This window comes from Sphingomonas sp. dw_22 (assembly GCF_018449795.1).
Lineage (GTDB): Bacteria > Pseudomonadota > Alphaproteobacteria > Sphingomonadales > Sphingomonadaceae > Sphingomonas.
Window position 1 is genome coordinate 1 of the sequence record NZ_JAAVVE010000024.1, and the last position, 57671, is coordinate 57671.

Sequence of the window (57671 nt, forward strand, 5' to 3'; positions counted from 1 at the left end):
CCAGGTGCGCGTGCGGGCGCTGCTTTCGGAGATGGTCCGGTTCGAGCATGCCGCCGGGCCGGTGAAGTTCGAAGTCACCGGGCGCAGTGCGGGGCCGGGCTATCGCGTCGAGAATCTCTGGTACGAGAGCCTGCCCGGCTATCGCGTGACCGCGAACCTCTATCTGCCGGCTTCGGACAAGGGCCCCTTCCCCGCCATCATCACCCAGCCGGGGCACGGGATCGACGGCAGGCTGGGCGGGTTCGGCTTCGCGGTCAACTTCGCCCGCGCGGGCTTCGCCGTCCTCGCGATCGACATCGTCGGCGAGGGCGAGCGCATCCAATATTACGATCCGGAAATCGGCGCCTCCAAAGTCGGCCGCCCCACCGGCGAACATTCGATGGCGTTCGGGCAGGCGCTGCCCACCGGCGGGCATGTCTCGCGCTTCTTCATCCAGGACGCGATGCGCGGCGTCGACCTGCTGATGCAGCGCGACGAGGTGGACGACCAGCGGATCGGCGCCTTCGGCTGCTCGGGCGGCGGCACGCTGACCGCCTATCTCGCCGCACTCGATCCGCGCATCAAGGCAACGGCGACGGCCTGTTACGTGAACGATTTCGATCACCTTCTGGCCCCCGGAGGCCCCGGGCCGCAGGATGCCGAACAGTCGATCCCCTATTTCCTGGAGCGCGGGCTGGATCTGCCCGATTGGGTCGAAGCGGTGGCGCCGCGCCCCTACGCGATCGTCTCCACCACCGAGGACATGTTCCCGATCGCGGGCGCCCGCGCCGCCTATGCCGAGGCGAGCCGCTTCTACAAGGCGATGGGCGCGGAAGACCGGATCACGATGATCGAAGGCCCTGGGCCCCATGGCAATCTGGGGCCGATCTCTTCGAAGATCATCGGCTTCTTCAATCGCTGGCTGAAGGGCGCGCCCGGCGAGCCCGCGCTGGAGACTGTGCCGATCGGCGATCCCTCGCGGCTATGGGCGACGCGCACCGGGCAATTGGTCACGTCGGGAGAGGGCGAGAGCCTGCGCGCCATGATCGCCCGCGAGGCGCCGCTTCCCTCCGCCGCTCCGGCGAACGAGACGGCGCCGGCGCGTCTCGAACGGCTGCGCACCGCGATCCGCGACATCGCGCGGACCCGCGTGAACGGCGGCGCGACGGCCCCCGCCGTGACCGAAGGCGCGGCGGAAAGCCGTTCGGGCTACACTCTTGCCGCTATCAGCTTCGACGCCGCGCCGGGGCTGCGCGTCGATGGCCTCTATGCCCGGTCTGGCTCAGCCGGGCGACATCCGACGATGCTTTTCCTGTCGAGCCAATCGCCACGGACGCTTGCCGCTCCCGGCGGGCTGTTCGAGCGCTGGACACAGGCCGGATGGAACGTGCTGGCTCTGGAGCCGAGAGGCGCAGGCGGAACGGAGGAGGTGAAGTCGGCGCTCACCGGCGACTGGACGCTGCTGTCGCTGCGCGCGCTGCTGGTCGGCCGCACGCCGCTGGGGATGCGGACCGACGATGCCCTGGCGGCGCTGAACTGGCTCGCGGGGCAGCCCGAAGTCGATGCGCGCCGATTGAGCGTCTATGGCGTGGGTGCGCTCGCTCCGGTGGCGCTCCATGTCGGGATGCTGGACCCGCGTGTCGCGGATGTCACCAGCGATGGCGGCATCCTGCGCTATCGCGATTTCGTGTTGCGCCCGATCAGCCGCGACATGGCCGAGGTGAACCTGCCCGGCGTGCTCGCCCGCTATGACCTTCCCGATCTGATCGCCGCGCTCGGCGACAAGGTGACGCTCGTCAATCCGGTCGACACGGTGGGCCAGCCACTCAGAGCAAGCGACGTGACAGCGGCCCTCCCGTCCTCGCCGCGCCTGATCCTTCGCGGCGCGCGCGATCCGATCCGGCCCCCTTCCAGCCGGTGAGGCGCGCCATGCGATCCGATCGACGCTCGTTCCTCGCCGCCATGGCCGCCGGATCGGTCGCCACCGCGCTCGCCGCCCCGGTCGCCGCGCAGACCGCCGCCCTGCCCAAGCCGGCGGCGGCGCCCGCGCTGCCGGACAACGGCGTCCAGCTCGATCCGCGCGCGTTCGGCGCGAAGGGCGACGGCCGGACCAAGGACACCACCGCGCTACAACAGGCGCTCGATCGCTGTGCGGTGCTGGGCGGGGGCGAAGTGCTGGTGCCCGCCGGCACCTGGCTCACCGGCGCGCTCCGGATCGGCTCCAACACCGTGCTGCGCGTGGCCGAGGGCGCGACGCTGCAAGGCTCGCCCGACCTCGCCGACTATCCGATCGTGCAGGTGCGATGGGAGGGCCGCTGGGTGCCGGGCCATGTCGGGCTGATCTGGGCGCAGGACGCTCGCAATGTCGTGCTGACGGGCAAGGGACGGATCGTCGCCTCGAAGGACATCCACCGCCGCGTCAGCGAATCCGGCCTTCGCCACCCCGCCCTCCTCGAATTCGTGGACGTGCGGAGCCTGAGCGTCACCGATCTCCATGCCGAGCAGAACGACATGTGGGCGATCCACCCGGTCTATTGCGACGACGCGGTGTTCCGAGGCCTCAGCGTGACGGGCAATGCCGACGGGATCGACGTGGACTCCTGCCGCCGTGTCGTGATCGACCATTGCGACTTCGACACGGTGGACGACTGCATCTCGCTCAAGTCCGGGCGCGGCATGGAGGGCAATGTCATCGGCCGCCCGACCGAGGACGTGACGATCACCGATTGCACGTTCCGCGATAAGCGCTGGGCCTGCATCGGCATCGGCAGCGAGACTTCGGGGGGCATAAGGCGCGTGCTGGTCGAGCGCTGCCAGTGCCTTCAGGCGCATACCTTCGCCATCTATCTGAAGAGCAGGCCGGGGCGCGGCGCGTTCATCGAGGATATCACGATGCGAGATCTCGACGTGTCCGGCGCGGGCTATGGCTTCCTGCGCCTGAACTTCCTCGACAGCGGCAAGCAGGATCAGTTCCCGGTGGCCGGCAGGGACGGCATCCCCATCGTCCGCAACTTCACCTTTGAGCGCATCCGCGTGAAGGATGTGCCGATCCTGGTGGAGGCAGTGAACATCCACCCGGACAAGCCGCTGGACGGCTTCATCCTGCGCGGGCTCACCGGCACCTGCGGCCACGGCATCACGCTGGCCAACATGCGCAATGTCCTGTTCGAGGATATCGACGTCAACGTCTTCGCCGGGCCCCGGATCGCAATGGTCAACGTCACCGGCAAGGGCCTGGACGACGCCGCCGCGCTGGTGCCGACAGTCCGTCCGCCGGACGTGCAGGCCGCCACCCTACCCTATCGGCTGGGAATGTCGTCGGGCACGCCCAATTGACGCGGTGGGCGATCAGGTATCGGGCTTGATGAAGGGTGCGACGACGAAGAGCTTGCGCTCCTCGCTGCGCGGATCATCGATCACCCGCACTTCCCGGTCGAAGAGCATCGTGGCGCCATGGGAGCATGTAGTGCGGCCAGCGCGGGATCACGGCATGTTCCGGCGATCCGGTGCGCGCTAGGGCAATGAAGCTTTCGCGCCGGCTCGCCGCGTACGCTCCACTTCTCGTGGGGCTGTCCATATCGCGCGACTGACGCCCGGTAGGTCTCCGGCGACGTCGGCAGTCGAGCTGCGATCGCTTGAAGCCGCGTCGTTCAATCCGCGAATGTCGCGCCACATCGCAACCGGCGCGAGGGCCACACCACCATTCCGCTTTCGGGGAGCAGGCGCTGGAAGCTGATATTCATTCATCAGGGGCTCGAAGGTCCGCTTTTGACCCGCAGCAGACGATTTTTGCTGCCGCCGCCGCGGTGCATGACCTCGAATGACCGGTCTACAGCAGGGAAAGTTCGGGACGCTTGCGCCTCCTGCGCGAGCTGGTTAAATACTGAACTATATGGCTCAGTATGTAAATCCTCCCCTCGATCTCTCGTTTGCGGCGCTGTCCGATGCGACCCGCCGCGGGATCATCGATCAGCTTGGGCGAGGGGACGCGTCGATCACCAGTCTCGCGGACAAGTTTCAGATGACGCTGACCGGCATGAAGAAGCACATCCAGGTTCTGGAGCGGGCGGGGCTCGTCGTCACGCAGAAGGTCGGACGGGTGAGAACCTGCAAGCTTGGGAAACACGGCCTCAAGGCGGAGGCCGAGTGGATCGAGGCGCATCGCAAGATCTTCGAGGCCCGCTTCGAAGCATTGGACGAAATCATCAGCGAAATGAAACAGGAGGGAAGCGATGAATCAGCAAGTTAATAGTGCAGGTGGCGCGCAGAACCGCACCTCAGTCAAGAGCAGAGGGGATCGCGAACTCGTCGTAACGCGGACATTTGATGCGCCGCCGAGCATTGTTTACAGGGCGTGGAGCCAGCCCGATTTGTTCCGGCGCTGGTGGATGCCAAAAACGGTATCCGGCGTTTCGCTCGTATCGTGCGATATGGACGTCCGCACTGGCGGCAAATATCGGCTGGAATTCAGCGTCGGCGGTTCGGACACCATGGCCTTCTACGGCAAGTATCTCGAGGTGGTGCCGAACGAGCGCATCGTCTGGACCAACGACGAGGGCGAAGAGGGCGCGGTCACGACCGTAACCTTCGAGGACCAGGGCGGGAAGACGCTGCTGACTTTCCACGAAGTCTATCCGTCCAAGGAAGCGCTTGAGGAAGCACTACAGGGCTCGGCGGCCGCATTGCCGGAGCAGCTGGAGCAGCTCGACGAATTGCTTTCCAGCATAGGCGAGTAGCGCGGGTCGGGAAACTCGCCTCGGGGGAACGTCTGCTCTTGGGAAGTGACTCCACCGGCCTTCCCGGTTGGAACGGGGCACGAAGCTGCCGGCAGCGACGCGATCAGCTAGAGGTTCCAAACGGCGACTGCAGCAGCCGTTAACAGGCTCAGCTAAGACGATGCGCGCTGGGCTTGGATGTGCGCTAGAGCAAATTCATCATGGGCGGAATCGTGAGGGATTCCCTTTGAGCTGATCGTGTGATGCCCGAGCAGGACTTGGCGCTAGCGGCGTATATCCGCTCGCGTCCCGGCATCATGCTGGCGCAGGCACAAGTCTGGCTGCAGACCGAGTACGCGGTCGAGCTCAGCACCGGCGCAATGTGGAACGCGGCCAAGCGTCTGGGGCTGTCGTTCAAAAAAAGCCATGCGCGCGGCCGAACAGGACCGGCCCAACGTCGCCGCACGCCGCAAGCTGTGGAAGGTAGCTCAGCCGTTCATCGATCCTGAAGGCCTGGTCTTCCTCGACGAGACCGGAGTGAACACCAAGATGGCGCGGCTCTATGGCTGGGCGCCGGTCGGCGAGCGCTGCCGCGACAGCGCGCCCTTCGGTCACTGGAAGACAATGACCTTCATCGCCGGGCTGCGCCTGACCGGCATGACCGCGCCCTGGGTACTCGATGGACCAATGGATGGCGACGCCTTCCGCACCTACGTCCAGCACGTTCTCGCGCCGACGCTCAGGCGCGGCGACGTCGTCGTGCTGGACAACCTTCCTGCGCACAAGGTTGCTGGCGTCCGCGACGCGATCACGGAGCGCCATGCTCAGGTCTTCTACCTGCCGCCATACAGCCCCGACATGAACCCGATCGAGATGGCCTTCTCCAAACTCAAGGCGCTGCCGCGCCAGGAGCCCGCGCGAACCATCGATGGCCTGGTCGAACGTATCGGCAAGCTCCTTGATCCCTTCCTACCATCCGAATGCGCTAACTTCTTTGAAGCCGCCGGTTATCAACGCCCATCGTGAAAATGCTCTAGAAGGTGCCCGATCGGCCGACACCAAGCCGAAACGGTGGCCGCTATCTCCGCGAACTCGCCCTGTCCGCGCGTGGAACTGATCGCGGAGGGTGCGGTCGACGCACCTCCGGTTACTTCTTCGGCGTCACCCAGACCGAGACGGGCACCACGACCTTGCCAGGCGCAGGCTTGCCGACATCGACACGATCCGCCGTCACAAGTTCACCGCTCTCGAGCGTGAACGAAGCCCAGGGCTTGGGCATGCGGCCGAAGCTCATCTTCTGGATGGGCTGGCCCGTGGTCGAATTCATGATGGTCACGATGATCGGCATGGCCTCCCGCTACTAAGCGCCCATGGCGCCTGTCCAGTGGCTCCGGCACCAAAGCCGTGGACGGCGGCAGGGCTTCCCTCCCCAGCCGCGCATTTCGTCGCAAGCGCCGCGCTCCAGCTCTTCAACTCGGCCGGGTGCTTCCTAACTCTCGCCCGAGAGGGAGAAGCCATGAAACCGCAGCAGACAACGATCGTACCCGAGATGATCGACTGCATCGCCGAAGACAGATCGCCGAGTGCCGGGGAGCTGTTCCGCGTCGCCGACCACATCTGGACGGACCTGCGCGGTCCCCGGTCCGCTTTCAGTTGGGGCGAACTCACTCAGGACAGCTCCGAACGGTTGCTGACGCTCCGGGCGGCACAGGCCGCGCTCGCCGGGACGGCGTTTTCCAGCCCGAACAGGTAAAAGGCCGCCCCTCTCGGGACGGCCTTTCCATACACGGCTGAAACACGGGTTTTCGATTCCCGTAGGGGCGCCAAGCTAAGTTTATGATTTTACGATACATTATTGTATCATGTAGAATCGCGCGGATGACACATCCAGTCAGCTAATTGATCCTGTTACGGTATTCGTGGGCGATAGCCGACGGGTAGCAGTTCACTTCGCGTCGAACTCCACTCAAGATCGGTCACATTTCAGAGGCACGGGTCAACTGGCCGTTGCTGGCCGGCAGCGTCTAGTCGAACTAAACGAAGCACTCGCAAAGGCTGGAATCCCGGCAGAACGGACGGATCGGCGGTGTCCAGCCCGGCTCGGAGCGCCGGCGGCGTTCGTCCTCAGGCCCGCTCCATCGCCCCGCTCCAATTCGATCGTGCGTTGCAGATGCCTGACACGGCCACCCCACATCACTCCGGTCGGTCGCAATCCAGCCCGAGAACATGGTGCCCGTGCCGCCGGCCACCGCCAGGGTCGCACCACAGGCCGCATCGCTCCAACTCGCGGCCCCTGTCCTCGGTTATCTCCCGACCACTTCAATCCATTCAGTCCTGCTCGATACGCTTGCTTGCGCCGCTCATTTGCTTTAAGTTTAAAGCAAATGAGGAGTGACTGATGCGGATTGCTTGCTTGGGTGGGGGTCCGGCAGGCCTGTATTTTGCGATATCGATGAAGCTGCGCGATCCCTCGCACGTGATCGAGCTGTTCGAACGCAATGGGCCGGATGATACCTTTGGCTGGGGTGTGGTGTTCTCCGACCAGACCGTCGAGAATCTGTTGGCTAACGATCCCGTCAGCGGCAGGCTGATCCGCGACGAGTTCGCGCATTGGGACGATATCGACGTTCATATCCATGGCGAGCGCGTGCGTTCGTCCGGTCATGGCTTTATCGGCATCGGTCGCAAGCGGCTGCTCAGCATTCTCCAGCAGCGTGCGCGCGCGCTGGGCGTAGTCCTGCATTTCGAGCACGAAGCCAGTGCCGATCTTGCCGACTGGAGCAGGTATGATCTCGTAATCGCCGCCGATGGCGCGAACAGCCGCATCCGCGACCGCTATGCCGAGCATTTCGACGTCGATATCCAGGTACGGCGCAACAAATATGTCTGGCTGGGCACGCGCAAGGCGTTCGACGCGTTCACCTTCGCCTTCGAGCAACTGGATGAAGGATGGGTCTGGGCGCACGCCTATCGCTTCGACGACGATCATTCGACCTTCATCGTCGAGATGGCGCCGGATACCTGGGAACGGCTTGGGCTCGACCGGATGGGCCAGGACGAAGCGATCGCCTGGAGCGAGCGCGTGTTCGCCAAATATCTGGACGGCCAGCCGCTGATGTCCAACGCCAAGCATCTGCGCGGCTCGGCAGCATGGCTCAATTTCCGGCGCATCGTTTGCGGGCGCTGGTCGTATCGCAATCTGGTCCTGATCGGCGACGCGGCCCACACCGCACATTTCTCAATCGGCAGCGGCACCAAGCTAGCGCTGGAGGACGCGATCAAGCTGGCCGAAGTGCTGAACCGCCCCGGCCTGGACCGCGACGAAGCGCTCGCCGAATATCAGGAGGAGCGCAATCTGGAGGTGCTCAAGCTCCAGAACAGCGCGCGCAACTCGACCGAATGGTTCGAGACGCTCGACCGCTATCTGCATTTCGAGCCGATCCAGTTCGCCTATTCGCTGCTCACCCGCTCGCAACGTGTCAGCCATGAGAATCTGCGCGTGCGCGATCGCGCGTGGCTGGAAGGGGTAGAGCGCTGGTTCCAGGGCAAGGCGCGCGGGATTCCTGCGAACGATCCGGTACCGCCGATGTTCGCGCCATATCGATTGCGCGACATGGCGCTGGAAAACCGCGTCGTCGTCTCGCCGATGGCAACCTATTCGGCGGTCGATGGCACGCCGAACGACTTTCATCTCGTCCACTATGGCGCCCGCGCCCAGGGCGGGGCCGGGCTGGTCTATACCGAGATGACCTGCGTCTCGCCGACCGGCCGGATCACGCCGGGCTGCCCGGGGATGTACGCACCCGAACATGTCTCCGCCTGGAGGCGCGTGGTCGATTTCGCCCATGCCAACAGTGCGGCGAAACTCTGCCTCCAGCTTGGCCATTCGGGGCCGAAGGGCTCCACCCGGATCGGCTGGGAGGGCTATGACGTGCCGCTGGGGAGCGGCAACTGGCCGCTGATCGCCGCCTCCGATGTGCCGTGGAGCACCGCCAACCAGACGCCGCGCGCGATGACCCGCGCCGACATGGACCTGGTGCGCGACGCGTTCGTCGCGTCGACGAAGATGGCGATCGAGGCCGGGTTCGACATGGTCGAACTACACTGTGCGCATGGCTATCTGCTCTCGAGCTTCATCACGCCGCTGCACAACCATCGCACCGATGACTATGGTGGCAGCCTGGAGAACCGTCTCCGCTTCCCCCTCGAAGTCTTCGCCGCGATGCGCGCTGTTTGGCCGGCCAAGCGCCCGATGTCGGTGCGCATCTCCGCCAATGACTGGATGGGCGATCTGGGCGTCACGCCCGACGAGGCAGTCGAGATTGCCCGCGCATTCAGCGCGGCCGGGGCCGACCTGATCGACGTTTCCGCAGGCCAGACCTGGGCCGACTGCAAGCCGGTCTATGGCCGCATGTTCCAGACGCCGTTTTCGGACCAGGTCCGCAACGTCGCGCAGGTCGCGACCATGGCGGTCGGCAACATCTACGAGACCGATCACGTCAACTCGATCCTGGCCGCCGGCCGCGCCGATCTGGTGGCGCTCGGCCGCCCGCATCTGGCCGACCCGATGTGGACCCTGCATGCTGCCGCCGGCTATGGCTATCGCGGCGTCCGCACACCTCCGCCCTATTTCGGCGGTCTGTCCCAGCTTGCTCGCAACCTCAAGCGAGACGCCGAGCAGGAAGCAGCGCTGAAGGCGTGATGCAGCTCGACGGAACTCATGCCGTGGTGACGGGCGGCGGCACCGGTATCGGCGCCGCCATCGCGCATGCGCTGGCCGCAGAGGGCGCGCGGCTGACGCTGATAGGTCGCCGACGCGAACCGCTCGAAACGGTCGCGGCGAAAGTCGGCGGTTTCGTCGCGGCAGCCGACGTCACCGATCGCGCGCAGGTCGATACCGCATTCGCTGCCGCGCGGGCCGCGCACGGGCCCATCACAATCCTGATCAACAATGCCGGAGCCGCGCAGAGCCGGAGCTTCGCCAAGCTGGACTTCTCGGCATGGCGCAGCGCGATGGCGGTCAATCTCGACTCGCTCTTCCACTGCTGCCAGGCAGCTCTCCCCGATCTTCTGGCGGCTCCGAACGGCCGGATCGTGACCATCGCCTCCACCGCGGGGCTGAAGGGATACGCCTATACCGCGCCCTATGTCGCGGCGAAGCACGGCGCGGTGGGGCTGATGCGCGCGCTCGCTGTCGAACATGCCCGCACAAGGCTCACCGCCAACGCGGTCTGCCCCGGCTTCACCGATACCGAGATCGTCGCCGAGGCGATCGCCACGATCCGCGGCAAGACCGGCCGCAGCGAGGACGAAGCGCGCGCCGAGCTGGCGAAGTTCAACCCGCAAGGTCGGCTCATCGCACCGTCCGAAGTGGCGGGCGCAGTGCTATGGCTATGTCTGGCGGAGAGCAGGTCGATCAACGGCCAGGCCATCGCGGTGGACGGAGGAGAGGTTTCGTGAACCCGCAGGAATTCGCGCCCGAGCATTTCGGCTGGCATTTCGCCGATGGCATCGCCACCGTCACGCTGAACCGGCCCGAGCGGAAGAATCCGCTGACTTTCGAAAGCTATGCCGAGCTTCGCGATACTTTCCGCGAGCTGGTCTATGCGCCACGGGTGAAGGCCGTCGTGATTGCCGGCGCGGGCGGGAATTTCTCCTCGGGCGGCGACGTGCACGAGATCATCGGGCCGCTCACCGAAATGGCGATGCCCGAGCTCCTCGCCTTCACACGCATGACCGGCGATCTGGTCAAGGCGATGCGTGCCTGCCCACAGCCGATCATCGCGGCGATCGACGGCATCTGTGTCGGCGCCGGCGCGATCCTGGCGATGGCGTCGGACCTGCGCCTGGCCACGCCCGCATCGAAGACCGCGTTCCTGTTCACCCGCGTCGGGCTGGCCGGATGCGACATGGGCGCGTGCGCGATCCTGCCGCGGATCATCGGCCAGGGCCGCGCGGCCGAGCTGCTCTACACTGGCCGGGTAATGACCGCCGAGGAAGGCGAGCGCTGGGGCTTCCACAATCGCCTGATCGCCGCCGAGACGCTGATGGACGAAGCGCTGGCGCTGGCGCGCACGCTCGCGGCCGGCCCGACCTTCGCGCATGGCATTACCAAGACCCAGCTCAACACCGAATGGGCGGTCGGCATCGAGACCGCGATCGAGATGGAGGCACAGGCCCAGGCGATCTGCATGGCGACCAAGGATTTCCGCCGTGCGTTCGAAGCCTTTGCCGACAAACGCACGCCCGAGTTCGCGGGCGACTGATGGCCGATCGCAGCTTTCTCGACTGGCCGTTCCTCGACGACGGCCATCGCCGGCTCGCCGATGCGCTGGATGCGTGGTGCGCGGCCAGTCTCGGCCACGCGCATGGCGATGACATCGATGCCGAATGCCGCGACCTGGTGCGCAAGCTGGGTGCGGCCGGTTGGCTGCGATACTGCGTGCCGGCGGCCTATGGCGGGGTGCATGACTTGCTCGACGTCCGCTCGCTGGCGCTGATCCGCGAGACGCTGGCGCGCCATTCGGGCCTCGCCGATTTCGCTTTCGCGATGCAGGGGCTGGGATCCGGCACGATCACCCTGCTCGGCACCGAGGCGCAGAAAGCCGCGTATCTGCCCGCTGTCGCTCGGGGCGAGAAGATCGCAGCATTTGCGCTCACCGAACCGGCTTCCGGGTCGGATGTCGCGTCCATGGAGACGACGGCCGAGGCGACCGCCGGCGGATATGTCGTCAACGGCGCCAAGACCTACATCTCGAACGGTGGGATCGCGGACTATTACGTCCTGTTCGCTCGTACCGGCGAAGCGCCCGGCGCACGGGGCGTTTCCGCTTTCATCGTCGATGCCTGCACGCCCGGACTGGCGGTGACCGAACGGATCGAAGTGATCGCGCCGCATCCGCTCGCCACCCTCGCCTTCACCGACATGGCGTTGCCGGGAACTGCATTGCTTGGTGAACCCGGCAAGGGATTCGGCGCGGCGATGGCGACGCTCGACATCTTCCGCACCACCGTCGGCGCCGCAGCGTTGGGCTTTGCCCGCCGCGCGCTCGACGAGGCAACCGTCCGGGTAAGGCAGCGCAAGCTCGGCGCCGGCATGCTGGCCGATAATCCCGTCACCCAGTCCAAGCTCGCCGAAATGATCCTCGACGTCGAGACCTCCGCGCTGCTGATCTACCGCGCAGCATGGCTCCGCGACGTGAAGGGCCAGCGCAATACGCGCGAAGCCGCGCTCGCCAAGCTCCATGCCACCGACAGTGCGCAGAGCGTGATCGACAAGGCAGTACAGCTGTTCGGCGGCCTGGGCGTCACCGTCGGCGTGCCGGTCGAGGCGCTGTACCGCGAAGTGCGTGCGCTGCGCATCTATGAGGGCGCATCCGAAGTGCAGAAGATCGTCATCGCCCGCCAGCATCTGGCCGACAGTGCCGCCTGATGTTCCGCGTCACCTATCCGCTGCGCTTCGCGCACTGCGATCCCGCCGGCATCGCCTATTACCCCCGCTATTTCGAGTTGTGCGACGCAGCGATCGAGGATTGGAGCGCACAGGTGCTCGGATGCGATCGCCGCACGATGCATCTCGAACTCGGCATCGGCCTGCCGACGGTCGATCTCCATGCCGTCTTCACCGCGCCCAGCCGGCTGGGCGACTCGCTCGACATCGATGTGACCGTGATACGGGTGGGCAACAGCTCGGTCGATCTCGCGCTCGATATCAGCTGCAACGATGAGCCGCGCTTCACCGTCACCTATACCCAGGTTCTGACCGATCTTGCCCAGGGCCAATCGATGCCCTGGCCACCCACGCTTCTCGAACGCCTCAACAAGGAATGCCGATGACTGCCCACAAGACGTTGCTTCCACCCGGCTGGAAGCGCCCGCGAGGCTATGCCAACGGCATTTCGGCCAGCGGCCGGATGGTGTTCACCGCCGGTGTGGTCGGCTGGGACGAGAATGAAAGGTTCGTCGCGTCCGATCTCGCCGGCCAGTTCCGCCAGGTGCTGGTCAACACGCTCGCAATCCTGGCCGAAGGTGGCGCCGGGCCCGAGCATATCGTCCGGATGACCTGGTACGTCACCAGCCGCGAGGACTATACCGCCGGCCTGCCCGAGATCGGCGCGGCCTATCGCGAGCTTGTCGGCCGGAACTACCCGGCCATGACCGTGGTCGAAGTCGCAGCCCTGGTCGAGGTCGAGGCAAAGGTCGAAATCGAGACCATCGCCGTCGTCCCGGCCTGAAGAGGAAGATACCCGTGCAGCATTTCGACTGGGCCGATCCGCTCCTGCTCGAGGATCAGCTCGATGACGATGAGCGGATGATCCGCGACACCGCGCGCGCCTATGCTCAGGATCGGCTGGCGCCGCGCATCATCGATGCCTTCGCCAGCGAAGTCACCGATCCCGAGATCTTCCGCGAGATGGGCGTGCTCGGCCTGCTCGGCCCGACGATCCCGGAAAGCTATGGCGGCGTCGGTGCGTCCTATGTCGCCTATGGCCTGATCGCGCGCGAAGTGGAACGCGTCGACTCCGGCTATCGCTCGATGATGAGCGTCCAGTCGAGCCTGGTCATGTATCCGATCCATGCGTTCGGATCGGAAGCGCAGAAGCAGCGCTATTTGCCCAGGCTGGCGAGCGGCGAATGGATCGGCTGCTTCGGCCTGACCGAGCCCGATGCGGGATCGGACCCGAGCGGCATGCGCACCCGCGCCGCGAAGATCGACGGCGGCTATCGCCTGGCCGGCACCAAGACCTGGATCTCCAATTCCCCCATCGCCGACGTGTTCGTCGTCTGGGCGAAGTCCGATGCGCATGGCGGCGCGATCCGCGGCTTCGTGCTCGACCGCGGCATGAAGGGGCTCTCGGCACCCAGGATCGAGGGCAAGCTGAGCCTTCGCGCTTCGATCACCGGCATGGTCGTGATGGACGATGTCGAGGTGCCCGAAGGCGCACTGCTGCCCGATGTGCAAGGGCTCAAAGGCCCCTTCTCCTGCCTCAATCGTGCGCGCTACGGGATCAGCTGGGGCGCGCTCGGAGCAGCCGAGTTCTGCTTCCATGCCGCGCGCCGATATGGCCTGGATCGCCACCAGTTCGGGCGCCCGCTCGCCGCCACCCAGCTCTACCAGAAGAAGCTGGCCGACATGGAAACCGACATCGCGCTCGGCCTGCAGGCGTCGCTACGCGTCGGGCGGCTGATGAACGAGGGCCGGTTCGCGCCCGAGATGGTCTCGATCGTCAAGCGCAACAATGTCGGCAAGGCGCTCGATATCGCCCGCACCGCGCGCGACATGCACGGCGGCAACGGCATCTCCGCCGCGTTCCAAGTCATACGCCACGCAATGAACCTCGAGACCGTCAATACCTATGAAGGCACGCACGACGTCCATGCCCTGATCCTCGGTCGCGCGATCACCGGCATTCCCGCTTTCTGACGTCTAGACTGCCCCGCCGCGTTTTCGCACCGGGACCAGGTCGGCAAGATTGTCGTGAAGCGCGCCAAGGCTGGCAGTGAGCGCTTCGAACTGCTGGATCGAAAAGCCCCGGATGACCTGCGCATAGACGGGAGCGGTAAGCGCGCGCGCCTCGGACAGCTTGGCACGGCCCGCCTCGGTCAACGCCACTTCGATGACGCGATTGTCGCTTTCGAGCGGCGCCGAACAGATCAGTCCGGCCGCAGCCATGCGCTGGACGATACGCGTCATCGTCGACACCGGAATCACCGCCGCCTCGGCAAGCTGGCCGACGGCACGCGGCGATTGCTGCCCCAGCACCATCAGCACCCGCCAATAGGGGATATCCAGGCCGATCGTCCTTAGCTGGGCTTCGATCACCAGATTGTAGCGGCTGACCAGCCGGTTCAGCAGGTAGAACGGATATTTGTCCACCTGGAACGCCGGCGTGCCCGGGTCGGCCAGCTCTCTCGGATCGCTCTCCATCGTCTTTTCCCTAGCGCCGCAGCGCCTTTCGCCCAAGCGCAGTTTCGCCTCTTGACCGAATTGTTTGCAAATGCAAACTTCTCCGGACATAAAATATCACTCCAGGGACGGGAGACGAACGATGGTTGCCGATGCGTTGCAAGCTTTTGCCACCGGCGTGGCCGCGGGATCGATCCGCACGGTCGATCTCACCCAGACATTGTCGCCTGACACGCCCACGCTCGTGCTGCCGCCCGAGTTCGGCCAGTGCGCCGGTTTCAGCCAGGAGGAAATCTCGCGCTACGACGAGCGCGGCGTCGCCTGGTATTGGAACAACTTCACCGTCGGCGAGCATACGGGCACGCATTTCGACGCGCCGATCCACTGGGTGACCGGCAAGGATCTGCCGCAGAATGCACTCGACACGATCGACCCGGCCGAATTCGTCGCCCCCGCAGTGGTGATCGACGTATCGGAAAAGGCCGCTGCCGATCCCGATTACCTGCTTACCGTCGCCGATATCGAGGCATGGGAAGCGGAACATGGCCGCATTCCGCCGCGCAACTGGGTATTGCTGCGCACCGACTGGTCCAAGCGCTCGGTCGAGGATTATGTGAACCGCAAGGAGGACGGCGCCCATACGCCGGGCCCTTCGGTGGAAGCGGTGCAATTCCTGGTCACGGATCGCGATGCGCATGGCTTCGGCGTGGAGACGATCGGCACCGATGCGGGCCAGGCGCATCTGCTGAATCCCCCCTACCCTGCCCATGGCCTGTTCCACGGCGCTGGCCGCTACGGGCTCCAGTGCCTGACCAATCTCGACCAGTTGCCGCCGACCGGTTCGGTGGTGATCGCCTCGCCGCTCAAGATCGCCGACGGCTCCGGCAGCCCGTTGCGCGTGCTCGCCTTCGTGGCCGGCTGACGCGATGGCGGAGCGCTCGTTCGCGGCCGAGGTCAAGCAGCTCCGGCTGGGCGATGGCGAGATCTTCCACGGCGAAGGCATATTGGCCGTTACCAAGGCGCTGCTCCAGGCGGGCGTCGCCTATGTCGGCGGTTATCAGGGATCACCGATCAGCCATCTGATGGACGTGTTCGCCGACGCCAATACGCTGATGCAGGAGCTCGGCGTGCATTTCGAGGCAAGCGCGAGCGAGGCCTCCGCCGCGGCGATGCTGGCGGCGTCGGTCAATTATCCGCTGCGCGGCGCGGTGGCCTGGAAATCGGTCGTCGGCACCAACGTCGCTTCCGACGCACTGTCCAACGTCGCATCGGGTGGCGTCACCGGTGGGGCGCTGGTGATTGTCGGCGAGGATTATGGCGAAGGCTCCTCGATCATGCAGGAGCGCAGCCACGCCTTTGCGATGAAATCGCAGATGTGGCTGCTCGACCCCCGGCCCAGCCATGCGCTGATCGTCGATCTAGTCGACAAGGCTTTCGAGCTTTCCGAAGCCTCGAACACGCCGGTAATGCTGGAGTTGCGCGTGCGCGGTTGCCACCAGACCGGCAGCTTCGTGGCGCGCGACAACAAACGTCCGCCGCTCACTGTCGGCGAGGCCGCGGAGAACCCGACCCGCGACCTGAGCCGGATCGTGCTGCCGCCCGCCAACTTCCTCCACGAGGTCGAGAAGGTCGAACGCCGCTGGCCGGCGGCGCTTCGCTATGTCCGCGAACAACGGCTCAACGAATGGTTCGGCGCGGCGGAGGGCGAAGTCGGCATCATCGTCCAGGGCGGCTTGTTCAACACGCTCAACCGCGCGCTCGAACTGCTCGATCTCTCGGACGCCTATGGCAATGCCCGGCTGCCGGTCTATGTCCTCAACGTCACCTATCCGCTGATCCCCGAGGAGGTGCGCGATTTCTGCACGGGCAAGCGCGCGGTGCTGGTGATCGAGGAAGGCCAGCCCGAATTCATCGAGCATGAGCTCAATACGCTGGTGCGCCGCGCCGATCTGCAGACCCAGGTCGTCGGCAAGGCCGTGCTGCCCCGCGCCGGCGAATATAGCGGCGCGGTGCTGAAACAGGGCGTCGTCGAGTTCCTGCGCGCCTGGGCGCCCGCGCTCGCCCCCGCCGCGGCATCTCCGCCCAGCCCCCTGCCGATCGCGCCGTCCGACGTGCCGCAGCGCCCCGCGGGCCTGTGCACCGGCTGCCCCGAGCGGCCGATCTTCTCCGCGATGAAGCTGGTGCAGAAGGAGCTGGGGCAATTCCACGTCTCCGCCGATATCGGCTGCCACCTTTTCTCGATCCTGCCGCCCTTCCACATCGGCAACACGACGATGGGCTATGGCCTGGGCACCGCCGGCGCCTCTGCGTTCAAGTCGCGCGGCAAGCGGGCGATCGCGGTGATGGGCGATGGCGGCTTCTGGCATAACGGCCTGACCTCCGGCATCGGCAACGCCGTGTTCAATAAGGACGATACCGTCACGGTGATCGTCGACAACGGCTATTCGGCGGCAACCGGCGGACAGGACATCCTCTCCTCGCGCGCGGACAATGCGGTACGGCGCACCAAGCATCCGATCGAGCAGGCAGTGCGCGGCATCGGCGCCGAATGGGTGAAGACGCTGACGCGAACCTATGACGTGGCGAAGATGCGCGACACCCTGCGCGAGGCGCTGACCAGCAAGGAAGCCGGGCCGAAGGTCATCATCGCCCAGTCCGAATGCCAGCTCAACCGCCAGCGCCGCGTGCGCCCGGCGATGCAGAAGGCGATCAAGTCCGGACAGCGGGTGGTGCGCGAACGCTTTGGCGTCGATCCCGATACCTGCACCGGCGACCATAGCTGCATCCGGCTGTCGGGCTGCCCTTCGCTCACGATCAAGCCCAATCCCGATCCGCTGCGCCAGGATCCGATCGCGCACGTCGACAATAGCTGCGTAGGCTGCGGCGTGTGCGGCGAAGTGAGCCACGCCGCGGTGCTCTGCCCCTCCTTCTACAAGGCCGAGATCGTGTTCAACCCGAACCGCTGGGATCGCTTCCGCGACCGTTCGCGGCGCTGGCTGATCGGCGCGATGCAGCGCCGCGGCGAGCGCGCCACCGCGAAGCGGGCGTTTTGAGCATGGCGGCAACCGACGACCGGCAGCGGATCACGATCGCAGTGCTCGCACTCGGCGGCGAGGGCGGCGGCGTGCTCGCCGACTGGATCCTCGATGTCGCTGCGACGCAGGGCTATCGCGGCCAGGGCACCTCGGTACCGGGCGTCGCCCAGCGCACCGGCGCCACCGTCTATTATATCGAGCTCTTTCCGGGTCAGGCCCGCGCCAACCAGGAACCGGTGCTGGCGCTGATGCCGTTGCCGGGCGATGTCGATCTGGTGATCGCTTCCGAGCTGATGGAGACCGGCCGCGCGATCCTGCGAGGCTTCGTGTCGAAGGACCGCACCACGCTGATCGGTTCCACGCACCGCGTCTATGCGATCGACGAGAAGACGGCGATGGGCGACGGGCGCGCGAGCGGGGAACGCATCCTGGCCGCGGCGAACGAACGCGCGAAGCGGTTCATCGGCTTCGATATGGACGCAGTCGCCAAGCGCTCCGGCAGCCTGATAAGTTCGGTGATGCTCGGCGCGCTGGCCGCAAGCGACGCACTGCCCTTCCCGCGCGAAACGTTCGAGGAGGCGATCCGCTCGGGCGGCAAGGCGGTGGGATCGAACCTGGCCGCCTTCTCCGCCGGCTATGCCGCAGCCATCGCCGAAACCGAGGCGGCGCGCGCCGAGACGGTCCCACCCGAACCCACCACCGAAGCGGGGCGCGCGCTGCTGCGCCGCATCCGCGCCGAACTACCCGAGCAGGCACACGGCTTCGCGATCGAGGGTGTGCGGCGCCTGTCCGACTATCAGGATCACGCCTATGCCGGGCTCTACCTCGATCGCCTCGCCGGGATCCGCGCGCGCGACGACGGACGCGACGGGTCGCGGCTGACACGCGAGACCGCACGCCACCTGGCACTGTGGATGAGCTATGAAGATACGATCCGCGTCGCCGATCTGAAGGTGCGTGCCAGCCGCTTCGCCCGCGTGCGCGACGAGGTACGCGCCGAGCCGGACCAGCCGCTCGCCATCGTCGAATATATGCACCCGCGCATCGAGGAAGTCTGCGAGACGCTGCCCGCCGGCATCGGCGGCTGGGTGCTGGCGCGGCCGAATCTCACCGCCTGGCTGCGCCGCTGGTTCAGCAAGGGCCGGCGGGTACGCACGAGCAGCCTGCGCTGGTTCGCTATGCTGAGCCTGGTCGCAGGCATGCGTCGCTGGCGGCGGGGCACTTTGCGCTATCGCATCGAACAGGAGCGAATCGAGAACTGGCTCGCGCTGGTGCGGCAGACCGCCGAGACCGACGTCACCGCCGCAGTCGAACTCGTTGCCTGTCAGCGGCTTATCAAGGGATATAGCGACACGTTCGAACGCGGGCTCGGCAATTTCGAGCGGATCGTCGCGGCATGGCCAGGGCTTGCGGGCCGGCCGGATGCCGGTGCTACGGTTCGCCGCCTGCGCGAAGCCGCGCTGGCCGACGACGAAGGCAAGGCGCTCGACGCCATGTTTGCCGATCTGGCGGCGGGCTCGGTGAACAGCTATCGGCAGGGCTGATCAGGCACGGAGGCGATGAGGATCGAGGAAGCGCTCGCGCAGGCGATGGCACTGCTCCGCGCGGGGCAGGCTGAAGCCGCGGGCGCGCTGCTTGGCCGTATCCTCGCCGTTGCACCCAACGAGCCCGACGCACTCCAGCTGCTCGGCATGATCGCGCGTGGCCAACGCGACCATGCCCGTGCCGCCGAACTGTTCCGCCAGTCGCTCCGCACGCGGCCGGGACAGCCGCATGTGCTCAACAATCTGGGCAATGCGCTGCTCGACCTTGGCCGCACCGAAGAGGCGATCGAAGCCTATCGGGAAGCGGTGCGGCTACAGCCCGGCTATGGCGAGGCGCTGACCAATCTCGGCCTTGCGCATCTCGCAGCAGGCGCTCCCGCGCCGGCACGCGACGCGCTGGAACTTGCCGTCCGCGCCGATCCGCGAAGCGCGAAGGCCTGGTCGGCGCTCGGCCGGGCACTGCGCGGGCTCGGCCGGCTGGACGAGGCGCTGACCGCTTTTCGTACCTCGCTGGCCGGCCGCCCAAACCATGTACCGACGCTGCACAATTACGCCGTCGCGCTGCGCCTCTCCGGCGATGCCGGCGAGGCGGCGCGGATCCTGGAAGCCTGCGCCGCCGCCGATCCGAACTCGGCGGAGATCCGCTACAATCTCGGCCATTGCCAGTATGATCTCGGTCGGCTCGACGCCGCCGGGGCGGCGTATCGCGAAGCGCTCGAACGGGCGCCCGGCTATCGCGACGCGCACGACTCGCTCAACCGGCTCTATTGGGAGACCGGCGACTCCCGCTATCTCGCTTCCTATGTGGATGCGATCCGCAGCGATCCAGCCGATGCCGGACTGATCGCCGACCTGGCCAATCGGCTGAGCCTGGGCGGGCGGGCAGATGAGGCAGCGGCGTTGCTCGAGGGCGCGATCGCGCGGGGTGTGGATACCGCATCGATCCGCGAGCGGCTCGGCCAGGCGAAAGCGGCGCTGGGCGCGATCGAGCCCGCGCTCGATCATTTCCGCGCGGCGATCGACGCGGAACCGGCGAGCGATGCGCCCTGCCTCGAACTGGCGCGCGGACTGATCCTGCTCGAACGCTATGGCGAAGCACTGGACGCAATCGCGCCCGTGCGGGCACGGGCGCCGTTCGACCAGCAGGCAATCGCGTATCAGGGTCTCGCCTGGCGCTTTCTCGATGATCCGCGTGCAGCGCGCCTCAACGATTATGAGCGGTTCGTGCAAGGCCGCATCCTGACCCCGCCCGCCGAATGGGGCAATGTCGAGCAGTTCAACCAGCGGCTGGAATCGGTGCTCGCCTCTCGCCACCTGACCAGCCGCCACCCGCTGGAGCAGACGTTGCGTGGCGGCACCCAGACGATGGGCGAACTGTTCGACCGGCCCGAGCCGGAGATCCAGGCGGTGCGGCGCATGATCGAGGATGCGGTGCGCGACTATATCGCGGCGCTGCCCGACGATCCGGATCATGTCTTCACGGGTCGCCGCGGCGCCGGCTTCCGCGTCGCCGGCTCCTGGTCGGTGCGGCTGCGCAGGCAGGGATTCCACCTCAACCATCTTCATTCGGAAGGGTGGATCAGCTCCTGCTATTATGTCGGCCTGCCGCCTTCGGTGGCGCGCGAGGACCAGCGGCAGGGCTGGATCAAGTTCGGCGAGACGGGCCTGGGGCTGGGACCGCGCGAACAGGTGGCGAAAGCGATCCGGCCGGAAGTGGGGAAGCTGGTGCTGTTCCCCTCCTATTTCTATCACGGCACCTATCCGTTCGACGACGACGCCTTCCGCACCACCATCGCCTTCGACGTGGTTCCGGACTGAGCGTCGTTTCCGGCAACCTGAAATGAAAGCCGGCCCGCTTCCCCGACGTGGGGAGCGGGCCGGCGTGCCCTGTTTCAGCTTTTGCTTCGAAGCAGGGCCGAGGGTTCAGAGCTTGAGTTTGATACCGGCGAAGAACCGGATGCCGAGCGGGTCGTAGGTGCTCGGGAAGGTGTTGAGCTGTTCCTGCGAGCTGCCGAGCAGCTGCTGGTGGTTGTCGAACATGTTCACCACGCCGCCGAACACCGAGAAGGGCTTGACGTCCCAGTTCATCGACAGATCGAAATAATGCTCGGGGTGGATCACCGGCACGGCAAGCTGGGCCTCGGTGTTGATGCCGCGCGTGACACGGTCATCGGTAACCGCGCCGATATAGCGATACCGCAGGCTGACGCTGAGGTTGTTGTACTTCAGCGTCGCCCGGCCCGTGCCCTTCCAGGTGGGCAGAGGTTCGCTGCATGACAGGCCGAATGCGCCTGCGCACTTGATGGTCAGGCTGGAGATCGCCGCCACCGGGTTACGATCGAACCGGTTCAGCCAGTTCAGCGACCCGGCAACCGAGAAGCTGCTGTTGCCCCCGATCAGCCTGCTGACGTCGAAACGGTAGGAGGCACTGGCATCGATGCCGTCCGTCTTGATCGAGCCGATATTGTCGAACGGCGCGTTGATGCCGCCCGGGTTGCCGATCGTACCGTCAGGCAGGCGGACCACCGATTTGCAGTAGAAACTGTCGGCATCCTGGAAGACGTTATAGCAGAGATCCAGCACGCTCTGGAGCGGTGCGCGGAAGATCGCGTCGTTGATGGCGATGTTATAGTAATCGAGCGTGACGCTCATGTTCCGGATCGGCTGGAATACCGCGCCCAGCGTGTAGGTATCGGTGGTTTCCTCCGTGAGATCCGGATTGCCGCCGACGACGCCGCGAAGCTGGAAGCTCGGTTGGACACCCGAGCTGCCGATCGCGGCTTCCGGAACGCCGGTGGCGATGCAGAGCCCGCGGATCGTGGAGTCGCTGGCCGCGCTGGCAAGCGCGCACGGATCGGTCGCCGCTTCCGACAGACCCGACTGCGAGCGATAGAGCTCGTCCACACTCGGGGCACGGACCGCGCGCTGATATTGCGCACGCAGCATCAGCTGGGGAATGACCTGGTAGGTCGCGCCCCCGCCATAGGTCCAGACGCCACCGATATTGCCGAGGGAATAGTCGGAGTAGCGAAAGGCGCCGTTGAGCTCGAGCCCGTCGATAACGGGCACCCGCACCTCGCCGAAGATCTCCTTCACATTATAGCCGCCGCCCGAGACCACGCCGACATCCCCGATGCCGCCTTGGGAGGGAATGAAGAAGGCGGAGACGTCACGCCACTCGACGCCCGCAGCGAAACCCAGCGGACCTGCCGGCAGATCGAACAGCGTACCGGTGACGACGCCGGTCGCGACCTGCATCTCCGCTTCCTCGCTGCTCGTGGTACGGCCCGTTATGAACGCGATGCCCTCCGGAGAGATGTTAGGGCCGAAGATGTTGAGCGGGACGCAGCCATTGGCGCTGTTCTCGCAGACCAGCGTGCCGCCGCCCGCCACACCTGCGAACGGAAACGGGCTGGTGGCGCCGGTGGTCGGATTGCGGAACACGGTCGTTACACCCTGAGCGAACGCGGCCGACAGGATCACGCCTTCGGAATTTGTGACGTTCCGGGTGCGAGCATAGGAATAATAGGCGTCGTATTTGAGGTTTTTCAGGAAGGAGTCGCTCACCGATCCGAGATCGCCGCGCAGGCCGCCGACTACCCGCCATGCGTTGCGTTCGAACGTGGAGGTGCGAACCCCGCCTTCCTCGATACGGCGGCCGACGCTGAGCGTGGTGAAGCCGTCGTTCCGCGTGGCCGCGGTCGTCTCGGTCTCGTCGAGCGCGCGCAGCAGATTCTGCATGCCAGCCGTCAGGAAGGGGCTGTTGACCTGCAGGCGATAGCTGCCGCTGACCGGGGTCGCCGCAAACTGGGTATCGACGATGTTGTTGGTATAGATGCCTTCGAAATAGGCTTCGATACCCTCGCTTACCTTGTAATTGGCCATCGCGCCGATGATCCGGCGCTCCTGGGGCAATTGGAGATAATTGTCCGGATTGAAATTATAGCGATCGCCTGGCGCCACGAAGGGGCTGACCTGAGTGCCGGTATCGTCGAATTTGAAGCCGTTCGCGTCGACGTTGCTGAGGCCGAGCGCGGCGAGCGCGGAGACCACCTGGGGACGCGCGGCCAACTGGGCGCCCAGCGGAAGACCCGCGAAACGACCGTTGGGAATGCCCGCGCTACCGCCGCACTGAAGCGAAGGCACGCCGTTGATGACCGTATCTTCAAGGAAGCAGGCCGAGCGGTCGCGCGCGTCGGCCTTGAGCGGATCGCGCTTGAAATAGTTGAAATAGACGGTGGCGTTGCCGCGATCGTCGGCGAAATTGCCGCCGACGATGCCGTCGAAATTCATCTTGCCCGCATCGCCGGCCGCGGTGATGTCATATTGGCCGGTGAGCTCGAGCCCCTCGAAGTCCTTCTTGAGGATGAAGTTCACCACGCCACTGACCGCGTCGGAGCCATAGACGGCGGAGGAGCCGCCGGTAACCAGTTCGACGCGATCGACCAGCCCGGTGGGCACGGTGTTCAGATCGGTCACCTGGCGCGCATCGAAGAAGATGTAGCGGCGGCCGTTGACCAGCACGAGGTTGCGCTGCTCACCAAGACCGCGAAGGTTCACGGTGGCGACGCCGCTGCTCTCATTGTTGGTGAAGCCGGATTCGCCCGGCACGACCTGTGGCAGCGTGTTGAGCAGATTTTCCGCAGTCGCCGAACTGCTCAGCAGAAACTCTTCTGAAGAGACCTGCGAGATCGGATTTGCGGCGGTGAGTGCCGAGGTCGCGATGCGTGAACCCGTCACGACGATCGCTTCGCCTTCCTGGGGCGTTTCCTGTTCAGGCACCGCATCCGCAGTCTGGGCGTAGGCAGGGGCCGCAAGGCCCGCAATCAGTAGCGTGGTGGCGACACCGGTCAGGAACCGCGCGCGCCCGCTGATATTCGTCTTCGTCCTCATGTCTCAGTCCCCTCGAATTCGCTCACGCCCCTCCCGACGCATTTTCTCTGGTTGTTCCGGTCCTGCGAGACGAAGTGGGGCACTGTGCCGGGGCCACCGCGAGGCGATCCTGGTCCAGCGAAGCGAGTTGCGACGGGCGGGTCTAGACCCGGCCCACAGGCCGCATTCTCGGTCTGCAATGAGGCTCATGCAACGATGCTCCCCTTATTCCGCGACGGGGCTGAGCCCTCTATTCGCGAGATACTTTATGTATAAACTATCTGCCGCACCGCGCAAGAGAATTCTTTTAAGTTTAAAAAATCTGTCAGATTCAGATAGAGGAACGCCATCACAACGCACCGATTCGTTCGGTTTGAGGAATGCCGCACGCGGCCTGTCAAAATCGGAGGAGAGACAGTTTGAGCACGCAGAGCATGGAGCCGATTCTCGTCGATTCGCCCGGCACGTTGGCGGAAAAGCACGAGGACGCGGTTTCCGAACCGGCGGCCGTTCGACTCTGGCTGCGGCTGCTGACCTGTTCCATGACGATCGAAAAGCGTGTCCGCCGCAGGCTCGCGGAAGAATTCGACACCACGCTCCCGCGCTTCGATGTACTCGCCGCGCTCGATCGCCGCAGCGAAGGGATGATGATGGGCGAGCTTTCACAAGCGTTGCTCGTCACCAACGCCAATCTCACGGCGCTGGCGCGCCAGCTGCAGAGCCTCGGCTATCTGGAAATGCACCGCGATCCAAATGATCGGCGCTCGTGGCTGGTGCAGATCACCGATTCGGGACGCACGCATTTCCGCGAAGTGGCGACCGAGCACCACCATTGGATCGCATCGATGTTCGCCGGCATGAAGGCCGATCACAGCCAGCAGCTCTATGCGCTGTTGGCCGAGCTCAAGGAATCGCTCGCGGCCAGCGCAGAACGGAGCTGAACGATCGTGGCGACGCTTCCCGAACCCACGTCCGAACCGGTAATCGCAAGCCTCAAGCCCTATTATTGCGAGTTGCGGGCCGGACGGACGATTGCCTGGTGCAAATGCGGCCGATCGAAGCGCCAGCCCTATTGCGACGGCCGTTCGCACCTGGGCACCGGTTTCGAACCGATGCTCTACACCGTCGGCGACGAACCGGAGGAAGTGCTGCTATGCGGCTGCAAGCACACCGGCACCCCGCCCTTTTGCGACGGCACGCACAGCAACCTGCCCGGCGGCTATCGCGGCGACGACCGCAGCGATGAACACCGTGCCGCGCTTCGCCGTGCCGAATCCACTGCGGACGGCGTGCGGCAGCTCGACGCGCAATGCTATGTCGTCGCGCCCGCCACGACCCGGCCGCGGGCACCGGGCTTCTGGATCCGCAAGATCATCGCGCCCTCGCTTGGCGCGCAGCATCAGTCGCAATTCTATATGGAACTGGGATCGGGCAATTCACCCGTCCTCGCCGCGGGCGATCGCAGCGTCATCCTGTTCGTCGCCAAGGGCGAAGGACAAGTCGAGATTTCCGGCCGGCCCTTCGCACTGGCCGAGTCGGACGGCGCGCATGTGCGTGCGGGAGAGGCCTTTCGACTGACCGCGGATCGCCCGATGGTCCTGTTCGTATCGGCGCTGCCCGCAGCGGAAGCGCTCGACACGCTGGACACCATGCCGACGAATTTCGACGAGCGTCATCCCGATCGCGTGCGCGGAGTGGACGAAGCCCAGCGTTCGGAGATGGGGCCGCGCTATTTCCAGATGCTGGTCGACAAGAGCGTGGGATCGACCGACGCCGCGCAGTTCATCGGCCATATCCCGCCGTCACGCGCGGAGATGCACCGGCACCTTTACGAAGAGGCGCTGATCATCCTGTCCGGCGCGGGGATCGTCTGGAACGACGAAAGCTGCGCGCCGATAGCCGCCGGCGACGTGCTGTTCCTGCCGCGCAAACAGGCGCATTCGCTGGAATGCACGCATCCCGACGGAATGGACGTGGTCGGCGTGATCCATCCGGGCGACAACCCGGGCATCAACTATTAGGTCTTACGCGAGCAGCTCGCGATTGTCGTTGAGCGCGCCGATCAGCCGATCGAGATCGCCCGCGTCATTGTAGAAGTGGAAGCCGGCGCGGAGATTGCCGTCGCGGTGCGACGTGACGATCTGGCGCTCGATCAGCCGGCGCACCAGCGCGTCGGCATCGGTCGAGCGTATCGCGATCATCGGCCCGTGCGCCGCGATCGGCGTGGCGATCTGGAAGCCCTGTTCGGCGAAACGTTCCAGGGCGAGCGCCGTCAGCGCGTTCACCTGTGCCTCGATTGCCTGCGGACCCAGTTCCAGGATCATTCCGAGGCCGGCATCCGAGGCATAGCAAGGCAGCACCGGTGGCGTGCCCGCCTGGAAGCGGGACGCCGTGTGGCTCGGCTCGTTCTCGAAGATGCTCATCGCGCCGATCCGCTCCTGCGCGAACCAGCCGCTCATCGTCGGCACCAGCTTTCCGATCAGTTCGCGCCGCGCATAGAAATAACCGATCCCGGCAGTGCCGAGCAGATATTTATACGTGCCGCCGACGACGAAATCGACGCCGAGCGCCTTCACGTCGATCGTCTCTGCGCCGAGCGACTGGAAGCAATCGAGGATGACGAGGGCGCCATGGCGGTGCGCCATCTTCACGATTTCGCGCACTTCCTCATCGAGCAGCCGGCCGCCGTGGCGATAGCAGACACGCGACAGCGCGACGACGGCGGTGCGCTCGTCGATCGCCCGCTCGAAATGCTCCAGCGGGATGCGGCGATCTCCGTCTTCCTCGATGTGCTGCACCACCGCGCCGCGCGGCGCCTGCGCGTGCCAGATCTGGCCGCTGGTCGGGAATTCATAGTTGCTGACCAGCACCCGGTTTCGCGGGCCGGAGAAGTCGAGCGCGCTGGCGAGCGAATTGATTCCCGAAGAGGCGGAACCGGTGACCGCGATCTCGTCCGGCTCGGCGCCGATCAGCCGGGCCAGCTTGCCGCCAAAGGCAAAGGAGCGCTCCACCCAGGCGTCCCAGTCCGCGCCCACTTCGATCCGCCACGCCATATAATCGTGGATCGCCGCCTGAACGCTGTCCGCCAGCAGCCCGTAGGAACCGCTGTTGAGATAGGCGAGCCGTGGCAGCGCAGCAAAGCGCATGCGTACCTCGCTGAAGCGGGTTTCCAAAGTTTCTTGTGCAGGTGCGGAATCGAGGCTGGACATTCTCGCGCTTATAGAATTATTTTAAGTTTATAGCAATTCCGCCGAACCGGTGGATTGCCAAAAAAAGGGGGCTCCTTCGATGCGCTTGTCCTGCCTTCTACCCACCGGCCTGCTCCTCGCCACCGCGCTAAGCACGCCGGCACTGGCCCAACGCATTGTCGAGCCCGGCCAGCCTGCGCAGCCTAGTCCGCGAGTCGCTGTGCCCACCGTGATCCACGCCGGCAAGCTGATGACGGAACCGGGCAAGCCGGTCCTGACCCAGGCCACGCTGGTCACCCGCGACGGCAAGATCGAGTCGGTACGCAAGGGCTATCTGAGCCCCGCCGAGCTCGGCCTGCCGGCCACCGCCCCGGTGATCGACCTCACCTCGAAGTTCGTCCTACCGGGTTTCATGGACCTTCATGTCCATATCACCGGCAGCGGCATGCTGAGCAGGCAGGGCGGCTTCGCGATGCGCGAAGAAGATGCGTTTTTCGCGCTGAACGGCGCCGCCAACGCTTCGGTCACGCTGCAGGCCGGCTTCACCACCATTCGCGATCTCGGCGCGCCCAACGGGGCGATCTTTGCATTGCGTGACGCGATCAGCTTCGGCCTCGTGCCGGGTCCGAAGATCATCGCCGCCGGCCAGGGAATCAGTCCTACGAACGGCCATGGCGACTCACATAATCTCAAGTCCGCGTTTCTGGACGCCGAGGCTCTCAGCAATCCGAACGTCTGCGATGGTGCGGACGATTGCCGCCGTGCCACGCGCAACCAGATCAAGCTGGGCGCGGATGTGATCAAGGTGCACGTCACGGGAGGCGTGCTCGATCCTTCGGACGCCGGAACCGAGCAGCAGTTCACCGATGAAGAGCTGAAGGCCATTGCCGATGCCGGGCATTCGATGGGGCGCAAGGTGACCACCCATGCGCACGGCAAGGCGGGCATCGATGCCGCGATCCGCGCCGGCTACGACTCGATCGAGCACGCGATGTGGGCGGACGAGGAAAGCCTGCGGCTCGCAAAGGCGCACGGAACCTACATTATCCCCACGGTCTGGCCGATCAGCTATGTCGGGACGACACCGGAGCAGGTGATGAAGGGGCCGATGCGCAACCTCAATCCCAACTCCCTCGCCAAGCTGTTCAAGCTGGGCGACCAGCCCAAGAAGATGGTGCGGCTCGCCATCAGGATCGGCAACAAGATCGCGCTGGGCACCGATAGCGGCATCGCGCCGCACGGGACCAATGCCCAGGAAATGCTGGAATATGTCGACGCCGGCATGACCAACGTCGAAGCGCTCAAGACCGGCACGGTCAATGCCGCGGAGGCAGCGGGCCTGAAGGACCGTGGCCGGCTCGATCCCGGCATGGCGGCGGACGTGATCGCCTTGGACGCCGATCCCGTCGCGGACATCAGCGCGGTGATGCATGTCGATTTCGTGATGCGTGACGGCATCGTCTTCAAACAGGCTGGCAAGGAGGTCAAGGAATGAGCGGGACCGCAAAACGCTTCGTCATGGGAATCGCCGCGAGCGCGATCGCCCTGGCTCTTGCCGCGCCGGCAATGGCCGAAGACTATATCATCGACAATGTGACGCTGGTCGACGGCACCGGCCAGCCCAACCAGACCGGCATGTCGATCGGCGTCGACAAGGGCAAGATCACCTTCGTCACGCCGACCTCGGTCGCGCCGAAGGTGTCGGGCGTGCACATCGACGCCAAGGGCAAGTATCTGATGCCGGGCATGATGGACGTGCACATCCATCTGAAGGGCGCGCGCGGGCCGGCGGGCGGACCCAAGCTCGACGCGGCGGGTGCGCATCTTGCCGGGCTGCAGGCGCTGGCAAGCTATCTCTATTCGGGCGTGACCACGGTCTATGACGCCGGCAATGTGCCCGAGCACATCTTCGGCCTTCGCGCCGAGGAGCGCGCGGGCAAGATCCTGTCGCCGCGCATCTTCGCCACCGGCTATATCGCGACGTATCCCGGCAGCCATGGCGACAGCGGCGGCCTCTCCATCGACAACTGGACCGAAGACAAGCCCAAGCTGGTCAAATATCTCGAGGAGCAGAAGCCGGACATCCTCAAGCTCACGCTCGAGGAACATGGCTGGGGCACGCGTCCGCTGATCCCGCTGCTGCCGCTCGATCTGATGCAGGAGATCATTCTCGAGGCAAATCGCCATGGCATCCGTACCACCGCGCATACTTCGAGCGAGTTGCGCGCGACCGAGGCGATCTTCGCCGGGATCGACAGCTTGGCCCATCCGGTGATCCAGGGTCCGATCACCGACGAATTCGCCAGGCTGATGGGGGCGAAGAAGATGCCGGTGGCGACGACCCTGACGATCGGCGAGGGCTATAGCCGGCTGGTCGAGCATCCCGAATATCTCGATCAGCCGCTGTACCAGGCTTCGTACACGGCAGCCGAGATCGCCGAGATGCGCAACAAGACCGCACCGGCGTGGAAGGATCGCGGCTGGACCTGGTGGATGAAGCTGATGACGCCGATCGCGCAGGAGAACATGCGCAAGATCGATGCCGCGGGCGGCGTGGTCGCCATCGCGACCGACCAGACCATCGGGCCGGCGGTACATCGCGAGATGGAGCTGATGCAGGCGGCCGGTGTGCCCGCCAGGAAGATCGTCGTCATGGCGACTCTCAACGGCGCCAAGCATCTCGGCAAGGACGATGTGCTGGGATCGATCGAGCCCGGCAAATATGCCGATATGGTGCTCCTCAACGCCGATCCGACCGCAGACGTCAACAATGCCAAGCAGATCGTCTGGGTGATGAAGGCCGGTCAGCTCATCGATGAGGACAAGCTGCCTCTCGGCGGCGGAAAGCGTCCGCTGCGCCGTACCCAACCCTGACGTTTTCCGGGCCACGTCCTCAGCCCAAGGACGTGGCCCACCCTGTTTTCCGCAAGGATTTTTCGTGCCCAAGCTCGCACGCCGCATTACTGAAACGTCGAAGAAGAGCTTCGGCATGTACGCCCGCGCCGCCGCGCTGGGGCCTGCGGGCGACGATCTGATCCATCTCGAACTCGGCAAGCCGATCCACGACACGCCGCAGCACATCAAGGACGCGGCGATCGCCGCACTCCGTGCCGGCAAGGTCCATTATGGCGACCTGCAGGGCGAGCCCGAGTTTCGCGCCGCACTGGCGAACAAGCTGACTGCGTTCAACGGGCTCGATTATTCGCCCGGCGAAGTGCTGGTCACCAATGGTCTTACCCACGCGTCGTTCGCAGCCTTCCTGGCGCTGGTCGATCCCGGCGACGAAGTGATCCTGCTTGAACCCTATTATCCCCAGCATCTCGGCAAGATCGAGCTGGCCGGGGGCACGGTCGTCACCGTTCCGCTCGATGCAGAGGCCGGCTTCTCGATCCGCGCCGACTGGCTCGAGGCGGCGATCACTCCACGCACCAAGATGATCGTGCTGGTCAACCCGTGCAATCCCACCGGGCGCGTCTATTCGCCCGACGAGCTGATGGCGCTGGCCGACGTCGCCATCCGGCACGATCTGTTCGTCGTTTCCGACGAAGTCTATGAATTCATCACTTTCGACGACCGGCGGCACACCAGCATCGCTTCGCTGCCGGGCATGCGCGATCGCACCGTCTCGATGTTTGCCTTCACCAAGTCGCACGCGATGGACGGCTGGCGGCTCGGCTATCTCGCCGCCGACGCCGCGCTGATGCCGGGCCTGATGAAGATCACCGCCAACGATGCGACCCACGTCAACACCTTCATCCAATCTGGCGGCCTTGCCGCGGTGACGGCGGGCGATGGCGATGCGGCGGAAATGGTGGCGGATGATCAGGGCAAGCGCGACCTGCTGGTCCGCGCATTGAACCAGATGCCGGGCGTGCGCTGCGCGCCGCCCGAGGGCACGATCTATGCCTTTCCGGACGTGCGAGGAACCGGTCGCTCCTCGCAAGCGCTGGCCGATGCGCTGCTCGAGGAAGCACGCGTGGTAGTGGAAGCGGGCAGCTTTTACGGCGCGGCCGGCGAAGGTTATCTCCGGCTCTGCTTCGGCTCGGTCACCCACGCGGAACTGGACGAGGCGATTACCCGGCTCAGCCGCTTCTTCAATACGCTCGCCTGAACTACCTCAGGCGCTCGCCCGGTTCGCGCGCCTCCACACCAGATAGGCCAGCGAGATCAGCGCCAGCCAGGGCACGCCGACGATCCACGCGATGTTCCAGAACTGCGTATCGAGCCCCATGGTGATCAGGATCGCCGCAAGCAGCACCAGCCCGGCGATCTGCATATAGGGAAAGAACGGCATCCGGACCTTCAGATCCTCCGCCTTGTGGCGCCGGCGGAAGCTCAGATGGCTGAGCAATATCGTCATCCACACGATGATCGCGCCAAAGATCGCGATGCCGAACAGATAATTATACGCAAGCGGCGTGAGCTTGGAGAGGCCCGCCGAGAGCAGGATGCAGGCCCCTGACACCAGGATCGCCGCGACCGGCGTACCGTTCGGGCTCAACCGGCCGAGAAAGGCCGGTGCATAGCGGCCGCGTGAGAGGGAAAACAGCATACGCGAGCAGAGATAGATGTTGGTGTTCATGCTGGAGAGCGCCGCGCTGACCACCACGAAGTTCATGATCCCCGCGGCATGGGCGATGCCGCTATAGGCGAGCACGCGGACGAACGGGCTTTGCGCGACCACCTTCGCGCCGGATTCGGTCCAGGGGACGAAGCTGACCACGATGGTGAGCGCGAGCACGTAAAAGAGGAGCAGCCGCACCGCCATGGTCCGCAGCGCCGCCGGGATCGCCTTTTCCGGCTCGCGGGTCTCGCCCGAGGTGACAGCGATCACTTCGATCCCGACGAACGAGAAGATGCCGATCAGCACCCCCATCCAAACGCCCCAAAAGCCGTTGGGCATGAAGCCGCCGGGCAGGCCGACGAGATTGTGGAAGCCAACCGGCTTCATGCCCACGCCGAAGATCGCGCTCAGGCCGAGCAGGATGAACAGCACGATCGCCGCCACCTTGATGAAGGCGAACCAATATTCGAACGTACCGAAATCGCTCACCGAGCGCGAATTCACGTAAAGCAGGATGAAGGCGAAACCGAGCGACCAGGCCCAGATCGGCACGTCCGGGAACCAGTAGGTCATATATACGCCAGCGGCCACAGCCTCGCCGCCGATCGCGATCACCTGCGCCATCCAATAAGTGTAGCGGACCATGAAGCCCGCCCAGGGATTGAGATAGGTTTCGGCATAGGTGCCGAACGATCCCGCGCTCGGATGCATCACCGCCATCTCGGAAAGGCTGAGCACCATCACCACCGCGGCGAAGCCGGCGATCAGATAGCTGAGCACCACCGCCGGGCCGGCATAGTTGATCGCGATGCCGCTGCCCATGAACAGGCCGGTGCCGATCGCGCCCCCCAGGCCGATCATCACGATCTGCGCCTTGCCGAGCCCCTTGGCGAGCCCCTGTTCGCGTTCGGCGATTTCCTGTTCCTGCATGCGCGACCTCCGGCTCTTCGATGCGGCTTCGCCTATCGATAACACCGGTTGCCGCCGCCGCAATTAGTTTAAACATAAATTATTTTGCGGTGCCCCCTTCAGAGGCTGGACATCTGCGTCATGATGCAATTACTTTAAACCTATATCATCGCGGATAGAGGGGGAGTTATGCGTCTTTCCAAGCTCGTGGCGACCACGGCCGGCCTTCTCGCGTCTCTCTCCATTCCTGGCGCGCTGCGCGCCGGACAATCCGTGCCAGATCCTGTCACGGCCGGCACGGCGCCGCAAAAGGCGGCGCAGGACGCATGGGTGCCCGGCAGCAGCTACGACCCTGCGATCCCGACGATCCAGCAAGTCCTCGGCTTCACTCCGCCCGCGCAGTTCACCAGCTTCTACGAAACCGAAAAGCTGCTGCATCGCTGGGCCGAAAGCTCGAACCGCGCCCGATTGGTGACATATGGCGAGGATTATGAGGGCAAGAAGCTCTACATGCTGGTGATCAGCAGCCCGAAGAACATCGCGGCGCTGGATGCGCACGTCGCCAATCTCGGCAAGCTGACCGATCCGCGGACCCTTCGGCCCGGCGAGTTGCCGGCCATTATCGAGAACACCCCGGGGGCGGTGATGATCTCGACGATCGACACGAGCGAAGCCTCGTCCGTGGAAGCAATGCAGCTCGTTGCCTATCAGCTGCTCGCCGGCACCGATGCGCGCACGCAGCGTATTCTCGACAATGTGCTGACCTATATCATTCCGGTCGAGAACCCTTCGCCACGCGAGCGCTATGTCGCCTGGTATCGCACCGCGCAGAGCCAGATCGCCAAGGCCGATCCCAATGCTGCAGAGCACAACGAGCCCTGGGGCGTGGGCAGCGATTCGAACCACTACCTGCTCGACCCCAATCGCGACATGGTGCCGCTGAAGATGCGCGAGGGCCGCGCCAAGGTGGAGCTGATCCGCAACTGGCGACCCGAGCTGGCGCTCGACATCCATGAGATGGGCGCCAATTCGACCTTCTTCTTCCCGCCCTATCCCGAGCCGTACAACACCAACCTGCCCAATGACTGGCTGAAGAAGTGGTGGGATATCTATGGCAAGGACATGCGCCAGCAGTTCGATGCACGCGGCTGGCGCTATTATTCGGGTGATTCGTTCGGTTCGCCCTTCCTCGGCATGCACACGCTCTATACCCAGTATCACGGCATGATCGGCGTGCTGTTCGAGCAGGCGGCAGGCAGCGGCGGGCTGGTGATCGAGCGCGACAACGGCACGCTGCTGACATTGCGCGATCGCGTGTCGCATCACGTCACCGGCATGATGTCGTACCTCGACACCACCGCCACCAACCGGCGCGAGCTGCACCGCGATTTCCAGCAATTCTTCGCCTCGTCGATGAACGGCGTGCCCGGTGTCGCGCAAAAGGCCTATGCGTTTCCGCCCGACGCCGACCCCAACAAGATGTCGCAGTTCATCGACAGCCTGCTCGCGCACGGGATCGAAGTGCAGCGTACCACCCAGCCCTTTTCGGTTGGCCGGGCCAGCGGCTATTATTCGAGCGCGCCGGGGCGGCATGATTTCCCGGCCGGTACCTATCTCGTCTCGTTGAGGCAGCCGCTCAGCCGCCTGGCCAACGCCTTGCTCGAGAAGGAACCGTTCCATTCGATCTCGGTCTTCTACGACATCTCGGTATGGGCCTTGCCCTATCAATACGGCATCGACGGCTATTGGATGGACAGCGCACCTCCGGTCGCCACCGAAGCGGTGACCGAGCCCTTGTCGCTCAAGGGCAGCGTGAGCGGACAGGCAGGCTTCGCCTATGTCTGGCCCTATCGCGGCGCGCTCGATGCCGCGGCGGCCTATCGCCTCGCCGAGGAAGGAGTGAACCTCTATATCCATCCTGGCCCCTTCACGATCGCGGGCAAATCCTATGGTGCGGCCTTCGTCGCGCCACTCGACGAGAACCAGGCTTCGATCCACGAGCGCGTGCGCGCCGTGGCGGCGGACCTGCCGATACAGGTCCAGGCACTTTCCACCGGCCATAGCGGCCAGGGATCCGACCTTGGCTCGGGCGTGCTCCAGCCAGTGGGCAAGCCGGCGGTGGCGGTGCTCACCCGCGAAGGCACCGATCAGTCCGCCTGGGGCAGCTTCCACTTCTTCTTCGACGAGATGTACAAGCTGCCCTTCACCCCAATGACGATCGAGACGCTGCGCGACGCCGATCTACGCCGCTACAACACGATCATCGTCCCCGATGGTGGCCAGAGCGTCGGCCGCGGCGGCGTCCGCGGAAAGCCCTATGAATGGTATTTCCGCGAGGAAGGCACCCAGCATCTCAAGGCATGGGTGGAACAGGGCGGCACGCTCATCACCGTCAAGGGCGGCACCGCTTTCGCATCGGCGGCAGGCGCCGGGCTGACCAGCACCGAAAGCAAAGGCGTAACGCGCCAGACCCCGGGCGCGATCGTGCGAGTCGACGCCAAGGGAAGATCGCCGCTGACGCTCGGCTATCCGGACTCGTTCCACGTGCTGTCGCGCAATACGCGACTATTCTCGGCGGGTGAGAAAGGCCGGGCCGTGCTGTCCTATGCCGAGCCCGCCAAGCTGAAGATCGCCGGCTATCTGCTCGACGAGGACCGGGCCAGCCTTTCCGCGAGCGATTTCCTGATCACCGAAAGCGTCGGCAAAGGCCGGGTAATCATGTTCGCCGAGGATCCGAACCTGCGTAATCAATGGACGCACCTCCATCAGCTGTTGTTCAACGCCATCCTGTTCGGCCCCTTGGTCCGCTAATCGATTTCCCCTGCGACCTCGATGTTGCCTGCGTCGACACGATCCTCAGGCAAGTTTAAAGAGTGTGGCCTGGGTGTTTTGTCCCCTGCATTTAATGATGCGGATTAAGTATAAAGTGAACCGCCCCGGGGTTTGTCGGGGGTTTCCGGGTTTAAGTTGCGTGGCAATGGGTGTGTCGTCGAGCATGGCATAGTATCGCTCTTCGGCCTCGGTTTCGCTCCTCTCCATACGTCGCCTCAGTCGAGATAGCCGACCATATCCTGAACATCGATCGCCGAGATCAGGATCATCGCCGGAGCATGGTAGAAGACACAGAACGCCGGAAGCGAGGTCCGGCATGGCCGAGGATTGTTGTTCGAGAAAAGGCGCGACGCTCGCGCGGCTCGCGGAAAAGGCCGGGCAGCGCCGGGTGCTGGTGATTGTGATGATCATCAACCTCGCGATGTTTGCGGCAGATTTCGGCGGCGGCCTGTTTGCACGTTCCTCCGCGCTGATGGCCGATTCGGTCGATATGCTGGGCGATGGCATCGTCTATGCGTTGAGCCTCTACGCGCTGCATCGTGGCCCGCGCTGGGAAGCTGGCACCGCACTCGCCAAGGGTGGCCTGATCCTGGCGCTTGCGATCGCGGTAGGGATCGAGATCACCGACAAGGTGGCGAATGGCGTCCCTCCATCGAGCAGCCTGATGCTAGGCTTTGGCGGCGCGGCGCTGGTGGCGAACCTGGCCTGCCTGGCGATGCTATGGCGATTCCGGCACGCGAACGTGAACATAAGCAGCACCTTCGAATGCTCGCGCAACGATGTAGCGTCGAATCTTGGCGTGCTGATCGCCGCTGGCCTCGTCGCTGCGACAGGCGCGGGCTGGCCCGATATCCTGGTCGGCGGGGTGATCGCGCTGATCTTGTTACGTTCGGCCGGGAGAGTGCTCTCCGCCGCCCTGCCCGCCTGGCGCGACGCCAAGCCTGTGTCACCGGAGATACTGCGATGACAGCTCCGGCCTATTTCCCTACAACTGCAGCCATGCACCGCCCCGGCTGGTTCCTGCTGCTCGCCCTCCTCGCTGTCGCGCTGACGGCGAGTTCCGCGGCGCATGCGCGCGAGGCGCTGGGCAGCGCCACGATCTCCTGTAGCGGCGAGACGCATGCCGATGGTGACGGCGACCAAGTGCCGGGCGATGCCGATCAGGGCGTGCCGCACCACCATGGCAATTGCCACGGCCACGCCGTCGCATTGCGGACGGGCGCAGTGGAATCGGTACACCCCTTACCGCTGGCGAGCTGTGCCTTTGCATCGCCGGCGGCGGACCTAGCCTCGTTTCTCGTCGATCCCGCCTTGCGGCCACCGAGAGTCTGAGGCGCGCGCCCGCGCGCCATCCAGCCCCTGACCGCAATCGCCGGTGTACTGCCGGCTGAGGAACCCGATCGATGAGAACGCTATTCGCGGCTCTGCCGCTTACCCTGACGCTTGCCGCCTGTGGCGGCGGCGGGAACCTGCAAACCAACCAGGCCGAGCCGGCCGAGGCCACGCACGCCGAGGAAGGCGTCGTCGCGCTCACCCCACAGCAGATCGCCACTGCCGGCATCGAGTTGACCCACCCGACGCTCGGCGGCAGCGGCGGCACGATCGAGTTGCCCGCCTTGCTGGAAAGCGACCCGCAGGCGACGCGGATCGTTGCCGCCACTGTACCCGGCCGCATCGTCGAGCTGCGTCGCAACCTTGGAGACCGCGTCCGTCAGGACGAGACGCTCGCGGTGCTCGAAAGCCGGGAAGCCGCCGGTCTTCAGGCCGAAGTGCAGCGCGCCGCCGCCGGTGCCGAGCTCGCCCACAAGACGCTCGCCCGGGATGAGGCGCTCTATGCCAAGGGCTTCCGTCCCCTGCGGGAAGTCGAGATCTCGCGTGCGGCCGCAAAACAGGCGGACGTAGCGCTTCGCCTCGCCCGAGAGCAGGTGGCCGCCAGCGGATCGCGCGGCGGGCGCTACAACCGCATCGTCATCGCCGCGCCAATCTCCGGCCAGGTGATCGCGCGCACCGCCGTACTCGGCCAGAACTTTGCCGCCGATGCCGCCGAGACCGAGCTGTTCCGCGTAGCCCGCCTCGACCGGCTGAGCGTGTCGCTCTCGCTTTCCCCCGCCGATGCCGCACGAGTGCGCGTCGGCACGCCGGTGCAGGTCAGCGCTGCTGGCCGCACCGGCCAGGCGTGCATCCGCTTCGTCTCCCCGGTGCTCGACGAGAAGACCCGGCAGGTGCCGGTGCTCGCCGAACTCGACAACCGCGCTGGCCAATGGCGCGCTGGCGAGCCGGTCACGGCATCGGTATCGCTGCCCGGCAATGGCGACGGCACGATCCGCGTGCCCTCCACCGCGGTGCAGACCGTCGAGGGCCGCACCGTCGTCTTCGTCCGCACCGGCAAAGGCTTCCGTGCCGTGCCGGTGACGCTCGGGCGCCGGGACGGCGCAATGGTGATTGTCGCGTTCGGCCTGACCGGCCACGAGACGATCGCGGCGGCGAACAGCTTCACCTTGAAATCGGCACTCGGCGCGTCCGAAGCCGGGCACGAGGACTGAGACCATGATCGATCGCATCGTCGCATGGGCGGTGGACAAGCGCTGGCTTGTCCTCCTGCTCACCCTCATCGCCGCCATTATCGGTGCCGGCGCGCTCTGGCGCCTGCCTATCGATGCAGTGCCGGACATCACCAACAACCAGGTGCAGGTGAACGTCCTGGCGCCCGCGCTCTCGCCCGAGCTGATCGAGAAGCAGGTCGCCTTCCCGATCGAGACCGCGCTTTCGGGGATCAAGGGGCTGAAGAGCACGCGTTCGCTCAGCCGCAACGGCTTCGTCCAGGTCACCGCGATCTTCTCCGATTCGACCGACATCTACTTCGCGCGCCAGCAGGTGCAGGAGCGCCTGTCGCAAGCGCAGGAAGACCTGCCCACCGGTGCCCGGCCCGAGTTGGGACCGATCGCGACCGGCCTGGGCGAAGTCTATATCTGGACGCTGCGCTACGCCGAGCGCGGGCACGACGGTCACCGCCCCGGCGAGCCCGGCCTCCAACCCGATGGCAGCTACATCACGCCCGAGGGCGACCGCCTCGCCACCGAGGCAGACAAGGCCACCTATCTCCACACCGTGCAGGACTGGATCGTCGCGCCGCAGGTGAAGAGTGTCGAGGGGGTCGCCGGCATCGACTCGCTCGGCGGTTTCGAGAAGGAATATCTGGTCGTCCCGGACGTCCAGCGGCTCGCCGGCCTGCGCCTGTCGCTGGCCGATCTTGCCGAGGCGCTCGAACGCAACAATGTCGCCACCGGCGGCGGCACGGTGAACCGCAATGGCGAGGGCCTGGCGGTGCGCGCCGATGCCCGCATCCGCAGCCTGGCGGAACTGCGCGGCACGGTGATCGCGACACGCGAGAACACGCCGATCACGCTCGGCCAGGTCGCCGACGTGCGGCTGGGCCAGGGCATCCGCTGGGCGCGGGATCGGAGAATGGCCGCGAAGTGGTCACCGGCACCGCGATCATGCGGATCGGCGAGAATAGCCGAACCGTCTCCACCGGAGTGGATGCCAAGCTGAAGGCGATCGCTCCGTCATTGCCGCGCGACATCGTGATCGAGCCGGTGCTGGATCGCACCAAGCTGGTCAACGCGACCATCGCCACCGTCTCGAAGAACCTCGCCGAGGGTGCGCTGCTCGTCATCGTCGTGCTGTTCCTGTTGCTCGGCAACTTCCGCGCTGCGCTGATCGCGGCGATGGTGATCCCGATCACTATGCTGCTCACCGGCTTCGGCATGCTGCAGGCGGGCGTTTCGGCGAACCTGATGAGCCTTGGCGCGCTCGACTTCGGCCTGATCGTCGATGGCGCGGTGATCATCGTCGAGAATGCGCTGCGCCGCCTTGCCGAGCGTCAACACGCTGAGGGCCGCGCGCTCGACCTGTCCGAGCGCCTGGCCACCGTCTCCGCCGCCGCGCGCGAGATGATCCGCCCCTCGGTCTATGGCCAGGCCATCATCATGCTCGTCTATCTGCCGCTGCTCACGCTGACCGGGGTGGAGGGCAAGACCTTCGAGCCGATGGCGCTCACCGTCATCATCGCGCTCGGCTTCGCCTTCATCCTCTCGCTCACCTTCGTGCCCGCCGCGGTGGCGATCGCCTTGTCCAGGCCCGTCGACGAGAAGGAGGGCCGGATCATATCGTGGCTGCGCCGACGCTACGAACCCGGCCTCGACCGTGCGATGAAACGGCCCGCGCTGACTATCGGCGTCGCGCTCGGCGCGCTTGCCCTGGCGGGTGCGGCTTACACTACGCTCGGCCAGGAGTTCCTGCCCCAGCTCGACGAGGGCGACGTGCTTGTCTCCGCCTTCCGCGTGCCGGGCACTTCGGTGGAGCAGAGCCAGAAGATGCAGGCACAGATCGAGCATGCGCTGCAAGGCATGCCCGAGATCCGCACCGTCTTCTCGCGCACCGGCACTGCCGAGGTCGCCTCGGATCCGATGCCGCCCAATGCCACCGACACCTTCATCATGCTCAAGGATCGCAGGGACTGGCCCAATCCGTCCGAAGACAAGGCAGCAGTGGTCGAGCGGATCGAGGCGCGGCTCGCCCGGGTGCCGGGGCATGCCTATGAGGTCACCCAACCGATCCAGATGCGCTTCAACGAGCTGATCGCCGGTGTGCGTTCGGACGTGGCGGTCAAGGTGTTCGGCGAGGATTTCGGCGAGCTCAATGCCACCGCCGCGAAGATCGCGGGCGTGCTGCGCAAGGTGCCGGGCGCGGAGGACGTCAAGGTCGAGCAGACCGAAGGGCTGCCGATGCTCGACATCGCCTTCAACCACGATGCCGCCGCGCGGCTGGGCGTGCGGGCGCAGGACGTGGCGGATACCGTCTCCACTGCGGTAGGCGGACGTCAGGCTGGCGTGATCTTCGAGGGCGACCGGCGCTTTCCAGTCGTCATCCGCCTGGACGATGCAATGCGCTCCGATCTGGAGGCGCTCGGTCAGGTACCGGTGCCGACGCCCTCCGGCGCCTTCGTGCCGCTCTCCTCGGTCGCCGAGATCCGTTTGATCGACGGCCCGAACCAGATCAGCCGCGAGAATGGCAAGCGGCGCGTCGTCGTCCAGGCCAATGTGCGCGGGCGCGACGTGGCGAGGGTCGTCGCGGAAGCACAGGCGGGAATATCGCGCGACATCGCCTTGCCGGCGGGCACCTGGCTCGAATGGGGCGGGCAATTCCAGAATCTCGCCTCGGCGCGCGACCGGCTGTTAATCGTGGTTCCCGCCTGCTTCGTGCTGATCCTGCTGCTGCTCTACGGTGCACTCGGCAATGTCCGCGATGCCGCGATCGTCTTCACCGGCGTGCCGCTGGCGCTGGTCGGCGGAGTGCTGGCGCTGCTGCTGCGGGGCATGCCCTTCTCGATCTCGGCAGCTGTGGGCTTCATCGCGCTATCGGGAATCGCGGTGCTCAACGGCCTGGTGATGCTCACGTCCATACGTCAGCTTGTCGCCGATGGCCGCGACCGCGCCACGGCCGCTCGTGAAGGCGCGCTCGCCCGCCTCCGCCCGGTAGCGATGACAGCGCTGGTGGCCAGCCTCGGCTTCGTTCCGATGGCGCTCGGCCACGGTGCCGGCGCCGAGGTCCAGAAGCCGCTGGCGACCGTGGTGATCGGTGGCCTCTTCACCGCGACATTGCTGACACTCTTCGTGTTGCCCACGCTTTACGCACGATTTGGTCGGCGCCCCGTAGCCACCTGATCGGCGATGAGAAGGGAATCCTTCCTCGCCAAGAGCCAGCATTCCGTCATTCACAAGCCCCGCTCATACGTCGACATGCTCATCTGGCGAACGTCCTAATGGCAAAAGCCGCCGTTTGCCGTGTGCTGCAGGCGTGGCGGGTAAGTCCCAACGGCGGTCATTCGCGGACAATCTGAACGCACCAGAGCTATCGGCGTTGATTGCCCTGCTCCCTTTCAAGATGAAGGCTTCTTCTTCAGCTACGAAGGGAAGAACGCGAATGAAAACCGCGACTGATTGCCGATTGGTGTCCCTGAAAGACCATGAAGCTCATTCGCCTCCAAGGTCGGGCGGCACGGTTATGTTGTAGCGCGGGTCGAGCTCGCCCCCTTTGATGAGAGCGCGCTTGCCCGATCCAAGATCAATGCGGGACGTGTCTAGCCGGGATCGCCAGATAAGTTGCTGGTTTCATTGCCTCGGATAAGAAGGAAATGGCAAATATACCAACCAAAACACTGTATTATAACAATAATATGTGTCATAATTCACTTTCCGGTCTCGGATACGAGAGCGGATCGATGGCTTGCGCTGCGCGAGCGTGGCAGGCGGCAAGCGCCGCTTGCAGCACGTAAAAGCCGTCCCCGCCCCCAAGTTCTTTGGTCAGTGCCTCGGCGCGGGCCAGCGCATCTTGGGACAGCGCTTCGCCCAGGCCACGGCCTCGTCCATGTCCCTGACCTCCCAGATCGAGAAGCCGGCGACCAGCTCGCGGGCCTCGACGAACGGTCCGTCGATGACCGTGCGGTTGGAGCCATCGAAGGCGATGCGCTTGGCCTCGGCGCTGGGCTTGAGGCCGGCAGCAGCCACGAAGACGCCGGCTTGGACCAGATCCTCGGTGAACTGGTCCATCGCCTCGAACGCCGCCAGCATCTCGGGCGTGGGGGACACACCTTTTTCGCTCTCCTCGGTGGCTTTCACGAACACCATAACCCGCATCGTCTGTCTCCTTGTTTGAGCCGACCCCTTTTTGGGCGTCTCATAGGCACGACGAACGAGCTTGTCGGAAATCGACATCGTTCTGCAAATTCTTCTCGGGCGTCCAAGCGCGCCACTTTCCGGGTAACATAACGCTCCTCGGCCGGCCGGAGAGGCGCAATTGACATTCGCGCCCGGGATTCATAGGCATCTATGAGGTATGTTGTATCATATCCTGAACTGGGGGTGGCTTTGTCGTATATCGTTAAGGGGTTCGCAGCGGTTTCTCTGATCGGGGCGTGGGCGTCGCCCGCGCTCGCACTCGCGCAAGACGCTACTTCCGTTGGCCAGGCAGAAGGCACGGCAACACAGGAGCAGGTTCCGAATTCGGAGCATCCGGCGGCCGAGCCGGAAGCCGGCGCGATCATCGTAACCGGTTCGCTGATCCGCGGCCTGCCCAGGGAATATGTCGCGAGTCCGGTTTTCACCTATGGTCAGGCGGACATCGTGCAGTCCGGCGCGAGCGCGGTTTCGGAGTATATGCTCACGATCCCGCAGAACTTCACCGGCGACCTGAGCGATTTCGGAACCTCGGCGGCGCAGATCGGCACCACGCTTGGCGGGGGCACGACCTATAATCAATATGACGGCTTCGCGAGCTTCGCGCTGCGCGGTCTCGCCTCGGATGCGACCCTGACGCTGGTAAACGGTCGTCGCATGGCGTCGGTCGGGATGATCGAATCGCCGACCGTCTCCGTCCTGCCGTCCGCGCTGATCGAGCGCATCGACATCATTCCGGACGGCGCGTCCGCGACCTATGGCGCCGACGCCGTGGCCGGCGTCGTCAACATCGTCACGCGCAAGCCCGACGAGGGTGTCGAGCTGCGCCTGCGCGGATCGACCAGCACCCAGACCGGCTCGAAGAACGGCGAGGCCAGCGCGCTTGTCGGCCATAGCTGGGGAAGCGGCAGCGTCTACGGCATGGCGATGTACCAGAAGCGATCCGAGTATATCGAGGATCCCGTCGTCTCCGACGGCTGGCGCGTTCAGATCAGTCAGTTGCCCAATGAAGAGCTCAGCGGCTTCTACGGCGGCATTCGCCAGGAGGCGGGCGACGTAAGCCTTTCGGTGGACGCATCGCACTTCCAGCGCGATCGCGACGCGCGCGTCGATTATCCGGACTATACTCAATATAATGAGCTATTTAAGACGCGCACGACGGGTTCGTCCGTCAATGGGAACGCCCATTGGCAGGGCAACGGCACGACCTCGGTCGATCTGAACATCGATTACGGGCGCAACAAGACCAGCAGCAATGTCTTCGAAGGCGTTGCGCCTTACGGCGATCCCGATACGCACTACAATTACACCAATAGTTTGTTCGTCGCCGAGCTGAGCGGCCAGACGGCGCTTGCGCGGTTGCCGGCAGGGCCGGTCATGGTGGCGGGCGGCGTGCAATATCGCGTCGAGACGCTGCGCACCGATGCGAAGATATTCTTCAATCTCAACGGCGGGACGCGGAAGGCGAAATCGGTCTTCGGCGAGGTGAACGTACCGATCGTGGGGCCCGATCAGGATCTGCCGTTCGTACGGTCGCTGACCCTCACGGCCGCCGCGCGCTACGAGGATCTGGGCTTCGATAACGCATTGGCGCCCAAGCTGGGTCTGCGATGGCAGGTCAATCGCTCCGTCGCGCTGCGCGGTACCTATGCGCGCTCATTCCTGGTGCCGCGGTTTCGCGACACCATCGGCATTGCCGAGCAGGTTTCGTTCTGGAACTATCCCAACGCCTTCCTCAATCCTGCCGACCAGAACCCCGCTTTGCCGGCGGGAAATGCACTGGTCATGTTCCGGGCCGGCTCCAATCCCGATCTCAAGACGCAGAATGCGGACAGCTTCACATTCGGTGTGGACCTCACACCCAGCTTCATTCCGAACCTGACGATCAAGGCGGGCTATTACCGGATCAGGATTTCGGACCGCATCGTCACCCCGTCGCAGGACGACAGCGTCTCGGTCCCCGACCTGCAGGTCTTCAACACGCAGAACCCGAGCCCCGAACTGATCGGGAGCATCGTCAACAATCCGGTGGTGTTCCGTTGGTTCGCCACCGACATTCCCTTCGTGAACGATGGCGGGACCGTCATCTACGACAGCGCGAGCCAGATCCCCTCGCAACTGCTCTCGAGCGTCCAGGCGATCGCGGACATCCGGCCCCAGAACTTCGCGGTGGAGTTTACCGACGGTCTCGATCTCGACCTCGCCTATCGCAGCCGGATGTTCGGCGGCGACGCAAGCCTGCGCCTGACCGGGCAATATATTCTGAACCTGAACCTCAAGGCCGGCTCCGGAACGGCAGTTTCGCGGCTCGACGGCTATGCGCAGCCGGCCGACCTGCGGCTGAACGGCACGCTCCTCTGGGGGCGCGACGGCTTCTCGGTCGGATCGGTCGTGAACTATGTCGACGGCTTCACCGACAATCGGCCCGGCCAACCGGCCCGAAAGATCTCCTCGTACACGACCGCATCCCTGTTCCTCGGCTTCGATCTGGGTCGTCTCTCGCCCGCGCCGTGGCTCGCGAACAGCGAAGTCCAGTTCGTCGTCGCCAACCTGTTCGATGCGCAGCCACCACAGATCGTCAACGGCGTGCTGGGATTCGACCCTTACAACAACCCGCCCAATCCGCGGACGATCGGGATCGTTCTGACCAAGAGGTTCGGCGGGAAATGAAGGGAGCGGCGCATGCCGGATTCCAGACGATCCGCTGCGATTTCTTTACGGGATAGGGACGCGGTTGCGTCTCAAAGACGGGAGGATCGTGCATGCTAGCTGCCGCAAGGCCGCCAGGGCTTGACGAGGTGACGGCCGGATGCCGCGCGCCGTTGCCGCGTTTCTTCCGACGCCGAGGGGCGCCGGGCAAGAACGCCGGCCATCCTGCACGGCGCAGCTTCGGCCGGGCAGCCGGCCAGAGCCCCACCCTGCCTCTCCGCGCCTTTCCCAGCAGTCACCCGCCCCAGGATCCAGCCGGTATCCCGCCATCCCCTTCCGCCAAGGAGTAACCATGCGCCGTCGCACTTTCCTGTCGTTCCTGCCCGCCGCAGCCGCCACGCCGATGCTGGCGCAGCAAGGCCGGGCGGCCTCCCTTCCGGTTGCCGGGGAGCCCGGCCAGAGCAACGCGCCCGCATCCCCCGAGGCACTGCCGAAGCGGTGGGAGCCGGGCGCGCGCAGCTTCGTCCGGCCCGACGTCCACGCCGGCGACCGGCCGGTCGGTGCCAGCTTCGCCTCGCGCACCGCCGCCTATGGCCTGTCGGGCGCCGCCGGCACCGCGCACCCGCTTGCCACCCAGGCCGGGATCGAGATTCTCAAGCGCGGCGGTTCGGCGGTGGACGCGGCGATCGCGATCAACGCCTGCCTCGGCTTCCTGGAGCCGACATCGAGCGGAATCGGCGGCGATTGCTTCGTGATGCTCTGGGATCCGAAATTGGGCAAGGTCGTCGGGCTTGCCGGCTCGGGCGGATCGCCGCGCGGGCTGACGCTGGAGACCGTGCGCGCGCGGGCGAAGAACGGCGTGCTGCCGCCGCTCGGCGCGGTCAGCATTTCGGTGCCGGGCGCGCTGGATGCCTGGTGGATGCTGCACAAGCGCTACGGCAAGCTGCCCTGGGCGGAAGTGCTCGCCCCCGCCATCGTGCTTGCCGAGAACGGCGCGCCGGTGCCGGAAGTGATCGCCTGGTCCATCCGCGGCAGCCTGACCGGATTCCAGCGGCCGGGATCGGGCGTGGAGGAAGTCGCCAACGCGGTGCGCACCTATGGCCTGGCCGACGGCAAGGGGCCGCTGCCGGGCCAGGTGTTCCGCAACCCGGACCTGGCGCGCACCTATCGCCTGATCGCGCAGGGCGGCCGCGACGCCTTCTACAACGGGCCGATCGCGGAGACGATCGAGCGCTATTTCAAGCGGATCGGCGGCTGGATGACGCGCGCCGACCTTGCCGCGCACCATGGCGAGTGGGTGACGCCCTATGCCACCGACTATCGCGGCACGACCGTCCACGCGCTGGGCGCCAATACCCAGGGCATCGCTACCCTGCAGATGCTCAACATGATCGAGCATTTCGACATGGCCGGCGCCGGCTTCCAGTCGCCCGCCGGAATCCACTGGTGCGTCGAGGCCAAGCGCCTCGCCTATGAGGATCGCGCGCGCTATTATGCCGATCCGCACTTCTCCAAAGTGCCGGTGGAGTGGCTGATCTCCAAGGAATATGCCGCCCAGCGCGCCGCGCTGATCCGTCCGGACCGCATCCTCACCCCCGTCTATCCCGGCCAGGCGCCGAGCCGGGGCGACACCACTTATTTCACCGCCGCCGACAAGGACGGCATGATGGTGTCGATGATCCAGTCCAACTTCCGCGGCATGGGATCGGGCCTGGTCGCCGACGGGCTGGGCTTCATGTTCCAGGATCGCGGCCAGCTCTTCAGCCTGCAGGACGGGCATCCCAACATCTACGCGCCCGGCAAGCGCCCCTTCCAGACGATCATCCCCGGCTTCGCGACCAAGGGCGACCAGCCCTGGATGAGCTTCGGCGTGATGGGCGGCGACATGCAGCCGCAGGGCCAGGCGCAGATCATCGTCAACCGCGTCGACTATGGGCTGGAGATCCAGTCGGCCGGGGATTCTCCGCGCTGGCATCATGAGGGCTCATCGCAGTCGATGGGCGAGGACAAGCCCGGGCTCCCCGCCATCGGCCAGCTCAAGCTCGAAACCGGCGTGCCGGATGCGACCAAATCGGCGCTGGCCGATATTGGCTGGGCGATCGCCAAGCCCGATGGCGGTTTCGGCCGCTACGAGTGCGTCGAGCATCGCATGGACGGGAAGGACCGCGTCTACGCCGCCGCCAGCGAGATGCGCGCCGATGGGTGTGCGCTGGCCTATTGAATCGGCCGAATGGGAGGCCGTTGCGGATGTCGCGGACGCTGACTGATGCGTGGAGGAACTTTGGGGAGCATGTCATCCGGCTGAACCGATGAGTCCCGCGCTGTAGCCAAACTTACATGTTCGTCACCTAGGCGCAGCGGGCAACGCACCTGACCTGAGCCCTTCGTCGTGACCGCACCCAATGTCCGCCCGATAGATCGCTGGTTCGTCGACGAAGTGCTGCCGCATGAACGCGCCTATGTGGACTATGCGCGCCGCACGGTGCGCAACGACGACGAAGCCGGCGACATCGTCCAGGAAGCCTATGCGAAGGTCTTCACGCTCGACGGCTGGGCCGCCATTGCCAACCCGCCCGGCTATGTGATGCGCACGATCCACAATCTCGCCATCGAGCGCATCCGGCAGGCACGGGTCGTGACCATGCAACCGTTGCCGGCGCCGACGTTCCTCGACATCGCGGACGAGACGCCGGACAGTTTCCGCATCGTCGCGGGACAGAAGCAGATGGCGCGCGTCCAGCAGGCCATCTCCGCGCTGCCGGAGCGTTGCAGGGTCGCGCTGGTCCGGCGTCGCTTCGCCGAGGAAACGCCTCGAGAAATAGCCAGCGATCTGGGAATCAGCATCTCCACGTTCGAGAAGCGGCTGGCACGCGCCGTGGCCCTGCTCACCCTCGCCCTGACGCCGCAAAACCGATGCTCCGACGAGCAGCCGTCCGAGGAACGGGATCACAAGGCGCTTCTCTGACTTGCGGCGACTTGATAAGACTCGGCGGCAGGACCGATCCTCCGCTTGATCGGATCAGAACGCAGACGCGCTGGTACATGAAAAACTCAAAAGATCCTTTAGGTCAGGATGCCCTTATTGCCGAAGCGTCGCGCTGGTTCGCTGCCCTGGATGCGGGCACTGCCCGCCGGGACGAGTTCGAAGCCTGGCGGAGCCGCGATCCCGCGCATGCGGTCGCCTATGCCCGAATCGTCGGCAACTGGGAGAACATCGCAGCCGGTGCCCCGATCCAGCGGGAGGCCCCGGCTCGGGTGAGCAGGCGTCAATGGCTGAAAGCGGCTGCCGTCGGCCTGCCCGTCGCCATTCTCGGTTCCGGCCTTCTTGCGGACCGCGCCTATGCCTGGGAAAATGCAACGACCGGCGTGGGCGAGACGAAGCGTGTGGCGCTGCCGGATGGCAATGTCGTTCACCTCAATACCGATACATCGCTTTCCTGGCGCTTCGGCGACGGAGAGCACGCCCTGCGACTGAATCGCGGGGAAGTCGCCCTGGACATGAAGCGCGGCAGTGCGACGGTCCTGCATGTGAACGACGCATCCTTCCCGCTCACTCCCGGCCTTTTCGACGCCCGGATTACGTCCAGGCAAGCGGAGCTCACGCTTGTCGACGGCACACCCATGCATCTGCCGGGCGCGGAACCCAGGTTGACGCTTCATCCCAATGACGCCGTTATCGTCGATAGCGGCCGCCCTCCCCGCATCGAGACGCGCAGTTCGGAACGGGTCGCGTCCCTGGTCGCCTGGAGAGCCGGGGAGATCGTCTTCCTCGACCAGTCGGTCGCCGACGCCGCGGCGGATTTCAATCGCTATCTCTCCCGCAAGATCGTGGTGCGCAACGCCGATCTCGCGCGGGAGAAGATGGGAGGGCGCTTCGACCTCAATCGGCCCGATCAGTTCCTCAAGGCCGTCTCGTTGAGCTTCAATGCCCGGGTCGTCAGCACCGAAACGGGTTATGAACTGACCCGCTGAATTTTTTTCTCGGCGACTTGGAGGCGGTCCCCCGAAATCCCGTCATCCCTGCGAGTGGCACAATTCTGCGCCATGTCGGGGGGTCGTACATGTCCGTTCGCACGTTCAATTCCATTTTTGCCGCCCTGGTCGCCTCGACGGCGGCCGTCGCAAGCCCTGCCCAGGCCGCGACCATCTATTTCAATGTTCCGTCCCAGGGGCTCGACAAGGCGCTGATCGCCTTTTCCAAGCAGGCCAACGTCAAGATCGTCTATCCCGCCAACGAGATCCGCGGCCTGACCGCGCCCACCCTGCGCGGCACCATGACGAGGCAGAAGGCGCTCAGCCTCCTGATCGCCGGTTCCGGCCTGCGGGTCGTGGGTGACGACGGCCAGATCATAGCGCTTGCCCGGGATGCGCGGGGACAGGATACACGCGGACAAGATACGCGGGGAAACGTGCCCGCTGTCGCCCAGTCTGCCCAGACCGACCAAGCTGACCAGCAGGATGCCCCCGATATCGTCGTCACCGGCTATCGCGGCTCGATCGAGGAAAACATCCAGGAAAAGCGTAAGGCCAATGCCTTTGTCGATGTCGTCACGGCGCAGGATATCGGCAAGTTCCCCGACAAGAACGTCGCCGACGCGCTGCAGCGCGTACCCGGCGTAGTCATCACCCGCGACGGCGGCGAAGGCTCGCGCGTGAGCATCCGCGGCCTCCAGCCCGGCCTCACTCTGACGCTGCTCAACGGCAATTTCCTGGCGGGCGCGGATAGCGGCGATCCCCAGCGCTCGTTCAACTTCGTGATGCTCCCGTCGAACTTCATCGCCAGCACCCAGGTGTACAAATCCTCCGAGGCGCGGCTGGAGGAAGGCGGCATCGGCGGCACGATCATCCTGAACACGCGCCGCCCGTTCGACGTGCCCGCGAACTCGGGCTTCATCTCGGCCGAAGGCACCTATTCCGACAACAGCAAGAAGTTCGAGCCGCAGATCGGCGCCCAATATTCGTGGAAGAACGAGGATGAGACGATCGGCTTCCTGATCGGCGGCACCTATCAGAAGCGCACCAACCGCGAGATGCGCGCCACGGCGGGCACGTGGCGCTGGTGGAGCGACCGCGACGCGAACAATCAGGTCGTCACCCGCGCGACCGACGTGAACGGCAACCCGATCGCCAACGACGCGGCCGTCTCCTACTGGACCGGCGGTGGCCAGAGCACGCTCGATGGCACGCATTATTCGGGCTATTGGGCGCCGCAGTCGGTCCGCACCGAGATCTTCGACCAGGATCGCGAGCGTTTCGGTATCCAGGCCACCGCGCAGCTTCGCCCGGTGGACAACCTCACGCTGACCGCGAACTATTTCCGGTTCGAATATAGCAGCGACTATGTCCACAACCAGCTGACCATCCCCGAATGGGGCTATGGCAAGTTCTTCAGCGGCGCCGTGTTCGACAAGAGCGGCACGGTGATGAAGGCGGCGGACTTCACCGTGCCGCCGGACGGCACCGGCTGCCTGGCCAACACGCCGCCCTGCACGATGGAGACACCCCGCCTCACCGGCTATTACAGCAAGGAGAAGCAGCACTCGCAGACCTTCGAGGGCGAGGCGCATTACAGCCGCGACAGCTTCGACGCGGTGCTGAAGGTCGGCAAGACCATGGCCAGCGGCGGCCCGTCGATGCGGTTCCAGGTCGCCGCCAAGCCGCGCATCACCGTCACCGGCCAGGAGCAGAACGGCAATTTCATCAGCAACTGGGATCTGAGCAACAAGGGCGTGGCGATGGAATTCTCGCCCGAGCTGCAACAGAACATCATGAACGGCATCGCCCAGATCGACGTCGGCGGCACCAATTCGAGCTTCACCAACAGCCAGATCGACCAGCCCTATGTCCAGCTCGACATGACGCGGGAGTTCGGCGGCGATGGCCTGCTGCGCTCGATCCAGGTGGGCGGCAAGTGGCGCAAGCTCGAAGTGAACCGCAAGACCGGCCGCAACGAATGGTATGCCGATCCCGCAACCAAGAAGCGCTATCAGGACACGCCCGCCGGCGCGGTGGCGCAGCCGGGTTATTTCTACGACACGCCGATCGGGAACATCAACGGTGCCTTCACCGCCAATCTGTTCCCCGCGATCAATTTCGAACGCTATCTCCAGATCATCAACGACACCTATGGTCCCTCGGTGGTCGTGGAAGAGCCGAACAACGTCTACGATCTGAGCGAAGAGGTCTTCGGCGGCTATGGCCAGATCAACTTCGGCAAGGGCGGCCTTCGCGGCAATATCGGCCTGCGCGCCGTCCAGACGAAGCAGACCGACGACACGTCGGACCGGCTGCAATATGAGAACGACTATTGCGTCGACGGCCCCGGCGGCCCGTTCGATCCCAACCGGCCGATCGGCGCGGACGGCAATTGCCAGATCCTGCCGCTCGCCGTCCGCGAGACGATCGAGAATGTCCGGCTGCACGAGCGCAAGACCTATACCGACTGGCTCCCGAGCCTGAACGTCTCCTACGACGTCACGCCCAACCTGCTGCTGCGCGGCGCGGTGGCGAAGGTGGTAGCGCGGCCGGCGATCTCCGATCTGGCCGGTGCGCGCTCGCTCACCTACAAGTCGGCCGAATACGCTTTCGACCGCGACCAGTTCGGCGAGTTCGAAGGCTGGTCGGGCAGCGGCGGCAACGCGCAGCTCAAGCCTTTCTCCGCCTGGCAGTACGACATCGGCCTCGAATGGTATTTCCAGCGCGGATCGGTGATCGGCGCGACCCTGTTCCGCAAGGACGTGTCGAACTTCATCGTTCCGCTCGTGCTCGACGCGACGCGGGACGTCGCCGGAGAGCAGGTGGTGATCGAATCCTATTCGACGGTCGCCAACGGATCGAGCGCGGTATCGCAGGGTGTGGAAGTCTATGCCCAGCACACGCTGTCCTTCGGCCTCGGCGCGCAGGTGAACTTCACCTATAACGACACGTCGACGGCCGACGTCACGCTGGACGGCCAGAAGGTCGGCTCCTCGCCGCTGGTGGGCAGCGCCAAGACCCAGTTCAACGCATCGGTCTTCTACGAGAACAGCCGGATGCTGCTGCGCGCCTCGTACAACCGGCGCGGCGAAGTGGTCGGCGGCCTGTCCTCGGGCCTCAACACCTATACCGCGCCCTATGAGCAGGTCGATCTCAACGCCTCGTACAAGCTGATGAAGGGCGTGAACCTGACCGCCTCGATCATCAACCTCACCAAGTCCGAGGAGTGGCAGTATCTGGGCCACGACACGAAGGACCGCTTCGTCGGCAGCACCTATTCGGGCCGCCGCGGCTATGTGGGCGTCTCGTACAATTTCTGACGGCCACCGCCGGCCGGACGCCCCTCGCGTCCGGCCGGCATGCATTTGCGGAGCATTCCATCATGCGTAAATTCGCCCTGCTCGGCCTTTCGCTGCTCGCGGCCGCGCACCCTTCCGCCGCCCTCGCCTGGGGCGGGCGCGGACATGCGGTCATCGACCGCGCTGCGCTCGCCACCCTGCCCGCGGACGGGCCGCTCTTCCTCCAGAAATATGCCGACTTCATCGCGGAGGAAGCGACGATGCCCGATAGCTGGCGTTCGTCTTCCGAGCCCTTCTCGAAGATCGACGAGGATCCCAACCACACCTGGTTCGTCGAGCGGCTGCGCTTCCTCGATCCGGTGCCGCGCTCGCGCTATGCCTTTGTGCTGGCGCTCTATCGCGAGCATCTGCGGGTCGCGAAGACCGATCCCAAGGTGGCCGAGCGGCTCAACGTCCGCTGGACCGGCACGCTGCCCTATGCGGTGATGGAAGGCTATGGCCGCATCGTCGCGGGGATGCGCGCCCTGCGCGCCAAGGAATCGCGGGGCGAGCCGACCGCGCATATCGAGCAGGTGCTGGCCTTCGATACCGCCTGGATGGCGCACTATATCGGCGACGGCACCCAGCCCCATCATGCCAGCATCCATTGCGAAGGCTGGTTCGGCGACAATCCGAAGGGATATACGCGCAGTGGATCGATCCACGGCAAGTTCGAGATCGGATATGTCGACGCGATAAACCTCCGGCCCTCCGACATATTGGGCCGCATCGGCGCGCCCGAGCACCAGGAAGGCGACCTGTTCGGCGAAGTCCTGCGCTTCCTGGGCGACAGCGCGAGCGAGGTCGAGACGATCTACGACCTCGACAAGCGCGGGATATTGGCGGACCCCGCCAATCGCGAAGGCCGCGACTTCGTCTATCACCGGACCGCAATCGGCGCGGGGATGCTGCGCGACCTGCTCTATCGCGCCTGGAAGGAGAGCGCGAAGCCCGGCGTGGGCGAGCCCCGTCCGCAAGACCCCGCCAGCCCGCATTATGATCCGGAGACGGGTTCGGCCCCGGCGCTCTGACGCTGTCTCATCACTTTCATTCCAGCATGCGAAAGTCCCGCTCATGAAAATCGATCGCCGCACCATGATGAAGGCGGGTGGAAGCCTTGCCCTGCTTACCGGCCTTGCCCCTTCCTCCGCCCTGTTCGCCCGGCCGCTAGGCGCGAATCCCTTCACGCTGGGCGTCGCCTCGGGCGATCCCTGGCCGGACGGCTTCGTGATCTGGACCCGCCTTGCGCCGCGTCCGCTCGACGAGCATGGCGGCATGCCGCAGAGCGCGGTGCCGGTGAGCTGGGAAGTCGCCGAGGATGCGGGCTTCACCCGCGTGGTGCAGAAGGGCGAGGCGCTGGCCCGGCCGGAGCTGGGCCATTCGGTGCATGTCGAAGTGAGCGGCCTCAGTCCGCATCGCCATTACTGGTATCGGTTCAACATGGCAGGCAGCGATGTGAGCCCGGTCGGCATGGCGCGCACGGCTCCGGCGGCCAATGCGGTGGTCGATCGGCTGCGCATCGGCGTAGCCGGATGCCAGCATTGGGAAGCCGGCTTCTACGATTGCTGGGGCGCGCTCGCCCGCGAGCCCGATCTCGACCTGATCTTCCATTATGGCGACTATATCTATGAAGGGCGCGGTCGCCCGGTCGGCGAGCATGTCGTCCGCCAGCATGCCGGAGACGAGATCTACAGCCTGGACGATTATCGGCGGCGCTATGCCCAGTACAAGACGGACCCCAACCTCCAGGCCGCGCATCAGGCCTGCGCCTTTGCCGCGTCGTTCGACGATCATGAAGTCGACAACAACTGGGCCGGCGAGTTCGACCAGGACGGGACGCCGCCCGAATTCTTCCTGCTGCGCCGCATGGGCGCGATGCAGGCATGGTATGAGAACATGCCGGTGCGCCGCGCGCAGTTGCCGAGCGTGCAAGGCATCACCGCCTATCGCCGGCTCGATTTCGGCCGGCTGGTGCGCACCCATGTGCTCGACACCCGCACCTATCGCACCGACCAGCCGTGCAACGACATTGCCCGCTCCGAGCAGTGCACGCCCGAGAAGCATGACAGCCAAAGCATGATGGGCGCCGCGCAGGAAGCGTGGTTGGACCAGGGCTTGGCGAACCAGGCCTCCTGGAACCTGCTCGCGCAGCAGGTCATCGTCATGCCGCTCGATGTCCGCGCCGCCGGACAAACCAAGCCGGTCTTCGAGACGGACCTCTGGGACGGCTATCGCCCGGCGCGGGCACGGCTTGTCGACAGTATCCGCAAGCATGGCTTGACGAACGTCGTCATCGCGACCGGCGACCATCACAAGCACGGCGTCGGCACCGTGCCGGAACGGGATGGCGCGCCCGACGGCAAGCAGGTCGCCGTCGAGTTCCTGGCAACGTCGATCTCCTCGGGCGGCAACGGCAATGGCGAGACGGGCAACGACCATGTCCTGAGGAACAACCCCAATCTCGACCTCTACACCAACCGCCGCGGATACCAGCTATTCGACATCACACCCAAGCTGTGGACCACCGACGTGAAGGTGATGGACGAGATCGAGAAGCCCGGCGGCGCCATCCGCACCCTGACGCAATATCAGGTCATGCCCGACGCCCCCCGACTCCACCGCCAGGACGCCTAGTCGGCAAGGATGAACCCGCACGACCAAGACGGCGCGCTGCTCCCTCAACATGCGATTGCTCCGCCCGTTGAGGGGGCATGGTGAAGCGAACTGCTCAGCGAGGGCAATTTATCGCAGTTTGCGCAAAAAAGGTGGGCACAGCGGACTCGCGCCCTTTTCGCATTGGTTGTCCGCAGCAGGAGCGGCGCGGATCGACCGCGCCTGCACGCTCGGATTCACGTGGTCGATTCCAATTTGCTGTTGCGACTTATTATCGCTAGGGCGGTAGTATGTTGGCGCAGAGATTCGCTGCTTTCCTGCTCACGACGGCAATCCACGTCTTCCTGGCACTGATGGTCCTCCTGGTCCCGACGACTGGGCCGATCGTTCCCGGCAATCGGGAGAGGATGGCGCTCTTCAACATCGCGCTACCCTCTTCGCCGCCCGCCGAACCGGAGACGGCGCAACCGGCCGCCGCACGGCCGAAGGCCGCAGCAGCGAAACGCGCCTCCAGCCCGGCTCCCCTTCCCCTCATGCCGGTGCCGATGCGCCCACTCGCGGCAATTGCGGCTGTGCCCGGCGATGTCCCAGGCGAGCCGGCTCTATCGGCAATGCCGCTTTCCTCCTCGGTGACGAACCAAAGCAAAGCCTCCGCCGTCACGACAACAGCCGAAAGACCGCGGGAGATCGCAGCAAGGCCGGAGCCCGACCCTTATGCCGCGATGGTCCATCACTGGATCGAACAGCGCAAATCCTATCCCGCACGTTATGCAGCACGCGGCATCGAAGGAACGGTCATCCTCGTTTTCGAGCTGGATCGACGCGGCCGACTGCTGGCGCTGCGCGTCGCCGGCAGCAGCGGCATGCAGGAGCTCGACCAGCTGGCGCGCGCGCAGGTAAACGCAGCGGCCCCCTTCCCGCGCGCGCCACGCGACGCAAGCTGGCAAAGCCGCATGTTCACCGTGCCTATGCGGTACCGTGCTGTCAGCTGAGGGCGGCCTATAACGTCTCCAGGAACGCCACGAGTGCCGCACGCTCGGCGGGCGTAAGCTCCAGCGGTTTCAACAGCGCATCGCGCCGAGGCGGAGGCGCCTTGGGATCGGTGCGGGATTGGGTGCGGCGCTCCTCCACGCCGCCGGCATTGTAGAAGTTCACGATGCCGGCGAGCGTGGGGAACACGCCATTGTGCATATACGGTCCCGTGCGCCGCACGGCGCGCAGGCTGGGGGTGCGGAACCGGCCCACATCGGCCGGATCATGCGTCACGCCATAGCGCCCCAGATCCTCCAGTTCCCGGCCGTAATAGGTGAGGCCCAGATTGTGATAGCGCCCGTCGCTCAACAATGGTCCGCTATGGCAGTTGGCGCAGCCCGCCTTGGTGCGGAACAGGTGGAGCCCCAGCAGTTCCTGGTCGGTGAACACGGCCGGACCTTCGGCAAGCATCCGGTCCCAGCGGCTGGCGGGCGGCCTGATGCTGCGCTCGAACGCGGCGATCGCGGTGGCTATCAACTCGCTCGATATCCGTCGCGATCCGAACACCTCGGCGAATGCCTGGCGATATGCCGAATCCCGTTTGAGCCGGCGGAGCACCACCACCGGCTTGGCGGCCATCTCGATCGGATTGCCGATCGGTCCCGCCGCCTGCTCCTCCAGGCTCCTGGCGCGGCCGTCCCAGAAGAATTCGTGCATCCAGGCGACGGTGTAGAGCGACTGGGCGTTGCGCCGACCACGCTGGCGATCATGCCCGAACGCCGTGCGCAGCCCGTCGCCGAAGCCGAGTTCGGGATTGTGGCATGAGGCGCAGGTGATCTGCCCGGATCCCGAAAGTACGGGATCGTTGAACAGCTTTCGCCCCAGCGCCGCGAGCGCGGCGTCCTTGCCTTCGAGCTTGCGGCGCGGCGGCAACGGGCCGAGCTCCTCGAACACCGCGCCTTCGCCCAGCGCCGGCCGGGGCCATTCGCTGGGCTTGCCCGCATAGAGCCGGCGCAGGTCCACCGCCGCCGTTTCCTGGCCGCGCACGAGCACTGCGCCCACGAACAACAGGCTCGCCGCGCCCAGACCCAGGTAGCGAAGGACTTTCACCATGGCTCAGTAGCGGAACTTGAGCCCGAGCCACGCGGAGCGGCCATATTGATAGGGCTCGCTCAGGCTCGCATAGCCATCGCCCGAAACGGTATCAAGCAGGTTCTCGACGCGCGCGTCCAGCGTCAGCGTGCCCAGCGCGGTGCGGATCACATCGGCCTGCACGTTGAACGCGGCATCGACATTGCCCGAATAGCGCACCCAGTCATAAACATCATAGGTCACGCCATCCACGCGCTGGTTGACGCCGGTGTCCTCGATCCGCCGGAAGCTGCTGCGGTAATAGACGCTCAGATTGGTGCGGACCCGGTCCCGCAACCAGTTCGCCGACCAGGTCGCATTGGCGAGGAAGGGCGAGGAGAAGTCCGCGCTGCGGTTCATCTGCGCGATCTCGGCCGTCGTGCTCGGCTCGCCCTGGAAGAGGATCGGCACGGGATCGATGATGTCGTCGATGCCCTCCATATAATCGGGATTCGTCGTCTTGGTCTTGGAATAGTTGAAGCTGAGCGAGAGCGCGTGCTTGCCGAAGCTGCGCGCCCATTCGAGCGAGACGCCGCGATAGCTGGTCTCGCCATCATTGGTCATGGTGAAGAAACGCTTGGTGGTCGTCGTGCCGTTGCCATTGTCGACGACCTGGCTCTGCATCGGCGACTGGGCGAAGGCGTTGCGGCCTTCGCGATAAATGCCCTTCAGGCGAGCCTTACCCCCCAGCAGCGACGCGCCGAGCGCGGC

The 57671-nt window shown here is 65.3% G+C and carries 43 protein-coding genes and 1 pseudogene (1 of these 44 running past the window's edge); 35 read left to right on the top strand and 9 right to left on the bottom strand.

Translation table 11 applies throughout. The annotated features are described in order from the left end of the window. The 5 genes from HB724_RS11890 to HB724_RS11910 form a co-directional block, all read left to right on the top strand. On the top strand, positions 1-1900 hold a 1900-nt coding region (locus HB724_RS11890; RefSeq protein WP_213981158.1), incomplete at its 5' end, for an acetylxylan esterase. Between the two features lie 8 nt (positions 1901-1908). Then, complete coding sequence (locus tag HB724_RS11895) at positions 1909-3315, top strand: glycosyl hydrolase family 28 protein (protein ID WP_213981159.1); 1407 nt, start codon at positions 1909-1911, stop codon at positions 3313-3315. Positions 3316-3871: 556 nt separating this feature from the next. Continuing rightward, positions 3872-4228: a metalloregulator ArsR/SmtB family transcription factor gene (locus HB724_RS11900; RefSeq protein WP_213981160.1), complete on the top strand. Its 357-nt coding sequence runs from the start codon at positions 3872-3874 to the stop codon at positions 4226-4228. After that, positions 4212-4715 carry an SRPBCC family protein gene (locus tag HB724_RS11905; RefSeq protein WP_213981161.1) on the top strand — a complete coding sequence of 168 codons (504 nt, stop codon included), beginning with the start codon at positions 4212-4214 and terminating at the stop codon, positions 4713-4715. The genes HB724_RS11900 and HB724_RS11905 overlap by 17 nt, the downstream gene beginning before the upstream one ends. Before the next feature lie 405 nt (positions 4716-5120). Further along, positions 5121-5720 (top strand): IS630 family transposase, encoded by a 600-nt coding sequence (locus HB724_RS11910; protein WP_213981162.1) that lies wholly within the window; start codon positions 5121-5123, stop codon positions 5718-5720. Between the two features lie 121 nt (positions 5721-5841). On the opposite strand, the gene HB724_RS11915 is transcribed toward HB724_RS11910, so the two are convergent. Beyond that, positions 5842-6042 carry a hypothetical protein gene (locus HB724_RS11915; RefSeq protein ID WP_213981163.1) on the bottom strand — a complete coding sequence of 67 codons (201 nt, stop codon included), beginning with the start codon at positions 6040-6042 and terminating at the stop codon, positions 5842-5844. Positions 6043-6210: 168 nt separating this feature from the next. Here HB724_RS11915 and HB724_RS11920 point away from each other — a divergent pair, with 168 nt between their 5' ends. From HB724_RS11920 to HB724_RS11955, 8 genes are all read left to right on the top strand, one after another. Continuing rightward, positions 6211-6447 (top strand): hypothetical protein, encoded by a 237-nt coding sequence (locus HB724_RS11920; RefSeq protein WP_213981164.1) that lies wholly within the window; start codon positions 6211-6213, stop codon positions 6445-6447. A gap of 645 nt (positions 6448-7092) precedes the next feature. Then, a complete protein-coding gene (locus tag HB724_RS11925; RefSeq protein WP_213981165.1) occupies positions 7093-9396 on the top strand; it encodes a bifunctional salicylyl-CoA 5-hydroxylase/oxidoreductase in 2304 nt (767 codons plus the stop codon). Further along, entirely contained in the window at positions 9396-10154 is a 759-nt protein-coding gene (locus tag HB724_RS11930; RefSeq protein ID WP_213981166.1) for an SDR family oxidoreductase, read from the top strand. The genes HB724_RS11925 and HB724_RS11930 overlap by 1 nt, the downstream gene beginning before the upstream one ends. Then, entirely contained in the window at positions 10151-10960 is an 810-nt protein-coding gene (locus tag HB724_RS11935) for an enoyl-CoA hydratase family protein (protein ID WP_346344719.1), read from the top strand. The genes HB724_RS11930 and HB724_RS11935 overlap by 4 nt, the downstream gene beginning before the upstream one ends. After that, a complete protein-coding gene (locus HB724_RS11940) occupies positions 10960-12126 on the top strand; it encodes an acyl-CoA dehydrogenase family protein (RefSeq protein ID WP_213981167.1) in 1167 nt (388 codons plus the stop codon). The genes HB724_RS11935 and HB724_RS11940 overlap by 1 nt, the downstream gene beginning before the upstream one ends. Further along, positions 12126-12530 carry a thioesterase family protein gene (locus HB724_RS11945; RefSeq protein WP_213981168.1) on the top strand — a complete coding sequence of 135 codons (405 nt, stop codon included), beginning with the start codon at positions 12126-12128 and terminating at the stop codon, positions 12528-12530. The genes HB724_RS11940 and HB724_RS11945 overlap by 1 nt, the downstream gene beginning before the upstream one ends. After that, the gene (locus HB724_RS11950) at positions 12527-12928 is read left to right on the top strand and encodes a RidA family protein (RefSeq protein ID WP_213981169.1); all 402 of its coding nucleotides are present in this window, start codon (positions 12527-12529) and stop codon (positions 12926-12928) included. The genes HB724_RS11945 and HB724_RS11950 overlap by 4 nt, the downstream gene beginning before the upstream one ends. 14 nt (positions 12929-12942) lie before the next feature. Beyond that, positions 12943-14118 carry an acyl-CoA dehydrogenase gene (locus tag HB724_RS11955; RefSeq protein WP_346344720.1) on the top strand — a complete coding sequence of 392 codons (1176 nt, stop codon included), beginning with the start codon at positions 12943-12945 and terminating at the stop codon, positions 14116-14118. A 3-nt stretch (positions 14119-14121) separates the two neighbouring features. On the opposite strand, the gene HB724_RS11960 is transcribed toward HB724_RS11955, so the two are convergent. After that, positions 14122-14622: a MarR family transcriptional regulator gene (locus tag HB724_RS11960; RefSeq protein WP_213981170.1), complete on the bottom strand. Its 501-nt coding sequence runs from the start codon at positions 14620-14622 to the stop codon at positions 14122-14124. Positions 14623-14743: 121 nt separating this feature from the next. Between HB724_RS11960 and HB724_RS11965 the strand changes: the two genes are divergently transcribed. The 4 genes from HB724_RS11965 to HB724_RS11980 are packed head-to-tail and all read left to right on the top strand — an operon-like array spanning position 14744 to position 20998. Then, positions 14744-15523, top strand: a complete 780-nt coding sequence (locus HB724_RS11965) for a cyclase family protein (protein WP_213981171.1) — start codon at positions 14744-14746, stop codon at positions 15521-15523. A gap of 4 nt (positions 15524-15527) precedes the next feature. Then, a complete protein-coding gene (locus HB724_RS11970) occupies positions 15528-17654 on the top strand; it encodes an indolepyruvate ferredoxin oxidoreductase subunit alpha (protein ID WP_213981172.1) in 2127 nt (708 codons plus the stop codon). Positions 17655-17656: 2 nt separating this feature from the next. Beyond that, positions 17657-19180: an indolepyruvate oxidoreductase subunit beta family protein gene (locus tag HB724_RS11975; RefSeq protein ID WP_213981173.1), complete on the top strand. Its 1524-nt coding sequence runs from the start codon at positions 17657-17659 to the stop codon at positions 19178-19180. A 15-nt stretch (positions 19181-19195) separates the two neighbouring features. After that, positions 19196-20998 carry a tetratricopeptide repeat protein gene (locus tag HB724_RS11980; protein ID WP_213981174.1) on the top strand — a complete coding sequence of 601 codons (1803 nt, stop codon included), beginning with the start codon at positions 19196-19198 and terminating at the stop codon, positions 20996-20998. A gap of 105 nt (positions 20999-21103) precedes the next feature. Here the strand turns inward: HB724_RS11980 and HB724_RS11985 are convergent, their stop codons facing one another. Continuing rightward, positions 21104-24073: a TonB-dependent receptor gene (locus HB724_RS11985; RefSeq protein WP_213981175.1), complete on the bottom strand. Its 2970-nt coding sequence runs from the start codon at positions 24071-24073 to the stop codon at positions 21104-21106. A 359-nt stretch (positions 24074-24432) separates the two neighbouring features. Between HB724_RS11985 and HB724_RS11990 the strand changes: the two genes are divergently transcribed. Beyond that, positions 24433-24993 (top strand): MarR family transcriptional regulator, encoded by a 561-nt coding sequence (locus HB724_RS11990; protein WP_256731477.1) that lies wholly within the window; start codon positions 24433-24435, stop codon positions 24991-24993. A 6-nt stretch (positions 24994-24999) separates the two neighbouring features. Then, positions 25000-26073, top strand: coding sequence for a cupin domain-containing protein (locus tag HB724_RS11995; protein WP_213981176.1), 1074 nt, complete (start codon positions 25000-25002; stop codon positions 26071-26073). 3 nt (positions 26074-26076) lie between these two features. Here HB724_RS11995 and HB724_RS12000 read toward each other — a convergent pair whose 3' ends face one another. Next, entirely contained in the window at positions 26077-27198 is a 1122-nt protein-coding gene (locus HB724_RS12000) for an aminotransferase class V-fold PLP-dependent enzyme (RefSeq protein WP_213981177.1), read from the bottom strand. 142 nt (positions 27199-27340) lie between these two features. Here HB724_RS12000 and HB724_RS12005 point away from each other — a divergent pair, with 142 nt between their 5' ends. From HB724_RS12005 to HB724_RS12015, 3 genes are all read left to right on the top strand, one after another. Further along, on the top strand, positions 27341-28735 hold the full coding sequence (locus HB724_RS12005; protein WP_213981178.1) for an amidohydrolase family protein: 1395 nt from the start codon (positions 27341-27343) through the stop codon (positions 28733-28735). Continuing rightward, positions 28732-30114, top strand: a complete 1383-nt coding sequence (locus HB724_RS12010) for an amidohydrolase family protein (protein ID WP_213981179.1) — start codon at positions 28732-28734, stop codon at positions 30112-30114. The genes HB724_RS12005 and HB724_RS12010 overlap by 4 nt, the downstream gene beginning before the upstream one ends. A gap of 64 nt (positions 30115-30178) precedes the next feature. Then, positions 30179-31351 carry a pyridoxal phosphate-dependent aminotransferase gene (locus tag HB724_RS12015; protein WP_346344721.1) on the top strand — a complete coding sequence of 391 codons (1173 nt, stop codon included), beginning with the start codon at positions 30179-30181 and terminating at the stop codon, positions 31349-31351. Positions 31352-31357: 6 nt separating this feature from the next. On the opposite strand, the gene HB724_RS12020 is transcribed toward HB724_RS12015, so the two are convergent. Next, positions 31358-32734, bottom strand: a complete 1377-nt coding sequence (locus HB724_RS12020) for an amino acid permease (protein ID WP_213981180.1) — start codon at positions 32732-32734, stop codon at positions 31358-31360. Between the two features lie 252 nt (positions 32735-32986). Here HB724_RS12020 and HB724_RS12025 point away from each other — a divergent pair, with 252 nt between their 5' ends. The 5 genes and pseudogenes from HB724_RS12025 to HB724_RS12045 all read left to right on the top strand — a co-directional run bounded on the left by HB724_RS12025 (position 32987) and on the right by HB724_RS12045 (position 41271). Next, the gene (locus HB724_RS12025; protein WP_213981181.1) at positions 32987-35524 is read left to right on the top strand and encodes a M14 family zinc carboxypeptidase; all 2538 of its coding nucleotides are present in this window, start codon (positions 32987-32989) and stop codon (positions 35522-35524) included. Positions 35525-35861: 337 nt separating this feature from the next. Continuing rightward, positions 35862-36512 carry a cation transporter gene (locus HB724_RS12030; RefSeq protein WP_213981182.1) on the top strand — a complete coding sequence of 217 codons (651 nt, stop codon included), beginning with the start codon at positions 35862-35864 and terminating at the stop codon, positions 36510-36512. 32 nt (positions 36513-36544) lie between these two features. Continuing rightward, positions 36545-36877, top strand: a complete 333-nt coding sequence (locus HB724_RS12035) for a hypothetical protein (protein ID WP_213981183.1) — start codon at positions 36545-36547, stop codon at positions 36875-36877. A gap of 71 nt (positions 36878-36948) precedes the next feature. Next, positions 36949-38088: an efflux RND transporter periplasmic adaptor subunit gene (locus HB724_RS12040; protein WP_213981184.1), complete on the top strand. Its 1140-nt coding sequence runs from the start codon at positions 36949-36951 to the stop codon at positions 38086-38088. Between the two features lie 4 nt (positions 38089-38092). Next, a pseudogene (locus tag HB724_RS12045) lies at positions 38093-41271 on the top strand (CusA/CzcA family heavy metal efflux RND transporter). Between the two features lie 309 nt (positions 41272-41580). Here HB724_RS12045 and HB724_RS12050 read toward each other — a convergent pair. Then, positions 41581-41706 (bottom strand): type IV toxin-antitoxin system AbiEi family antitoxin domain-containing protein, encoded by a 126-nt coding sequence (locus HB724_RS12050; RefSeq protein ID WP_213981198.1) that lies wholly within the window; start codon positions 41704-41706, stop codon positions 41581-41583. A 204-nt stretch (positions 41707-41910) separates the two neighbouring features. After that, the gene (locus tag HB724_RS12055; RefSeq protein WP_213981185.1) at positions 41911-42243 is read right to left on the bottom strand and encodes a YciI family protein; all 333 of its coding nucleotides are present in this window, start codon (positions 42241-42243) and stop codon (positions 41911-41913) included. A gap of 231 nt (positions 42244-42474) precedes the next feature. On the opposite strand from HB724_RS12055, the gene HB724_RS12060 reads away from it, so the two are divergent. From HB724_RS12060 to HB724_RS12095, 8 genes are all read left to right on the top strand, one after another. After that, a complete protein-coding gene (locus HB724_RS12060) occupies positions 42475-44952 on the top strand; it encodes a TonB-dependent receptor (RefSeq protein WP_213981186.1) in 2478 nt (825 codons plus the stop codon). A gap of 331 nt (positions 44953-45283) precedes the next feature. Next, on the top strand, positions 45284-47152 hold the full coding sequence (locus HB724_RS12065; protein WP_213981187.1) for a gamma-glutamyltransferase family protein: 1869 nt from the start codon (positions 45284-45286) through the stop codon (positions 47150-47152). 168 nt (positions 47153-47320) lie between these two features. Further along, positions 47321-47896, top strand: coding sequence for an RNA polymerase sigma factor (locus HB724_RS12070; protein ID WP_213981188.1), 576 nt, complete (start codon positions 47321-47323; stop codon positions 47894-47896). 11 nt (positions 47897-47907) lie between these two features. Next, complete coding sequence (locus tag HB724_RS12075; protein ID WP_213981189.1) at positions 47908-48903, top strand: FecR domain-containing protein; 996 nt, start codon at positions 47908-47910, stop codon at positions 48901-48903. 89 nt (positions 48904-48992) lie between these two features. Further along, a complete protein-coding gene (locus HB724_RS12080; RefSeq protein ID WP_256731479.1) occupies positions 48993-52226 on the top strand; it encodes a TonB-dependent receptor in 3234 nt (1077 codons plus the stop codon). A 62-nt stretch (positions 52227-52288) separates the two neighbouring features. Further along, complete coding sequence (locus HB724_RS12085) at positions 52289-53275, top strand: nuclease (protein WP_213981190.1); 987 nt, start codon at positions 52289-52291, stop codon at positions 53273-53275. A 43-nt stretch (positions 53276-53318) separates the two neighbouring features. Then, positions 53319-54878, top strand: a complete 1560-nt coding sequence (locus tag HB724_RS12090) for an alkaline phosphatase D family protein (protein WP_213981191.1) — start codon at positions 53319-53321, stop codon at positions 54876-54878. Between the two features lie 272 nt (positions 54879-55150). Continuing rightward, a complete protein-coding gene (locus tag HB724_RS12095) occupies positions 55151-55849 on the top strand; it encodes an energy transducer TonB (RefSeq protein ID WP_213981192.1) in 699 nt (232 codons plus the stop codon). 7 nt (positions 55850-55856) lie between these two features. Here HB724_RS12095 and HB724_RS12100 read toward each other — a convergent pair whose 3' ends face one another. After that, positions 55857-56942, bottom strand: a complete 1086-nt coding sequence (locus HB724_RS12100; protein WP_213981193.1) for a cytochrome c peroxidase — start codon at positions 56940-56942, stop codon at positions 55857-55859. Between the two features lie 3 nt (positions 56943-56945). Further along, positions 56946-57671: the final stretch of an energy transducer TonB gene (locus tag HB724_RS12105; RefSeq protein ID WP_346344722.1), read on the bottom strand. 1797 nt of this gene lie beyond the right edge of the window; the window shows 726 of its 2523 coding nt (coding positions 1798-2523); its start codon lies off the right edge, out of view; the stop codon is at positions 56946-56948.

Bases quoted from the DNA above. Each gene is read 5' to 3' on its own strand.
- HB724_RS12100 (WP_213981193.1), bottom strand. From the start codon at position 56,942: ATGGTGAAAGTCCTTCGCTACCTGGGTCTGGGCGCGGCGAGCCTGTTG.
- HB724_RS12090 (WP_213981191.1), top strand. From the start codon at position 53,319: ATGAAAATCGATCGCCGCACCATGATGAAGGCGGGTGGAAGCCTTGCC.
- HB724_RS12085 (WP_213981190.1), top strand. From the start codon at position 52,289: ATGCGTAAATTCGCCCTGCTCGGCCTTTCGCTGCTCGCGGCCGCGCAC.
- HB724_RS11915 (WP_213981163.1), bottom strand. From the start codon at position 6,042: ATGCCGATCATCGTGACCATCATGAATTCGACCACGGGCCAGCCCATC.
- HB724_RS11985 (WP_213981175.1), bottom strand. From the start codon at position 24,073: ATGAGGACGAAGACGAATATCAGCGGGCGCGCGCGGTTCCTGACCGGT.
- HB724_RS12000 (WP_213981177.1), bottom strand. From the start codon at position 27,198: ATGCGCTTTGCTGCGCTGCCACGGCTCGCCTATCTCAACAGCGGTTCC.
- HB724_RS11970 (WP_213981172.1), top strand. From the start codon at position 15,528: ATGGCGGAGCGCTCGTTCGCGGCCGAGGTCAAGCAGCTCCGGCTGGGC.
- HB724_RS11950 (WP_213981169.1), top strand. From the start codon at position 12,527: ATGACTGCCCACAAGACGTTGCTTCCACCCGGCTGGAAGCGCCCGCGA.
- HB724_RS11920 (WP_213981164.1), top strand. From the start codon at position 6,211: ATGAAACCGCAGCAGACAACGATCGTACCCGAGATGATCGACTGCATC.
- HB724_RS11925 (WP_213981165.1), top strand. From the start codon at position 7,093: ATGCGGATTGCTTGCTTGGGTGGGGGTCCGGCAGGCCTGTATTTTGCG.
- HB724_RS11940 (WP_213981167.1), top strand. From the start codon at position 10,960: ATGGCCGATCGCAGCTTTCTCGACTGGCCGTTCCTCGACGACGGCCAT.
- HB724_RS11910 (WP_213981162.1), top strand. From the start codon at position 5,121: ATGCGCGCGGCCGAACAGGACCGGCCCAACGTCGCCGCACGCCGCAAG.
- HB724_RS11990 (WP_256731477.1), top strand. From the start codon at position 24,433: ATGCCGCACGCGGCCTGTCAAAATCGGAGGAGAGACAGTTTGAGCACG.
- HB724_RS11930 (WP_213981166.1), top strand. From the start codon at position 9,396: ATGCAGCTCGACGGAACTCATGCCGTGGTGACGGGCGGCGGCACCGGT.
- HB724_RS12080 (WP_256731479.1), top strand. From the start codon at position 48,993: ATGTCCGTTCGCACGTTCAATTCCATTTTTGCCGCCCTGGTCGCCTCG.
- HB724_RS12030 (WP_213981182.1), top strand. From the start codon at position 35,862: ATGGCCGAGGATTGTTGTTCGAGAAAAGGCGCGACGCTCGCGCGGCTC.
- HB724_RS11945 (WP_213981168.1), top strand. From the start codon at position 12,126: ATGTTCCGCGTCACCTATCCGCTGCGCTTCGCGCACTGCGATCCCGCC.
- HB724_RS11895 (WP_213981159.1), top strand. From the start codon at position 1,909: ATGCGATCCGATCGACGCTCGTTCCTCGCCGCCATGGCCGCCGGATCG.
- HB724_RS11980 (WP_213981174.1), top strand. From the start codon at position 19,196: ATGAGGATCGAGGAAGCGCTCGCGCAGGCGATGGCACTGCTCCGCGCG.
- HB724_RS11900 (WP_213981160.1), top strand. From the start codon at position 3,872: ATGGCTCAGTATGTAAATCCTCCCCTCGATCTCTCGTTTGCGGCGCTG.
- HB724_RS12020 (WP_213981180.1), bottom strand. From the start codon at position 32,734: ATGCAGGAACAGGAAATCGCCGAACGCGAACAGGGGCTCGCCAAGGGG.
- HB724_RS12010 (WP_213981179.1), top strand. From the start codon at position 28,732: ATGAGCGGGACCGCAAAACGCTTCGTCATGGGAATCGCCGCGAGCGCG.
- HB724_RS12040 (WP_213981184.1), top strand. From the start codon at position 36,949: ATGAGAACGCTATTCGCGGCTCTGCCGCTTACCCTGACGCTTGCCGCC.
- HB724_RS11960 (WP_213981170.1), bottom strand. From the start codon at position 14,622: ATGGAGAGCGATCCGAGAGAGCTGGCCGACCCGGGCACGCCGGCGTTC.
- HB724_RS12035 (WP_213981183.1), top strand. From the start codon at position 36,545: ATGCACCGCCCCGGCTGGTTCCTGCTGCTCGCCCTCCTCGCTGTCGCG.
- HB724_RS11905 (WP_213981161.1), top strand. From the start codon at position 4,212: ATGAATCAGCAAGTTAATAGTGCAGGTGGCGCGCAGAACCGCACCTCA.
- HB724_RS11965 (WP_213981171.1), top strand. From the start codon at position 14,744: ATGGTTGCCGATGCGTTGCAAGCTTTTGCCACCGGCGTGGCCGCGGGA.
- HB724_RS12005 (WP_213981178.1), top strand. From the start codon at position 27,341: ATGCGCTTGTCCTGCCTTCTACCCACCGGCCTGCTCCTCGCCACCGCG.
- HB724_RS11975 (WP_213981173.1), top strand. From the start codon at position 17,657: ATGGCGGCAACCGACGACCGGCAGCGGATCACGATCGCAGTGCTCGCA.
- HB724_RS12065 (WP_213981187.1), top strand. From the start codon at position 45,284: ATGCGCCGTCGCACTTTCCTGTCGTTCCTGCCCGCCGCAGCCGCCACG.
- HB724_RS12055 (WP_213981185.1), bottom strand. From the start codon at position 42,243: ATGCGGGTTATGGTGTTCGTGAAAGCCACCGAGGAGAGCGAAAAAGGT.